General features: G+C 53.4%; 51 protein-coding genes. 32 read left to right on the top strand and 19 right to left on the bottom strand.

Annotated features, from left to right (window positions below):
• On the bottom strand, positions 1-724 hold a 724-nt coding region (locus tag CTZ24_RS26655; protein ID WP_496198565.1), incomplete at its 3' end, for a thiamine pyrophosphate-binding protein.
• A 31-nt stretch (positions 725-755) separates the two neighbouring features.
• Positions 756-1,214, bottom strand: coding sequence for a ribose 5-phosphate isomerase B (gene rpiB / locus CTZ24_RS26650; RefSeq protein WP_208727258.1), 459 nt, complete (start codon positions 1,212-1,214; stop codon positions 756-758).
• Positions 1,215-1,648: 434 nt separating this feature from the next.
• Between rpiB and CTZ24_RS26645 the strand changes: the two genes are divergently transcribed.
• The 7 genes from CTZ24_RS26645 (at position 1,649) to CTZ24_RS26615 (ending at position 8,750) form a co-directional block, all read left to right on the top strand.
• Positions 1,649-2,992 (top strand): MFS transporter, encoded by a 1,344-nt coding sequence (locus CTZ24_RS26645; protein WP_208727257.1) that lies wholly within the window; start codon positions 1,649-1,651, stop codon positions 2,990-2,992.
• The gene (locus CTZ24_RS26640; protein ID WP_021186467.1) at positions 2,992-4,737 is read left to right on the top strand and encodes a dihydroxyacetone kinase family protein; all 1,746 of its coding nucleotides are present in this window, start codon (positions 2,992-2,994) and stop codon (positions 4,735-4,737) included. Before CTZ24_RS26645 ends, CTZ24_RS26640 begins: the two co-directional genes overlap by 1 nt.
• A gap of 3 nt (positions 4,738-4,740) precedes the next feature.
• Complete coding sequence (locus CTZ24_RS26635) at positions 4,741-5,517, top strand: triose-phosphate isomerase family protein (RefSeq protein ID WP_208727256.1); 777 nt, start codon at positions 4,741-4,743, stop codon at positions 5,515-5,517.
• The gene (locus CTZ24_RS26630; protein WP_208727255.1) at positions 5,517-6,329 is read left to right on the top strand and encodes a sugar phosphate isomerase/epimerase family protein; all 813 of its coding nucleotides are present in this window, start codon (positions 5,517-5,519) and stop codon (positions 6,327-6,329) included. The genes CTZ24_RS26635 and CTZ24_RS26630 overlap by 1 nt, the downstream gene beginning before the upstream one ends.
• A 2-nt stretch (positions 6,330-6,331) precedes the next feature.
• Entirely contained in the window at positions 6,332-7,189 is an 858-nt protein-coding gene (locus CTZ24_RS26625; RefSeq protein WP_208727254.1) for a phosphogluconate dehydrogenase C-terminal domain-containing protein, read from the top strand.
• A 121-nt stretch (positions 7,190-7,310) separates the two neighbouring features.
• The gene (locus CTZ24_RS26620; RefSeq protein WP_021186470.1) at positions 7,311-8,279 is read left to right on the top strand and encodes a sugar-binding transcriptional regulator; all 969 of its coding nucleotides are present in this window, start codon (positions 7,311-7,313) and stop codon (positions 8,277-8,279) included.
• Positions 8,280-8,312: 33 nt separating this feature from the next.
• Positions 8,313-8,750, top strand: coding sequence for a 6,7-dimethyl-8-ribityllumazine synthase (locus CTZ24_RS26615; RefSeq protein WP_208727253.1), 438 nt, complete (start codon positions 8,313-8,315; stop codon positions 8,748-8,750).
• Positions 8,751-8,823: 73 nt separating this feature from the next.
• Here CTZ24_RS26615 and CTZ24_RS26610 read toward each other — a convergent pair whose 3' ends face one another.
• Both CTZ24_RS26610 and CTZ24_RS26605 read right to left on the bottom strand, forming a co-directional pair.
• Positions 8,824-9,777, bottom strand: a complete 954-nt coding sequence (locus CTZ24_RS26610) for a ribokinase (protein ID WP_208727252.1) — start codon at positions 9,775-9,777, stop codon at positions 8,824-8,826.
• A 10-nt stretch (positions 9,778-9,787) separates the two neighbouring features.
• A complete protein-coding gene (locus tag CTZ24_RS26605; RefSeq protein ID WP_208727251.1) occupies positions 9,788-10,669 on the bottom strand; it encodes a MurR/RpiR family transcriptional regulator in 882 nt (293 codons plus the stop codon).
• 235 nt (positions 10,670-10,904) lie between these two features.
• Here CTZ24_RS26605 and CTZ24_RS26600 point away from each other — a divergent pair, with 235 nt between their 5' ends.
• Both CTZ24_RS26600 and CTZ24_RS26595 read left to right on the top strand, forming a co-directional pair.
• Entirely contained in the window at positions 10,905-11,855 is a 951-nt protein-coding gene (locus CTZ24_RS26600) for a sugar phosphate isomerase/epimerase family protein (protein ID WP_208727250.1), read from the top strand.
• Between the two features lie 63 nt (positions 11,856-11,918).
• On the top strand, positions 11,919-13,154 hold the full coding sequence (locus tag CTZ24_RS26595) for an MFS transporter (RefSeq protein WP_208727249.1): 1,236 nt from the start codon (positions 11,919-11,921) through the stop codon (positions 13,152-13,154).
• A gap of 57 nt (positions 13,155-13,211) precedes the next feature.
• Here CTZ24_RS26595 and CTZ24_RS26590 read toward each other — a convergent pair whose 3' ends face one another.
• The 6 genes from CTZ24_RS26590 to CTZ24_RS26565 form a co-directional block, all read right to left on the bottom strand.
• Positions 13,212-14,621, bottom strand: a complete 1,410-nt coding sequence (locus tag CTZ24_RS26590; protein ID WP_208727248.1) for a 6-phospho-beta-glucosidase — start codon at positions 14,619-14,621, stop codon at positions 13,212-13,214.
• Between the two features lie 135 nt (positions 14,622-14,756).
• Positions 14,757-15,557, bottom strand: coding sequence for a Cof-type HAD-IIB family hydrolase (locus CTZ24_RS26585; RefSeq protein ID WP_208727247.1), 801 nt, complete (start codon positions 15,555-15,557; stop codon positions 14,757-14,759).
• A gap of 69 nt (positions 15,558-15,626) precedes the next feature.
• A complete protein-coding gene (locus tag CTZ24_RS26580; protein WP_208727246.1) occupies positions 15,627-17,066 on the bottom strand; it encodes a 6-phospho-beta-glucosidase in 1,440 nt (479 codons plus the stop codon).
• A gap of 38 nt (positions 17,067-17,104) precedes the next feature.
• The gene (locus CTZ24_RS26575) at positions 17,105-17,437 is read right to left on the bottom strand and encodes a PTS lactose/cellobiose transporter subunit IIA (RefSeq protein WP_208727245.1); all 333 of its coding nucleotides are present in this window, start codon (positions 17,435-17,437) and stop codon (positions 17,105-17,107) included.
• Positions 17,437-18,753 carry a PTS sugar transporter subunit IIC gene (locus tag CTZ24_RS26570; protein ID WP_208727244.1) on the bottom strand — a complete coding sequence of 439 codons (1,317 nt, stop codon included), beginning with the start codon at positions 18,751-18,753 and terminating at the stop codon, positions 17,437-17,439. The genes CTZ24_RS26575 and CTZ24_RS26570 overlap by 1 nt, the downstream gene beginning before the upstream one ends.
• The gene (locus tag CTZ24_RS26565; protein WP_208727243.1) at positions 18,753-19,073 is read right to left on the bottom strand and encodes a PTS sugar transporter subunit IIB; all 321 of its coding nucleotides are present in this window, start codon (positions 19,071-19,073) and stop codon (positions 18,753-18,755) included. The genes CTZ24_RS26570 and CTZ24_RS26565 overlap by 1 nt, the downstream gene beginning before the upstream one ends.
• A 271-nt stretch (positions 19,074-19,344) precedes the next feature.
• On the opposite strand from CTZ24_RS26565, the gene CTZ24_RS26560 reads away from it, so the two are divergent.
• From CTZ24_RS26560 to CTZ24_RS26545, 4 genes are all read left to right on the top strand, one after another.
• Positions 19,345-20,358, top strand: coding sequence for a LacI family DNA-binding transcriptional regulator (locus CTZ24_RS26560; protein ID WP_208727242.1), 1,014 nt, complete (start codon positions 19,345-19,347; stop codon positions 20,356-20,358).
• Between the two features lie 183 nt (positions 20,359-20,541).
• Positions 20,542-22,347, top strand: a complete 1,806-nt coding sequence (locus CTZ24_RS26555) for a beta-glucoside-specific PTS transporter subunit IIABC (RefSeq protein ID WP_208727241.1) — start codon at positions 20,542-20,544, stop codon at positions 22,345-22,347.
• Entirely contained in the window at positions 22,344-23,810 is a 1,467-nt protein-coding gene (locus CTZ24_RS26550) for a glycoside hydrolase family 1 protein (RefSeq protein ID WP_208727240.1), read from the top strand. The genes CTZ24_RS26555 and CTZ24_RS26550 overlap by 4 nt, the downstream gene beginning before the upstream one ends.
• 22 nt (positions 23,811-23,832) lie before the next feature.
• Positions 23,833-24,660: a PRD domain-containing protein gene (locus tag CTZ24_RS26545; RefSeq protein ID WP_208727239.1), complete on the top strand. Its 828-nt coding sequence runs from the start codon at positions 23,833-23,835 to the stop codon at positions 24,658-24,660.
• Positions 24,661-24,663: 3 nt separating this feature from the next.
• Here CTZ24_RS26545 and CTZ24_RS26540 read toward each other — a convergent pair whose 3' ends face one another.
• The 3 genes from CTZ24_RS26540 to CTZ24_RS26530 all read right to left on the bottom strand — a co-directional run bounded on the left by CTZ24_RS26540 (position 24,664) and on the right by CTZ24_RS26530 (position 27,626).
• The gene (locus CTZ24_RS26540) at positions 24,664-25,491 is read right to left on the bottom strand and encodes an SDR family oxidoreductase (protein WP_208727237.1); all 828 of its coding nucleotides are present in this window, start codon (positions 25,489-25,491) and stop codon (positions 24,664-24,666) included.
• 138 nt (positions 25,492-25,629) lie between these two features.
• Positions 25,630-26,298 (bottom strand): NADPH-dependent F420 reductase, encoded by a 669-nt coding sequence (locus CTZ24_RS26535; RefSeq protein WP_244634115.1) that lies wholly within the window; start codon positions 26,296-26,298, stop codon positions 25,630-25,632.
• A gap of 56 nt (positions 26,299-26,354) precedes the next feature.
• Positions 26,355-27,626, bottom strand: a complete 1,272-nt coding sequence (locus tag CTZ24_RS26530) for an NTP/NDP exchange transporter (RefSeq protein ID WP_208727234.1) — start codon at positions 27,624-27,626, stop codon at positions 26,355-26,357.
• A gap of 319 nt (positions 27,627-27,945) precedes the next feature.
• Here CTZ24_RS26530 and CTZ24_RS26525 point away from each other — a divergent pair, with 319 nt between their 5' ends.
• Positions 27,946-28,602, top strand: a complete 657-nt coding sequence (locus CTZ24_RS26525) for a carboxymuconolactone decarboxylase family protein (protein WP_208727232.1) — start codon at positions 27,946-27,948, stop codon at positions 28,600-28,602.
• Between the two features lie 24 nt (positions 28,603-28,626).
• Positions 28,627-29,682, top strand: a complete 1,056-nt coding sequence (locus CTZ24_RS26520; protein WP_208727230.1) for an NAD(P)-dependent alcohol dehydrogenase — start codon at positions 28,627-28,629, stop codon at positions 29,680-29,682.
• A 36-nt stretch (positions 29,683-29,718) separates the two neighbouring features.
• Here CTZ24_RS26520 and CTZ24_RS26515 read toward each other — a convergent pair whose 3' ends face one another.
• Complete coding sequence (locus tag CTZ24_RS26515) at positions 29,719-30,612, bottom strand: LysR family transcriptional regulator (protein WP_208727229.1); 894 nt, start codon at positions 30,610-30,612, stop codon at positions 29,719-29,721.
• 281 nt (positions 30,613-30,893) lie between these two features.
• On the opposite strand from CTZ24_RS26515, the gene CTZ24_RS26510 reads away from it, so the two are divergent.
• The 7 genes from CTZ24_RS26510 (at position 30,894) to CTZ24_RS26480 (ending at position 38,321) form a co-directional block, all read left to right on the top strand.
• A complete protein-coding gene (locus CTZ24_RS26510) occupies positions 30,894-31,148 on the top strand; it encodes a YdgH/BhsA/McbA-like domain containing protein (protein ID WP_208727227.1) in 255 nt (84 codons plus the stop codon).
• Positions 31,149-31,312: 164 nt separating this feature from the next.
• Positions 31,313-31,663 (top strand): helix-turn-helix domain-containing protein, encoded by a 351-nt coding sequence (locus CTZ24_RS26505; protein ID WP_208727225.1) that lies wholly within the window; start codon positions 31,313-31,315, stop codon positions 31,661-31,663.
• 36 nt (positions 31,664-31,699) lie between these two features.
• Entirely contained in the window at positions 31,700-32,860 is a 1,161-nt protein-coding gene (locus CTZ24_RS26500) for an efflux RND transporter periplasmic adaptor subunit (RefSeq protein ID WP_208727223.1), read from the top strand.
• Positions 32,860-36,021, top strand: coding sequence for an efflux RND transporter permease subunit (locus tag CTZ24_RS26495; RefSeq protein ID WP_208727221.1), 3,162 nt, complete (start codon positions 32,860-32,862; stop codon positions 36,019-36,021). Before CTZ24_RS26500 ends, CTZ24_RS26495 begins: the two co-directional genes overlap by 1 nt.
• Positions 36,022-36,165: 144 nt before the next feature.
• A complete protein-coding gene (locus CTZ24_RS26490) occupies positions 36,166-36,564 on the top strand; it encodes a (R)-mandelonitrile lyase (protein ID WP_208727219.1) in 399 nt (132 codons plus the stop codon).
• 173 nt (positions 36,565-36,737) lie between these two features.
• Positions 36,738-36,953, top strand: a complete 216-nt coding sequence (locus tag CTZ24_RS26485; protein ID WP_208727217.1) for a hypothetical protein — start codon at positions 36,738-36,740, stop codon at positions 36,951-36,953.
• A 111-nt stretch (positions 36,954-37,064) separates the two neighbouring features.
• Positions 37,065-38,321 carry a chloride channel protein gene (locus CTZ24_RS26480; protein WP_208727215.1) on the top strand — a complete coding sequence of 419 codons (1,257 nt, stop codon included), beginning with the start codon at positions 37,065-37,067 and terminating at the stop codon, positions 38,319-38,321.
• 17 nt (positions 38,322-38,338) lie between these two features.
• Here CTZ24_RS26480 and CTZ24_RS26475 read toward each other — a convergent pair whose 3' ends face one another.
• The gene (locus CTZ24_RS26475) at positions 38,339-39,529 is read right to left on the bottom strand and encodes an MFS transporter (protein WP_244634114.1); all 1,191 of its coding nucleotides are present in this window, start codon (positions 39,527-39,529) and stop codon (positions 38,339-38,341) included.
• A gap of 179 nt (positions 39,530-39,708) precedes the next feature.
• On the opposite strand from CTZ24_RS26475, the gene CTZ24_RS26470 reads away from it, so the two are divergent.
• Both CTZ24_RS26470 and CTZ24_RS26465 read left to right on the top strand, forming a co-directional pair.
• Entirely contained in the window at positions 39,709-40,677 is a 969-nt protein-coding gene (locus CTZ24_RS26470) for an AraC family transcriptional regulator (protein ID WP_208727213.1), read from the top strand.
• Between the two features lie 166 nt (positions 40,678-40,843).
• Positions 40,844-42,199, top strand: coding sequence for an MFS transporter (locus CTZ24_RS26465; RefSeq protein WP_208727211.1), 1,356 nt, complete (start codon positions 40,844-40,846; stop codon positions 42,197-42,199).
• Between the two features lie 43 nt (positions 42,200-42,242).
• Here CTZ24_RS26465 and CTZ24_RS26460 read toward each other — a convergent pair whose 3' ends face one another.
• Both CTZ24_RS26460 and CTZ24_RS26455 read right to left on the bottom strand, forming a co-directional pair.
• A complete protein-coding gene (locus CTZ24_RS26460; RefSeq protein ID WP_208727209.1) occupies positions 42,243-42,767 on the bottom strand; it encodes an NAD(P)H-dependent oxidoreductase in 525 nt (174 codons plus the stop codon).
• A gap of 50 nt (positions 42,768-42,817) precedes the next feature.
• Positions 42,818-43,108, bottom strand: coding sequence for a DUF1330 domain-containing protein (locus CTZ24_RS26455; protein ID WP_021182273.1), 291 nt, complete (start codon positions 43,106-43,108; stop codon positions 42,818-42,820).
• Between the two features lie 143 nt (positions 43,109-43,251).
• Here CTZ24_RS26455 and CTZ24_RS26450 point away from each other — a divergent pair, with 143 nt between their 5' ends.
• The 4 genes from CTZ24_RS26450 (at position 43,252) to CTZ24_RS26435 (ending at position 47,236) form a co-directional block, all read left to right on the top strand.
• A complete protein-coding gene (locus CTZ24_RS26450; protein WP_021182272.1) occupies positions 43,252-44,205 on the top strand; it encodes a LysR family transcriptional regulator in 954 nt (317 codons plus the stop codon).
• Between the two features lie 14 nt (positions 44,206-44,219).
• Positions 44,220-44,867 carry a Rossmann-fold NAD(P)-binding domain-containing protein gene (locus CTZ24_RS26445; protein WP_208727207.1) on the top strand — a complete coding sequence of 216 codons (648 nt, stop codon included), beginning with the start codon at positions 44,220-44,222 and terminating at the stop codon, positions 44,865-44,867.
• 275 nt (positions 44,868-45,142) lie between these two features.
• On the top strand, positions 45,143-46,360 hold the full coding sequence (locus CTZ24_RS26440; protein ID WP_244634117.1) for an OprD family outer membrane porin: 1,218 nt from the start codon (positions 45,143-45,145) through the stop codon (positions 46,358-46,360).
• A 303-nt stretch (positions 46,361-46,663) separates the two neighbouring features.
• Positions 46,664-47,236 (top strand): flavodoxin, encoded by a 573-nt coding sequence (locus tag CTZ24_RS26435; RefSeq protein ID WP_208727203.1) that lies wholly within the window; start codon positions 46,664-46,666, stop codon positions 47,234-47,236.
• 41 nt (positions 47,237-47,277) lie between these two features.
• On the opposite strand, the gene CTZ24_RS26430 is transcribed toward CTZ24_RS26435, so the two are convergent.
• Positions 47,278-49,569 carry a FepA family TonB-dependent siderophore receptor gene (locus CTZ24_RS26430; protein ID WP_244634113.1) on the bottom strand — a complete coding sequence of 764 codons (2,292 nt, stop codon included), beginning with the start codon at positions 49,567-49,569 and terminating at the stop codon, positions 47,278-47,280.
• Positions 49,570-49,777: 208 nt separating this feature from the next.
• On the opposite strand from CTZ24_RS26430, the gene CTZ24_RS26425 reads away from it, so the two are divergent.
• On the top strand, positions 49,778-50,116 hold the full coding sequence (locus CTZ24_RS26425) for a DUF488 domain-containing protein (protein WP_208727202.1): 339 nt from the start codon (positions 49,778-49,780) through the stop codon (positions 50,114-50,116).
• A gap of 294 nt (positions 50,117-50,410) precedes the next feature.
• A complete protein-coding gene (locus tag CTZ24_RS26420; protein WP_437180296.1) occupies positions 50,411-52,195 on the top strand; it encodes a tannase/feruloyl esterase family alpha/beta hydrolase in 1,785 nt (594 codons plus the stop codon).
• A gap of 27 nt (positions 52,196-52,222) precedes the next feature.
• Here the strand turns inward: CTZ24_RS26420 and CTZ24_RS26415 are convergent, their stop codons facing one another.
• Positions 52,223-53,113: a LysR family transcriptional regulator gene (locus tag CTZ24_RS26415; RefSeq protein ID WP_208727200.1), complete on the bottom strand. Its 891-nt coding sequence runs from the start codon at positions 53,111-53,113 to the stop codon at positions 52,223-52,225.
• A gap of 115 nt (positions 53,114-53,228) precedes the next feature.
• Between CTZ24_RS26415 and CTZ24_RS26410 the strand changes: the two genes are divergently transcribed.
• Both CTZ24_RS26410 and CTZ24_RS26405 read left to right on the top strand, forming a co-directional pair.
• Positions 53,229-54,656 carry a coniferyl aldehyde dehydrogenase gene (locus CTZ24_RS26410; protein ID WP_208727364.1) on the top strand — a complete coding sequence of 476 codons (1,428 nt, stop codon included), beginning with the start codon at positions 53,229-53,231 and terminating at the stop codon, positions 54,654-54,656.
• Positions 54,657-54,682: 26 nt separating this feature from the next.
• A complete protein-coding gene (locus CTZ24_RS26405; protein ID WP_208727198.1) occupies positions 54,683-55,366 on the top strand; it encodes a type 1 glutamine amidotransferase domain-containing protein in 684 nt (227 codons plus the stop codon).
• Positions 55,367-55,749: the final 383 nt, after the last annotated feature.

Here is a 55,749-nt window from a genome sequence, read left to right as displayed (position 1 = left end):
TCAGCAGGGATGGCTTGTCAGTAACGGCTTTGGCTTCTTCCACCGCTTTTTTGATGGCGTCGGCATCGTGACCGTCCACGCCGCGCACCACATGCCAGCCATAGGCTTCAAAGCGTTTTGCGGTGTCGTCGGTGAACCAGCCATCGACGTGACCGTCGATGGAGATGCCGTTGTCGTCATAGAAGGCAACCAGTTTGCCCAGCTTCAGCGTACCGGCGATGGAGCACACCTCGTGTGAGATACCTTCCATCATGCAGCCGTCGCCCATAAACACGTAAGTGTTGTGGTCCACGATGTCGTGGCCCGGACGGTTGAACTGCGCAGCCAGTGTGCGTTCGGCAATCGCAAAGCCGACGGCGTTAGCGATACCCTGACCCAGCGGGCCGGTGGTGGTTTCAACGCCTGCGGTGTAGCCGTATTCCGGGTGACCTGGCGTTCTGGAATGCAGCTGACGGAAGTTCTGCAACTCGCTCATCGGCAGATCGTAGCCGGTAAGGTGCAGCAGGCTGTAAATCAGCATCGAACCGTGACCATTAGACAGCACAAAGCGGTCGCGCGCCGCCCATTGCGGGTTGGTCGGGTTGTGGTTGAGATAATCGTGCCACAGCACTTCAGCAATATCGGCCATCCCCATTGGGGCACCCGGGTGTCCCGATTTGGCTTTCTGTACTGCATCCATACTGAGCGCGCGGATGGCATTGGCCCGTTCACGGCGTGATGACATAAGGTTCTCCAGAGATAAAGATGGCGGTGAGTTACTTCGCCTGACACACCTGTTCGTAGTAGCCAATTTTTTCGACTTTCGCGGTTGAACCGCCGCCTTCAAACTCCGACGCCAACCAGGCATTAACGATATTCTTTGCCAGCTCCGGTCCAATCACGCGAGATCCCATCGTCATGATTTGCGCGTTGTTACTTTTGCGCGCGCGTTCCGCTGAGAAGGTGTCATGGCATTGCGCCGCGCGCACGCCAGCGACTTTGTTCGCCACAATCGCCACCCCAATGCCGGTGCCGCACAGCAAAATGCCACGATCATGCTCGCCCTGCTGGATGGCGGTTGCCAATGCAAACGCGACATCCGGATACATCGGACGATCATTCTGCGCGTCGTTGCTGTAATCCTGGACAACGTACTGCTTCTCTTCCAGATAGCGTTTAATCAGGTTTTTCAAATCGATAGCCGCGTCATCGGCACCAATGGCAATGGTTTTCATACATCTTCTCCAGCAGGTTATGCGCTCATGCCTGTGTGCAACACAGGCGATCAACTCTTCTTCGCCTACAGCCTGCCACAATATCGTTCATATGTTCAATATGAGTTCTTTTGTTTTGTTGCTGAAATATTGCCACCCACCCGCCACAAGAGCCGCACAAAACAAGGCACAGCGCTTTTTTACGCCACGAACTCCGAATTATTGATCAGTTTCATAACATATGAGCCGTCTCACAATTTTCAAAAATGGCACTTGAGAGCTGCTCATTTATCCGTGTAATGTTCATTTGTTCGCTACAGATACCAAAGCACAAGAAGACCCTTGAAGGACTCGAATATGTGTAATCAGCCCTGTATCACCTGCCGCCATCGCGCCGTTTGCGTCTGGCCAACACCACTTATCAAGTTCAACCGCGCACGTCATGGAGGTGCGTTATGAGTCAGCCAAATCTGGCGGCGGTGGAGCAATCCGCTATCCGCAAAATATCCTGGCGCCTGGTGCCGTTCGTCGCGCTGATGTTCTTTATCAACTTCCTTGATCGCACCGCCATCTCCTTTGCCGGTCCGAATGGTATGACCCAGGATCTGGGCCTCACCGCGTTGCAGTTTGGCCTGGCCTCTGGCGTGTTTTTTATCGGTTATATCCTGCTGGAAGTGCCAAGCAACCTGGCGCTGCATCGCTTCGGCGCACGCCGCTGGCTGGCTCGCATCATGATCAGCTGGGGAATTGTGTCGTTGCTGTTCACCTGGGTCAGCAGCGTAGAAGGCTTGTACACCCTGCGTCTGCTGCTGGGTATTGCCGAAGCGGGCTTCTTCCCCGGCGCAATTCTTTATCTGAGCATGTGGGTACCGGCACGCCACCGCAGCAAGATCCTGTCGCTGTTCTACCTCGCCCAGCCGCTGACGGTGGTGTTTGGCGCACCGATGGCCGCTGGCCTGATTGAGCAACACGGTTTGTTCGGTCTGGAAGGCTGGCGCGTGATGTTTATGGGTGTCTCGATTCCGGCGATTCTGATTGGTATCGCGGCGTTGTTCTGGCTGGTGGATTCCCCGCGTCAGGCCAAATGGCTCAATGCTGAGGAGAAAGATTGGCTGACCCGCGAACTGGACGCCGAGCATCAGCAGAAACAACACAAAGCTCACCACAGCGTACGTTCGGTGATGGGCAATGGCCGAGTCTGGATGCTGTGCCTGATCTACTTCGGCTTTATCTATGGTCTGTATGCGCTGGCATTCTTCCTGCCTACCATTATCGCGGGCTTCCAGCAGCAGTTTGGCACCACCTTTAACGTAATGCAGAAAGGGCTGATTACTGGCGTGCCCTATCTGATTGCCGCCGTAGTGATGTTCTTCTGGTCAAAAGATGCTACCCGTCGTGGCTGCAAAACCTGGCACATCGCGATTCCGGCGATTGCGGGCGGCATCAGCGTACCGCTGGCGCTTTACATGGATTCGCCACTGACCACCATTCTGGTGATCGCCATCACCGCCAGCTCGATTTTTGCGGCCTTACCTAATTTCTGGACCTTACCGACGCAATTCCTGACCGGTGCCTCAGCCGCCGCCGCCATCGCCCTGATCAATACCCTGGGCAACGTGGCCGGTTTCTCTGCCGGCTATATCACCGGCGCGCTGCACGACGCTACCCAAAGCTATGCCCTGCCGATGTTTGTGGTAGGAGGATTCATGTTGCTGTCAGCCGTCCTGATGTTGCTGCTTAACCGCCGCCGTCCACAACCTCTGCATCAGCCAACTTCTCTCGCACAGGAGCAACAATAATGACGTACCTGTTTAACCAACCTTCGGCCTTTGCCGCAGAACTGATAGAAGGATTTGTCGCGGCAAACGCTGACAAAGTGCGTCAGGTACCGGGCGGCGTGGTACGCAGCACCCGCAGCCAGGCTGATACTGTCGCGGTGGTGGTGGGAGGCGGTTCCGGTCACTACCCGGCCTTCGCCGGGTTGGTTGGACAAGGTCTGGCACACGGTGCGGCGATGGGCAACCTGTTCGCCTCCCCATCGGCGCAGCAAATCTACAACGTAGCGCGCGCTGCCCATAACGGCGCAGGCGTGCTGCTGATGTTCGGTAACTATGCCGGTGATGTGCTGCATTTCGGCCAGGCCTGTGAACGTCTGCGCGCTGAAGGTATTGCCTGCGAAGTGCTGGCAGTCACCGACGATATCTCCAGTGCCAGCGTCAACGAACGTGAAAAACGTCGCGGCGTGGCGGGGGATCTGACGGTGTTCAAAGCCGCCTGTGCCGCAGCAGAAGCCGGCTATGACCTCGCTGCGGTATTGAAACTGGCGCAACACGCCAATGAACGTACCCGGTCATTTGGCGTGGCGTTTTCCGGCTGTAGTCTGCCGGGCGCGCAACATCCGTTGTTTGAAGTAGAAAAAGGACGGATGGCGCTGGGGATGGGGATCCACGGCGAACCCGGTATTAAAGAAGACGATGTCCCGCGCGCCGATGTGCTGGCGGAGATCTTCGTCGATCGTCTGCTGGGCGAACTGCCACCGGGCATCGAGAAACCCGCCGGTCAACGGGTCGCGGTAATCCTGAACGGCCTCGGCTCGGTGAAATACGAAGAACTGTTTGTGGTGTATCGCCGGGTGGCACAACTGCTGGCCGAGGCGCAATTGCAGGTGGTGGAGCCGGATGTCGGCGAGTTTGTCACCAGCTTCAATATGGCCGGGGCTTCCCTGACGCTGATGTGGCTGGATGATGAACTGGAAACCTTCTGGCGCGCCCCGGCCAATACCCCTGCCTATCGCAAAGGTAGCGTGATTGCCGCCGAGCCGCTCAGCGTGGCGGAGTGTCTGGAAAGCGCGGAAGAACCGCTGCCGCCCGCTTCCGCCGAATCGCAGGAGAGTGCGCAGCGCGTGCTGCAACTACTGGAAGCGGTGACCGCCATGCTGCAACGCAATGCGCAGCAGTTGGGCGATATCGATGCGGTCGCAGGCGATGGCGATCACGGCATTGGTATGGAACGTGGTTCACTCGGTGCCGTGGCGAAAGCGCGTGACGTCGCCGCTCGCGGTGCCGGAGCGGGCAGCCTGTTGTGTCGCGCAGCGGATGCCTGGGCGGATAAAGCCGGTGGCACCTCCGGTGCGTTATGGGGCGTGGCGCTGACTGCACTCGGCACCGCGATTGGCGATCAGCATGCACCTGATGCGCGACGCGTCGCCAACGGTGTGCGGCACGCCAAAGAGGGCATTATGCATTTTGGCAAAGCCCGCGTGGGTGACAAAACTATGGTGGATGTGCTGGTCCCCTTCAGCGACAGCCTGAGTGCGGCGGTAGCCAAAGGCGTGTCGTTGACCGATGCCTGGCTGACGGCAGCCGGGGTGGCCGAACAGGCCGCGCAGGCCACCGCTCAACTGCTGCCGAAGATGGGACGTGCACGCCCGCTGGCCGAGAAAAGTCTGGGTACCCCGGATGCCGGGGCCATTTCGCTGGCGATGGTGGTCAATACCGTGGGTGATTTGTTGAAACAGCAAACCACCAGCGAGCAGGGAGCCTGACCGATGGCGCAACCGAAAGTCTGGCTTGGCGTCAGCCTGAAAATGTACTTTGGCTATCAGCAAACGCTGACATGGTGTCGGGATGTCGCCGCGCTGGCACAACGCCATCCGGCCATTCAACAAGGCGACATCGGGTTGTTTGTATTGCCCGCCTTCCCGGCGATCCCGGCAGTGGCTGAGATCTTTGCCGATACCCCGGTGCGTTTTGGCGCACAGGACGTATGTCAGGCAGCAAATGGCGCATGGACCGGTGAAGTCAGCGCCAGCATGTTGCAGGAGTTGCGCTGTTCACTGGCGGAAATTGGTCATGCCGAACGCCGCCGTCACTTCCATGAAGATAAAAACCAGATCGCCGCCAAAGTGGCGATGTCACTGCGCCACGGTCTGGCCCCGGTGCTGTGCATCGGTGAAGAACAGCAAGGCCATCCTGAGCAGGCGATTGCGCTCTGTGCGCAGCAACTGGCAGAAGCATTAGCAGAAGCGGAACACCAGGGTTTGCAAGGCAGCCTGTTGTTTGCTTACGAACCGCAGTGGGCGATTGGCGCGCCGCAGCCCGCACCGGACAGCTATATCCGGGCGGTCTGTGACGGACTGCGCCAGTTACCCACGCCACAAGGCATTACCTTACAGGTAATTTACGGCGGCAGCGCCGGGCCGGGATTGATTCAGCGTCTGGGCGGCAGCGTAGATGGGCTGTTTCTCGGGCGTTTTGCTCATGACCCGCAGGCGCTGGCGCAAATTGTTGATGAAGCCAGTGTGCTTTTAAAGGAGATCCGTTAATGAGCCGTATCGGACTCAGTACCTATGCGTTTTTCTGGCGCATGTCAGCGAAAGTCCCTCAGCCACTCACGCTCAGCCAGATGCTGGAGCAGACGGCGGCGCTGGACGTGTCGGTTTTCCAGATCTGCGATTACCCGGCGATTGAAAGCTGGTCAGATGAACAGTTGCAGGCGCTGCGCCAGCAGGCGGATGCGCTGGGCATCACGCTGGAGCTGGGCACCCGTGGCCTCGGCACCGCGCATCTGCGCCGTTACCTGCATATGGCCGCAATCCTCGATGCCCGCGTGGTGCGTTCGATGTTCTACACCGCTGACCATCGCCCGTCACTGGAAGAAGCCAGTACGCTTATCGCCGCCGTGCTGCCGGATTTTGCCCGTCAGCAGGTGCGGCTGTGCCTGGAAACCTATGAGCAGGTCAACAGCGGCGCAATGATGTCGGTCATCAACAAATTTCTCTCCCCCTGGCTGTGCGTCTGCCTTGACCCCGCGAACTGCGTAGCCGGGCTGGAGTTGCCGGAACAGGTGATTGCCAATACCGCCGCGCGCGTCGGCAATCTGCATATCAAAGACTTCGCTTTCACCCGCCGCGACGGTTGGGTCGGCTTTACCTTTGCCGGTTGCCCGATGGGTGACGGCCTGCTCGATTACGACCGGATGATTGCCAGCGTGCGCCCGGCGGAACGGGACATTAATCAGATCGTCGAACACTGGCTGCCGTGGCAGGACGATGCAGCCCTTACTTGTGAGCGCGAAGCCGAATGGACGCGCCGCACCGTGGAATTCTTACGTAGTAAACAAGATCAGGAGTCATAACCATGAGCAATACACTGAAAACCATCACCGTTATTGGCGCAGGCGGCAAAATGGGCATGCGCATTTCTGCCAATTTCCAGAAAAGCGACTATCAGGTGTTTTACTGTGAAAACTCAGCCAAAGCGCAGGAACAGGTCACTGCCCAGGGGCGTGAGCTGTCAGATGCGGCATCGGTGGTGCCCCTGAGTGACGTGGTGATTCTGGCGGTGCCGGATATAGTGTTGGGAAAAGTCTCTGAAGGCGTTGTGCCGCAGATGAAAAAAGGTGCGGTATTGCTGACCCTCGATCCGGCAGCAGCGTACGCCAACCTGATTGCGCAACGCGACGGCATTGAATACGCTGTGGCCCATCCCTGCCACCCTTCAGTCTTCCTGGCGCGTTACACCAAGGAAGAACACGCCGACGCCTTTGGTGGTGTGGCCGCGATTCAACATGTTGCCGCGTCTTATGAAACCGGTAGCGACGCGCAAAAAGCCGAGCTGAGCAAAGTCATCAGCGTGATGTATGGCCCGGTAGAGCAAGTCCATTGGGTAACGGTGACGCAACTGGCTTATCTGGAGCCGACGCTGGTGGAAACCGTGGCCTGTATGGTCGGTGCCTTTATGAAAGAAGCGCTGGATGAAACCGTGAAACACAGCGGCGTGCCCGAAGAAGCCGCCAAAGCGATGCTGTACGGCCATATTCAGATTGCGCTGGCTGTGGCGTTCCGTGCCACCAACCCGTTCTCTGATGCCTGTATGATTGCGATGGAGTACGGACGTGAGAAAATCGTGAAACCTGACTGGAAACAGATCTTCGATCAGAAAGAACTGGATATCGTGATCGCCCGTATGCTGAAAATCGACGCGATCCGCCGCTAAACGTGATGCCTATAGCGACTCGCTGCGCCGCCGTCTGGTAAAGCGAGTCGTATCAGTGATATAACTCCCCCCTATCGCATATTGATTCACTCAGATATCACGCTGTCAGGCAGGTTAACCCATGAATAAAAACACGCTCTCTCAGGATGCCGAGCTGCTGACGGAAATTGCGGTTGCCTATTATCAGGACGAAATTACTCAGGAAGAGATCGCGCAAAAGTTTGGTATCTCACGCATTAAGGTAGGCCGTCTGCTGAAGCGCGCGCGTGAAGAAGGCATCGTTGAAATCAACGTGCGTTACCATCCGGTATTTAGCACCCGCCTCGAACAACAACTCCTGGAACGTTTCCCACAACTGCAACGCGCGCTGATCGCGCTGGACCTTCAGGATACGGACGAGCAACGCCGTCAGGTGGCGGCGCTGGTCTCCTCCCATCTGGCGCAGTCGCTGAAAGAAAACACCGTGGTTGCCGTCGGTCAGGGCAGCAACGTGGCGGCAGTCGCCGATCATCCCGGCCAGGTGCCAATGCGCCAGTGTCAGTTCATCTGCGGGATCGGTGGCACACACCGGCCTGGTGATGCCATCAATGCAGACCATATCAGCCGCCGTCTGGCGAAAAAGTTTGGTGGCACCAGCGAAACATTGTATGCACCGGCTTACGTGGAAAACCGCGCGCTGAAAGATGCCTTTATGCAGAACGGCACCATTAAAGAGACGCTGGATCGCGCACGCAAAGCCGATATTGCGCTGGTAGGCATCGGTGATATGAATGAAAACAGTTATATGGTGAAGCTGGGCTGGTTCTCGCCCCATGAAATCATTGATGCCAGCGTTAATCAGGGCGTGACTGGCGACATCGCGGGTTATGCTTTTTTTAATGCGCAGGGACAACAAGTTGATACTGTGATGAACGATCGGGTGATTGGCCTTAGTATTGATGAACTCCGTAAGATCCCCTGTGTCATCGCCGTGGCCTCGGAGAATACCAAAGCAATGGCGATTCTCGGCGCGCTACGCACCGGTGCCATCGATATTATCGCCACCACGGCACAAAATATTCGCACTATTCTTAGCCTGTCAAAACAATAAATACCGAAATTGCAGTGGAAAACTGGAGTCACTATGAAGAAATTGAATATCGCCTTTATTAAAGCCAGCTGGCATAAAGAGATTGTCGGTAAGGCGCTGGAAGGTTTTCAGCAGGAACTTACGCTGCAAAATGTCGCTGCCGAGGTGAAGGCGCTGGACGTCCCTGGTGCGTTTGAAATGCCTTTACTGGCACAACGCCTGGCAAAAACCGGCCACTATGACGCCATTGTCTGCGCCGCGCTGGTGGTCGATGGCGGCATTTATCGTCATGATTTTGTCGCTCAGGCGGTCGTGGATGGCCTGATGAATGTGCAATTAAGCACCAATGTCCCGGTGTTCTCGGTTTCACTGACGCCACACAATTTCCAACCCGCCGACGAATTTATTCAGTTTTATGAAAAGCATTTTGTGAAGAAAGGCGCAGAAGCGGCACGCGCGGTGCTGGCGATAACCCAGTTGTCAATCGACTAATTTACGATGTTGGACAGGCTATATTCTGACCTGTCCAACGTGGATAACATAACGGAATAACTTGGTTATATTTTTATCGCTGCTCAGTGGCTGCCACTGATTGAACGCTTTCCTGATTAACACGCAGCGCATGAGCCACATCAGGCAACATAGGGAAAGAACTTTGTCCACCGTATTTCTGGATTGAGCAGGAGCTGATCTCGGCAGCAAACGGTACGGCTTCCGCCAATGAAATCCCCTTCACAAGACAGTAAGCAATCCCGCCAATAAAGGAATCGCCTGCCCCGGTGGTATCAACAACATCCGGACAGAAAACCGCCGGAAAATGTTGCGCACTCACGTCGCCAGAGATGACCGCCCCCTTCTCGCCTAACGTGACGATCACCTCACCTGCGATGCGTTTCTTCAGCTGCACGGCGCAGCTCAAAGCTTCCTCAACCGAGTTAACGGGCGCAGCGTGCATAAAACTCGCCTCGGTCTCGTTGACCACCAGATAATTGATCAGCCTTAGCATTTCATCGGGAATATGACGGGCGGGTGCGTTGTTGACCAGAATTTTACTGCCCCACTTGTGCGCTTTTTGAATAGCATATTCCACAATATTGGCCGGAATTTCTGACTGAAAGATGACCAACGGTTTATTTACAAACAACTCATCAGTAATGTCGTCTTCGGTGATGAGATAATTTGCACCCTTGATGATCGTACTACAGTAATCGCCTGATTCTAATATCTGGACAATGCCGATGCCGGAGTTATTACCGCGCGCGGCAATATGATCGACGCCAACATGGTTCTCATGCAGCGATGAAATTAATTCACGACCATAAATATCATTACCAACACAGCCTACCATGCTGACGGCTAATCCAAGCCTGGCACATTGTACGGCTTGATTCGCCCCTTTCCCGCCTGGCATCAACATTAATTCATTGCCCGTGAAGGTTTCACCAATATCAGGCAGACGGTCCTGTTGCACCAGGATGTCATAGTTCAGGCTGCCGATAACAACCACATCAACATTCATAATAAAATCCTTAACTGACTGTGCGTTTAGACGTCACAGCGTTTCTGGTATTGTGTAAACTTTCCTGACTAAATTCACTGGTCTTACTGGCAATAATGGTAAAAATGGCATCCAGAATATTCAGATGAACAATGCGCGTTGTTGCATTCTCACCCGTGATCGGATTGTTTTTTACCGATGAGATAATCGCGTGGCGCGAGATATGACTTAATGGGCTGTTAGGATAATTAGTCAGGCAAATCGTCTCCGCACCTTTCTCATTCGCCATCCTGGTCATATTGATAATATCGGTTGTTTGCCCGGAATGAGACACTGTCAATAAAATATCGCCCGGCCTCATCAGTGAGGCGCTCATCAATTGCTTATGGCTATCGCTGAATACCGACGAGAAAATACCAATTTTAAGTAGCTTGTGGTTAAAATCTTCGCATATCGATCCAGAGCCACCACATCCAGCAATGACTATCCGCGCGTTTTCACTGCGATGAATAAACAGCGCGGCAACTGATTTCACCACCGCAATATCTATCGCCTTCAACGCCTCCTGTAGGGCAAGAATGGAGTTATAAAGTGTACTTTCCACAATCTTTTCAGTGTAAAACTCACCACCGGAAACCGGAGGGACATCAATAAACTCTTCAGAGACAGTGACATTCTTCCCGATATTCATTTTTAAATCATGAAAACCGGTAAAACCGAGTTTTTTCGCCACCTTAGTAATACTGGCGACACTGACATCGAGATAATCGGCAATATCACTGATAGACATGGAAGCCAGCGTTTCGGGATTATCATCAATAAATCGTGCAATCGACCTTTCTTTTCTTCCTAACTCCGGTGCCAGCGTACGCGCCAGTAAAAATATTTCGTTTCCTTTTAAACGATTATGCATACTACTCACCCACCAAATAACCTTCTGCGGAAAAGGTTAGCATGTGCTCTCAGCGCGAAAATGTTAACTGCGTCACAGGTTGTGAAATGTTTTATTTTTGTATTTTACTCGGAGTAAAATTTTAACCTTCATTCTCTGATTATGATTTTACTTTCAGTATCATTTGCATCATGGCATTTACCCCAAAAGCAAGTTGCCTTATAACTCTGCCGACGTTCCATTAAAGGTAAAAGCCATGAAATTCTCGTCCCGTATCAATTCATTCCGATCTCGCCCTGAATTATTCTCAGCAAAGAATAATATGGACACCTGTGATCTTATTACTCGCATGGGTCAGGCTGAAGGTCTTACCCACATTGAATTGAATTATCCTGAACATTTTATCGGTCAGGACAAGTCTGTGATTAAATCCTGCATCGCCGATAACGGTTTAAAAGTTGGCGGCATTGCCCTACGTTATAACAAAGAATTTATTAACGGCGAATTTACCAATCCCGATGAGGCACTGCGTAATAAGGCCATCCGCATTACGCTGGAAGCCGCAGAAATGTGTAAATTCCTCGGCGGCAACACGGTCACGCTCTGGTTCGGCTATGACGGCTACGATTATCCCTTCCAGCAGGATTACTTCAGAGCCTACGAATTACTGGTTAACGCCTTGCAACAGGTGACTCAAGCTCACCCGGATATGCAGTTCAGCTTTGAATACAAACCTTATGAGCCGAGGACGTTTTCCTTTATCGGGGATGTTTCTTCAACATTAATGTTGATCGACGATGTGGGTTCGCCAAACTTCGGTATCACTCTTGATTTCTGTCACATGATCATGAAAAAAGAGAACCCGGCTTTTTCATTATTCCTGTCGGCACGTAAAAACAAGCTAGTTGGATTTCATCTGAATGATGGCTATGGTCATTTTGATGATGGATTAATGCTGGGTTCTGTACATCTGATGCAGACGCTGGAATATATCTATTATGCGAAGCGTGTGAATTTTGACGGGCTGGTTTATTTTGATACGTTCCCCAGCCGGGAAGATCCGGTAGCAGAATGCGCGCAAAACATTCGCATGTATAAAACGCTGTCGAATTTTATTGATCAAATTGGTCTGGAAGAAATGGAACGTCTGATCAGAGATCAGGATGCGATTAAAGTTCAATCCCTGGTTCTGAAGATGATTAATTAATAAAAATTATATTTATCTTACCTCGTCTCTTTATCCATACAGTGTCCTGCACTGGGGGGAACTATGTTTAATCTACTGGGTTTACCTAAAAATTTGTTGTGGGGTTATATTGGTCTGACAATATTCATGATTGGTGACGGTGTTGAACAGGCATGGATATCTATCTGGTTAGTTGAAAAAGGGTTATCCGTTGCTGAAGCCTCATTCCTGATTACCGCCTATGGCATCGCGGTAACGCTGGCGGCCTGGGTCACTGGGGTCTTTGTGCAGACACTGGGGCCGCGCAAAGTGATGCTGTATGGTTTGATTGCTTTTGTCGTGGGAAGCATTGGCTTTATCGGCATCGGCTTACATTCGATGCACATGGCCGTGATGCTGCCGTTCTATGCCATTCGCGGCATCGGCTATCCACTTTTTGCTTACTCCTTTCTCGTGTGGATTAACTACAGTACACCGCTGGAACGCCGTTCAACCGCAGTGGGTTGGTTCTGGTTTACCTTCTCCCTGGGCTTGAGCGTGATTGGACCTTTTTTCTCCTCGCTGGCGCTTCCGGTGATGGGGGAGATCCATGTGCTCTGGACCGGGATGGGATTCGTAATTGTGGGCGCCACCCTGGCAATTTGGGTAAATCGCGACAAGGTTCCTGCATCAGAAATCCATCCTTTTAGTGCCGCCGAATTGATGAAGGGCATCACTATCCTGCAACGCCCGGTGATTGCAATGGGGCTGGTGGTCAAATCAATCAATGGCGTCGCACAATATGGACTGGCAACCTTTCTGCCGCTGTATCTGATCAGTTTTGGCTACAGCAAAACCGAGTGGTTGCATATGTGGTCGGCTGTGTTTGTCGTGGCTATTTTCGCCAATCTCTTCTTTGGCTTCTTTGGCGACAAATTTGGCTGGCGTAATACCATTCTTTGGGTCGGTGGCGTGGGCTATGCCATTGTGTTGGTTCTGGTCTGGCTGGTGCCCCAGCTGCTGGGCCATAACTTCTATGTGATGGCGTTTGTCCTCTGCCTGTGCGGGGTTACGATGGCGGGTTATGTACCGCTTTCCGCCTTGTTCCCGATGCTGGCCCCTGAAAGTAAAGGTGCCGCCATGTCAGTACTCAACCTCGGTGCCGGATTGGGTGCCTTTATCGCTCCGGCAATCACCGCCCTGTTCTACACCTCTTTAGGTGCTGGCGGTGTACTGGGTATCTACGCCGGGCTATATATTCTGAGCGCAGTACTGACACCGTTCCTGAAAACCCCGGATGAGCTGGGTTCCCAGGTGGCGATGAAAGATAAAGCCGCATGATTCCGTCATACAGAATATGACAACCAAAGCGCCTGTGGCGCTTTGGTTGTCTTTTGCTTAGGCGTGCGTTTTTCTATCTGCCAGTAACCGATCCACAAACTGCACGACTTCCGGCTTATTTCTTTCTATTTCTGCGATTTTATCTGCAAACTTCGGCAACCAGGCTTTGTGCGCATACAACAGTTCATCCAGCACTTTAATCGCCGTGTCGCCCGCCGGTATCAACGGATTGATGGTAAAGGCATGTAACGCCGCACCATAATCACCGGTAACAGCCGCTTCAATCACCGTCTCTTCCATCGCCTTCATCAGCTGAATCATGCCGCGTGCGGCAGACGGCAATGCGCCCCAGCGCAACGGTTCAGGGCCATGTGCGGTAATCGATGCCGTCACCTCCACGATGCAGTCAAACGGCAGGTCGGCAATTGCTCCGTTATTACGGGTGGACACCACCATTAATTTGCCGCTGTTGTTATGAATCGATGCGATGAGATCACAGGCGGCATCACTGTAATGCGCGCCTCCGCGCTGGCTGAGTTCTTCCGGCTTATAGTTCAGGTTAACGTCTTTATACAGTTCAAACAGACGCGCCTCCGTCTTTTTCACCACTTCAGCACGGGTTTCATAGCGTTCGAACTCCTCAACCGCATGGGCCAGCATCGGCTCCTGAAGGTAGTAATAACGATGATAACCACAAGGCAGCACCCCGAGGTGTTTCACCTGCTCATAATGAAACGGGATCTGGTGGATGTTCTTCAGTCCCTCATCCGTTTTCGCCCGGTGCTCCGGCGCATAGATTTTCTCGATCAATTCGGCGGTACGTTCATTACCCTGCTGGTCCCACACGCGGTGCCAGTGAAAATGGTTAAGACCGGCAAATTTGAAGAACAGATCCTTTTCCTCTTTCGCCAGCACTTCACACGCCTGGTTGATATGGCCGAATGGCACATTACACAAGCCGACGGTTTTCTCCCATTTGCCTTGTTTAATCGCTGCTTCGGTCACCATCCCGGCCGGATTGGTAAAATCCACCAGCCATGCATTTGGACAGAGTTCGCGCATATCTTTGATGATATCGAGGATCACCGGAATGGTGCGGAAAGCTTTAAAAATACCGCCAGGACCGTTGGTTTCCTGGCCGAGCAGCCCGTTTGCCAGCGGGATCACCTCGTCTTTCAGTCGGGCATCCAGTAAACCAACGCGGAATTGGGTGGTGACGTAATCAGCATCTTTCAGGGCTTCACGCCGGTCGAGGGTCAGATGTACCTGCCAGTCCAGTTTTGCGGCGGCAATCATACGCTTTGCCATGTTGCCGACGATCTCCATTTTCTCCGCACCCGCGTCGATATCGACCAGCCACAATTCGGCAATCGGCAATTGTGCCTGTCGGACAATTAACCCTTCGATCAATTCAGGGGTATAGCTTGAACCTCCACCGATAGTGACAATTTTTATCTTATTTTGCATAGGACAGCACTCCGTCAGGTTACAGGTCAGGCAACAGCGTGCCAGCCTGATAATGACCAGCATTCGCCCTCACCTCGTGGATGATATTTTTCCTGGAGACTGAATATTTTTATTGAAAACAGGACGCAGATTTTATTAATTTTGTAGCGACAAAATACGTTTGATAGTATTTAACACCGCATTTTCATCATTAGAACCTGTAATAAAATTCGCCACTTTTTTGGTTTCATCAAATCCATTGCGCATGGCGAAGCTGTATTCCGCTTCAGAAAGTAATTCAATATCGTTATAACCGTCACCGAACGCCATGGTTTCATGACGACCAATATTTAACATTTCCTGAAGTCGCCGGATAGTGCTGCCTTTATGTATCCCCTCATTGGCAATATCGATCCACGCAGCTTCGGCTACCACGATATACACCTGATGTTCAAATGGCGTCAGAGACGGACGCGTCTGCGGGCAGCTTCCCGTTTCGTCATAGACGGTAATTTTGACAAAATCGTCAGTCAGGCGGCTGAGATCCTCCACCTTCCGCAGGCTGGCATAAGAGTGGCGAACCCGCTCGGCCAGATGGGCGGGGGTATCCTGACGGATCACCGCACCAGATGGGGTACAGGCGATCACCACATGCCGGGAACTCGCCTGGTGCAGGGCGGCGATGATTTGCTGCCCCAGATGATTATCAATCAGCGACTGATAAATAAATTCGCCGTTGCGTTTAATGCGGGTGGCGCTGTCTCCCAAAATCCAGATATCACGCGAATTATCGCCAAATAACTCCTCCACCCGTTCACATTGTTTACCGGTGCAGGCGGCAAAATGGACACCTTTTTCCTGCATCAACTGGCGAACTTCGCGATACAATTTTCGATCATAATCGCCCTGACTATTCAGAAAGGTGCCATCCAGATCGCTGATAATTAATTTAATCAAAACATGATTCCATAACATATTCCGTCGCGGCACGATTTAAAACGCGCCGCGACGTGTTAATTGATCGACTTAAAGTTGCTCACCATTGCTGGCGATAACGGTTTTATACCAGTCGAAGCTTTTCTTTTTGTTGCGGGAGAAATCGCCGGTTTCATCATCATTACGATCGACATAAATAAAACCGTAGCGTTTGCTGTACTGGCCGGTGCCAAATGACACACAATCCAGACAGCCCCACGGGGTAAAGCCCATCAGGTCAACACCATCCTCCAGCACTGCTTTCTTCATCTGCTCGATGTGCGCACGCAGGTAGCTGATGCGATAGTCATCATTGATCTCGCCATTGGCTTCCACTTTATCGATGGCGCCAAAACCGTTTTCCACGATAAACAGCGGTTTCTGGTAACGCTCATACAACGCGTTAAGGGTGTAACGCAGCCCGACCGGATCAATCTGCCAGCCCCAGTCTGATGCCGGCACATGCGGGTTTTTGCGGCTGCCGGGAAAGGCTTCCAGCGGCGTATGCGCGGTTTGCGTCGCCGTTGCGTATTCCACGGCGTTGCTCATGTAATAGCTGAAGCCGAGATAATCGGTGCAGCCTTCACGCAGCGTCTGCTCATCACCGGGGGCCATTTCAATGTGGAATCCGCGACGCTCCCATTCTTTCTTAATGTAAGAAGGGTAAGCACCACGCATATGCACATCGCCGAACAGATAGCGATCCTGCATCGCTTTTTGCGCGTACATCACATCGTCCGGGTTGCAGGACCAGGGATAGAGCGGCACCATCGCCAGCATACAACCAATTTTGAAATCCGGATTGATGGTATGACCGAGTTTCACCACCCGAGCGCTGGCGACAAACTGATGATGCAGCACCTGATACATCACCTCTTCCGGTTTCTCATGGTCAGTGAAAATCACCCCGGAGTTGCTGTAACCGTACAACGGCCTGCGCCAGTTGCGCTGGTTGTTGATCTCGTTGAACGTCATCCAGTATTTCACTTTGTGTTTATAGCGCTTCAGCACCACTTCGCTGTAACGCACAAACAGATCGATCAGTTCACGATTCAGCCAGCCGCCATACTGCTTCACCAGATGCAGCGGCATCTCAAAGTGCGACAGGGTAATGACCGGTTCGATACCGTGCTTTAGCAGTTCGTCGAACATGTCGTCATAGAACTGCAAACCCGCTTCGTTCGGGGTTAATTCGTCCCCTTTGGGGAAGATGCGCGTCCAGGCGATTGAGGTGCGGAAACATTTGAACCCCATCTCAGCAAACAGCGCGATATCTTCTTTGTAGCGATGATAGAAATCAGTCGCCAGATGGTTGGGGTAATGTTTTCCCGCTATCACGCCGTCGGTGATCTCACGATCCACACCGTGTGCGCCACCGGTTAACACATCAACGATGCTTGGGCCTTTACCGCCCTCATTCCAGCCACCTTCTACCTGATGGGCCGCCACGGCACCGCCCCATAAAAAACCTGCCGGTAATTTGTCAGACATAATCCTTCCTTTAAGTAGATTAACGACGTCTTGCGACATTAATGCGTTTGGGTTTTGCTCAGTTCCTGCACCTCGCGGTGCAGATAAATCAGTTCTTCCACCAGGTCACGGCACAGCATGGCGTTCATCAGATGGTCCTGCGCATGCACCATGATCAGATTGACCGGAATCTTGCCGCAGCCTTCATCCGCACCAATCAGTGAGGTTTGAATTTTGTGCGCTTCACGCGCCGCCTGGCTGGCGTTTTCCAGCATCGCCTCCACCACGCCCCAGTTGTGTTTGCGTGCCTCCTGTAAGGCCTGCATCGCCGAGGAACGCGCTTCTCCGGCATGGATAATCAGTTCCATCACCGTGGTTTCCATATCGTTCATCACTTCATCTCCTCTGCCAGGGTTTCATGCGCCATCTCCGCTTCCTGTTGCAGCAGCTGGCGTTCATACATCTTGAAGAACGGGTAATAAATCAGGGTCGACAGGCCAATCAGGAACAGCACCAGTACCACTGCACGCCAGTCCCAGCCGGTAGACCAGGCCGCACCAATCGGACCGGGCGTGGTCCAGGGAGCCAGAGAAATCACATGGTTGATCAGATTGGTACGCGTGGCCGTCCAGGCGATGATGGCGTTCAGCAATGGCGTCGTGATAAACGGAATAAACAGCAGCGGGTTCATCACCACCGGTGAGCCGAAGATAATCGGTTCGTTGATGTTGAACATGCCGGGCACCAGGCCGAGACGCCCGATAGAACGCAGATGAGCGGAACGACTGCGCAGGTAAAGAATCACCAGCCCCATCGTCGCACCTGAACCGCCGACGGTAATAAAGAACTGCCAGAAAGGTTCGATAAAGATTTTCGGAATAGGCTCCCCGGCGGTTAACGCTTCCTGGTTAAGCCCCAGATTACTCAACCAGAATGCCTGCAAAATACCGCCGACAATTGCCGCACCATGAATACCGGCAAACCACAGCAGATGGCACAGCAGCACCGCAATCAGCACCGCAGGCAGGGAATCAGCCGCGGAAATGATCGGTGCGAATACCGCCATAATTGCCTGCGGAATCAGTAAGCCAAAGTGGCTCTGCATAAACAGATTCAGCGGATAGAGCGTCAGAAATATCACCACAATCGGGATCAGCAGATCGAAGGACTGACGAATTTTCGGCGGCACCTGCTCCGGCAGTTTGAAACCGATGTTGTACTTCACCAGCAGATGCATCACCTCGGTACAGTACAGGCTGATCAGAATGGCGGTAAAAATTCCTTCCCCGCCCAGCGAAGCGACGGAAAGCGCCCCATCTTTTGCAGGGGCGGCCACCACCAGAAACGTCATCAACGCCAGCAGCGCCGCCATCAGGCCGTTAAGTTTGTAGCTCTGGGCCAGGTTATAGGCAATCGCACCGGTAATAAACACCGCCATAATGCCCATCGTCATGTTGTAGGGCATCATCAGTTGATCGTTGTATTGCTTAACGATACCCAGCCACCACTGGGCAAATCCCCACTGGCTGGTTTCACTGAACGGAGGATGCGAGAACAGCAGCATAAAAGAGCCAACAATTAAAAATGGCATCGATGCAATAAAGCCATCTTTTATCGCCACCACATGTCGCTGCGAGGAGAGCCGCGCGGCAATGGGACTGATACGATTCTCGATCACCCCAAATAATGAATCAGCCAGTGTGCTCATTATGCCCCCTTATGGGAATCAATCAGGGAAAGGGCAGACTTCAGAATTTTTTCACCATTCAGCATGCCGTAATCCATGGTGTTAATGACGGTGACAGGTTTATTAAATTCTGCTGCGCGTTGTTGGAAATCCGTGAGCTTGTATTTAATTTGTGGACCGAGCAGACAACAGTCGTAATCGGCGATTTTATCCCGGAACTCCTCCATACCTACCGCTTCGATACGGGCATCCAGACTCAGCTGCACCGCGGCTTTTTCCATTCGCTGCACCACCATGCTGGTGGACATTCCTGCCGAGCAACACAATAAGATTTTAACCATGACACCCTCCTTTTTTTCTAAATTCTTACGCGTCACTCGCCATCTCTGCAACCGGTTACAGATTCAATTTATCTTTTTTGTGATCTATAACTCAAACGAAGTATCGGCTTATTTTGTGATAAAGTTAAAATAATCTGCAACCGGTTTCAGATTATTCCATCCCGATGCTGTTTAATTTTAACAACATAGCCAACGCGTTATTTTAAGGCAGGCTTTTACTGTTGCCGGTATTATTGGTTACAATAGGCAGGTGAGCTAACAAGGAACACGAATGATTACCATGCTTGATGTTGCCCAACGCGCAGGCGTTTCGAAGGCAACCGTATCCCGTGTACTGGCCGGACACAGTTATGTGTCCAAAACGGTGCGCGACAAAGTGATGCAGGCAGTCGACGAGATGGGGTATCGTCCCAATCTGGTGGCACGTAACCTGGCGACCAACCGTTCGCATAGCATTGGCCTGATGGTGCCTAATACCCTTTATCATGGCCCGTTTTTCAGCGAACTGATGTTTCAGGTGGCGACCCTGACCGAACAGCTCGGCTCCCAGTTGGTGCTGGCCGATGGTAAACACAGCGCGCAGCAGGAGCGCGATGCCATTCATTTCCTCATCGACAGCCGTTGTGATGCGGTGATCATTTACCCGCGTTATCTGAGCGTGGAAGAAATCGACCAACTGATCCCCACCCTGAGCAAACCCCTGATCATCCTGAACCGCCGGCTAAAAAAGTTTCCCCAATATTCCGTCTGTGCCGACCATGAGAAAGACACTTTCGATGCGGTGAATTATTTGATTCACCGTGGGCATCGCGATATCGCGTTTATCAAAGGGATGGGCAGCTCTCACACCGGTCTCAGTCGATTAAAAGGGTTTCAGGCCGCGATGACCCAAAATAATTTGCCAATGGCACCGGCGTTGATGCTGGATGGCAGTTGGACCATGGAAAGCGGTAAGCAAGCCGCTGAAGAATTGCTGGCACGCAACGTGACATTCTCGGCGATTGTTGCCAGTAACGACGATATGGCTATCGGGGCCGCCTCTGCCCTGTACAATGCGGGCAAGCGCATTCCGCAGGATGTGTCGCTGCTCAGCTTTGATGATATTCCCATCGCCTCCTACACCATCCCGGCGCTGACATCGGTGCATGTTCCGATGGCAGAAATGGTCGCCAGCGCCCTCGCGCAACTCACGAAAATGCTGGATGGCGAGGAGGTTAGCGCGTTGTCCCTGATGTGTGGCGAATTGATCCATCGACAATCCGTTGGTGATGGCCCCTATGGTTAAGTAAAACGTCGTGTACATCACAATTCATCATTAACCGCTCGGGATTGTTTTGACAGCACTTTGCCGCTGACGTTAGAAATGTCGACAGGCGTGTAACTGGGTAACCAGGCAAGACCTGAAGCTCGCTTCCAAATCGGAAGCCGGCTTCAGGTCTTTTTTTTTGGCAAAAAAAGAGGGTGGTATATGGATTATCAAGCCACAGCGAAAGCCGTCATTGCGCATGTCGGCGGTGCCGGGAATATCGATCACATTGAACACTGCTCCACCCGACTGCGTCTGACCCTGCGTGACAATACGCGTATCGACCAACCCGCTCTCGCTGCCATTCCCGGCGTGTTGGGGGTACGCGTCAATGTGCAATGCCAGGTAATCATTGGCAAGGATGTGGTGGAAATCTATGACGCAGTGAAAGCGCTGGCAGCCGGACAGCCAGCAACCGGTAGCCACAGTGAAGCCCGTTGGGCAGCGCGCTGTGTAGATTTTGTGATTAGCGTCTTTCAGCCACTGGTGCCTGCCATCGCGGGTGGCGGGGTACTGAAGTCACTGCTGATCCTGCTTGATCTACTCGGTTGGCTGCCGCGCAGCAGCGATACCTACAAAATACTGGACAATATCGGCTCGGCACCCCTGTACTTTTTGCCCATTCTGGTCGCCATTACCACTGCCAACAAACTTAAAGTGAATGTGCTGGTCGCGGTATCCGCCGTGTCGGTGATGGTACTACCGATGATGTCAAAGCAGCTGGCGGAAGGTATCACGCTGTTCTCCTTCGACCTGAAGAATATCGCCTATGCCTCACAGGTGTTCCCCGCCATCTTGTGCGTACTGTTTTATTCCCGCGCGGAACGGTTCTTCAATCGTTACTCCCCCTCGGCGCTACGCATTTTCCTGTCACCAATGTTATCCCTGCTGGTCACCGTGCCAGTGACGCTGTTGATCCTCGGGCCACTCGGTTTTGAGCTGGGTTCCGGGTTGGCGACGGTGATCCTGTGGCTGTACAGCAAGCTGGGATTTGTCGCCACCGCTCTGCTGGCCGGGGTATTACCCTTTATGGTCGCGGCAGGAATGCATAAACCAATGATCCCTTATGTCGTGGCGTCAATGGGGCAGTTCTCCCGTGAGATGTTGTATCTGCCCGCCTCGCTGGCGCATAACATTGCCGAAGCGGGTGCCTGCCTGGCGATTGCGTTGCGCAGTAAAGACAAGGTGATGAAGTCTACCGCGCTCTCAGCCGGGATCTCTGCCTTGTGCGGCATCACCGAACCCGCGCTGTACGGCATCACGCTGCTGAATAAAACCGCGCTGTACGCGGTGATGGCGGCCAGCGTGATCGGCGGTGGCTTTTTAGGCTGGATGACGGTGGAAGCCTTCGCGCTGGTCAGCCCCAGCCTTGCCAGTATCTCGATGTTTATCTCGCCCACCAGCCCGTGGAATATCCTGTACGCCTTGCTGGGCGCCGGTCTGGCATTTGCCATCTCATTTGTTGCCACATTGTTTTTCTGGCGGGAAAAAGCCGCTCAGGTGACCGATTTCAACCACTTTGTTACGCCGGCTGAAGGGCGATTGATCCCGCTGGCCGAGGTGCAAGACGATGTTTTTTCTGCCGGAATAATGGGGGACGGCATCGCCGTGATACCAACCAGCGGCAAACTGTTCGCACCGGCCAATGGAGTAATCAGCAACGTTTTTGACAGTGGGCATGCCGTAAGCCTGCTGACGACTCAGGGGGCAGAAGTGATCCTGCATATTGGTATCGACACCATCAAACTTAACGGCAAAGGTTTCCATCCACGCGTCACGGCGGGACAAACCATACAGGCCGGTGATCTGCTGGTGGAATTCGACCTTGATGCCATCAACACGGCAGGTTTTGATCCCGTCATTGTGATGGTTATTACCAATAGCGAACGTTTTTCCTTCACCACTAACGCTGCTGACACCCCACTCACCCTTCATTCCCCGATCATGACGTTCAAGGAGTCTCTATGACGGTAACGCAAGCCACCTTCCCACGAGGATTTTTATGGGGTGCCGCGATTGCGGCTAATCAGGCCGAAGGCGCCTGGAATGTGGACGGTAAAGGGCCATCCGTAGCGGATGCCATCAACTGGAAACCCAATCTGGATCTCAAGGATTTCACCGCACACATGGCGGTGACCGATGAGAATGTGGCGGATGCGCTCAATGGCACTCATGATGCCTTCTACCCGAAGCGCCGCGGCATCGATTTTTACCATCACTACCCGCAGGACCTGGCGCTCTTCGCCGAGATGGGGATTAAAGTGTTACGTGTTTCCATTGCCTGGTCCCGTATCTTCCCCGATGGCGAAGAGTCTGCGCCAAACGAAGCCGGTTTAGCGTTTTATGAGCGCCTGTTTGGTGAAATGCGCCGGTTAAATATCGAGCCTCTGGTGACACTGTCGCATTATGAGATGCCGCTCAAACTCAGCGAACGTTATAACGGCTGGGTGCACCGCAATGTGGTCGATGCCTTCGTTCGTTTCAGCAACGTCTGCTTCGACCGTTATAAAGATTTGGTGCGTTACTGGCTGACGTTTAACGAGATTGACAGCATCCACCGTCATCCGTTTACCACCGCAGGCATCCGTGAAGAGAAATGCGCACCGGGCCAGGAAAAGCAGGATATTTATCAGGCACTGCACCATCAGTTTGTCGCATCGGCGCTGGTGACGCGTGATTGCCATGCCAAAATCCCCGGCAGCCAGGTCGGTTGTATGCTGACCAAGCTCACTACCTATCCGCGCACCTGCCATCCTGATGATGTGCAAGCCAGCCTGAAAAAAAACCTCGAAAATCTGTTCTATGCCGATGTTCAGGTGTTTGGCAACTATCCACCGCTGATCAAACGCGACCTGGAACTGCGCGGCATTGAACTGTTGGTGGCCGCTGATGACCTCGACATCCTGCGGCAGCACACCGTTGATTTCGTCTCCTTCAGTTATTACATGTCGATGACCGAATCGACCCAACCGGACGCCGAACGTACCGCCGGAAATACTGTGCTGGGGGTGAAGAATCCTTACTTACCGGCCTCCGACTGGGGATGGCAGATTGATCCGGTGGGACTGAAGATTTCGCTGCTGGAGCTGTATGATCGCTATCGCAAGCCGCTGTTTATTGTGGAAAATGGTCTTGGCTGCAAAGATGTGGTTGAAGACGGAAAAATTCACGACAGTTACCGCATCGACTATTTCCGTTCTCACTTTGAACAAATGCGCGAGGCGGTACATGAAGGTGTCGAGCTGATGGGTTACACCAGTTGGGGCACCATTGATATCATCAGCGCAGGCACCTCACAAATGACCAAACGCTATGGTTTTATCTATGTCGATCAGGATGATGAAGGCAACGGCACGCTGGCACGCCTGCGCAAAGACTCGTTCTGGTGGTATCAGAAGGTCATTGCTACCAACGGCAGCGACCTGAATTAACAACACAGGGACGGGTATTGACGTGATTACCGTGAAGAAATCGCTGAACAACAGCATGCTGCTGGTGGAACATGACCAGCAGGAGATGATTCTGTTTGGTAAAGGGATTGGCTTTGGCGCCAGACCCGGCACCCAGGTGAACGCGGCAGGGATTGAGCAGGTGTTTATCCCGCTGGAACATCTCAAGTCGCGCCACTATTTCTCGCTGACCAACACCATTCCCGTTGCCTGGTTTGATATTACCCATGACATCATTGCCCTGGCGCAGGCGCAGTACAGCGAAAAACTGCACTCGGTGCTGTTTTTTACCCTGGCGGAGCATCTGTGGTTCGCCGCCGAACGCGCTCGCGCGGGTCAGGTGATCGCCAATAAACTGAGCTGGGAAGTGCAGCGTTATTACCAGAAAGAGTACGCCATTGGTTTACAGGCCAGAGCGATGGTGGAAGCACGCTTTAAGCTGGAACTGGGTGAAGATGAGGCAGTACACATCGCTTTTCATCTGATTAATGCCTCGGGCAGTGCAGGTCAGGACACGGCTCACCAGCAGGTACAGCTGGTGAATCGTATCGCCGAGATTGTGCGTTACAAATTAAACCGGTCAATCGATGTCACGTCGATTAACTACAACCGTTTTATTACGCATTTGCGCTATTTCGCGGAGCGTATCCTGGCGGGCAAAATCAGTACCGGAGCCGGCGAGGACTTCTATCAGGAGCTGCTGAAATTCCACCCTGAAGCCATGTCCGTCGCCTGGACGATTCGCGACTATATTCAGGAGAAATATCAGCTTTCACTCCCCAGGGAAGAACTCACCTGGCTGAGTATGCATATCAGTCGATTAAGCCACTGATAATCAGGCTGGTTTTAGATCGCCATACCAGTATGAAGCTGTCACGCCACCATCCATCAGGAAATCACTGCCAGTGATAAAGGTGCCTTCCGGTCCCATCAGCAAAGCCGCCAGCGCGCCCACTTCATCCGGCGTGCCGCCGCGACCAACCGGGGATCGTTCCAGCATATTGCGGTATCCTGCGCCGCGTGGTCCGGACAGCTCATCATTTGCCAATGGGGTATAGATGATGCCAGGGCTAATGGTATTGACGCGCGCACCGCGTTTGCCCCATTTCACTGCTTCGGCCATCACGCGCAGTGCATTGCCGCGTTTTGAATATTGGTACGCCAGCAGCGGATCGGTGATGGTGTCTTCCTGCAAAAACGGCAGCGCCAGCAGGTCTTCCGTGGGCGTGGTCGCCAGCGCTTCATTCTGCTCTACGCTGAGCGGCGGCAGGCGGTGACCGGACTGGGAGGCGATAATAATACCCGAACCACCTTCAGCAATAACCTGACCGAACTCTTCAAGGATCACCGCCGTACCATAAAGGTCGACGTTTAAAATCGTTTTAGATGAGGCCTGTGAAGGCGACACCCCAGCCGCGTTGATCACCCCTTTTACCGCGCCTAACGCCGTAGCCGTTTTCACCAACGCCTGAATGGAGTCGCGCGACGAGACATCCACCTGACTGGTGGATACCACGAAACCGGCATCGCGTAGCACTTTCGCTGCCGCTTCGGTGTTTTCAGCACGCAGGTCCGCCAGCAACACCGTTTTGCCCTGGCTGACCCGGCGAGCAATCGCCTGCCCGATTGAACCCGCACCAATCACCACAATCACGTCTTTCATAGTCACTCCGAAGGTAAGTTATGTTTCACCAACAATGTCGATGGGGAAAATATAATCGTTCCGACGTGCAATGACTTTAGAGATAATCAGCATGAGTTTATGAGTGGCGATCATAAATCTGCGCGATAAATCGCGTCGCTACACATCCACATGCAGAATAGCGCGTAGCGCCGGAGCGTTGGTATTCGCCCGAAAACCAGGGCCACCGCGTTGGAAACTTCTGGCACTCGCCAGATTCCCGGTGATCACCGGAACCGAACCGACATCCTCAACCAGCTTCGCCACTGCCTTCAATGCCTCAGCATCATCACTGGCGATCGGCACACCTAACTTGTTCGCCGCGCTGGCACTGGCGGATGCCTCAATGGCAGTGGCGTCAACCGCACTGAAAGCCCGGACATAGCGAGTGCCGGGCAACAATCGTTGACTGGTTTCCGCCACCCCATTTTGGTTCGCTTCCCTGGCAAGGTCGCTCTGTTGCCAGCCGGAAGGATTACAGGCATCCAGCACGATTTTGCCTTTCATCGCCGCAGCGAGCTGCTGGCCGAGTTGTGGCAAGGCATCATACGGGACGGCGAATAACAGAATGTCGCCAAATGCCGCAGCCTCTGCCGGTGTCCCTACGCTGGCATTGGCACCTAAGGGCGCGATCTCGCGTTGCAACTCATCCAGATGCCGGGTGGAGAACATCACCTGATGCCCGGCTTTCACCCACAGCTTAGCCACTGTTCCTCCCAGCCAGCCCGCACCGATCACACCAATTTTCAACGATTGGCCGGTACTGATAGCTATCGCCTTACCTGTCATACTCATTGCTCCTGTAATTGCGGCTAACTTGATCAATTGACGTCGTGAGAGGGACATTAGTCAGCTCCTGAGTTGAGGGAAATTAAAGGTGATTGACGGCCCAGCCAGACCGACAGCGCCAACCAGACGAGAGACAAAGGGATCGCAATATACGCCAGCAGGCCGGAACTCCCGGCAAATCCCATCAGCCCGGCATAACTCCAGCTTCCCATCTGATCGCCGAGACGATACACCACCGTATCGATGAAATTTTTCGACTTATAACGTTCTTCTTTCGCCACACGGGTAAATAAAATTTCTCTGCCGGGTCGGGCGAAAGCGAAGTTACTGATGCGGCGTGCAACCTGGAATACGACAAAAATCATCAGAGAAGGAAATGCCAGCAGCAGCGAAAATCCCGCGAGTGTTACCAGCGGTAAAATGGCGAGGGTCAGGGAGACACCCAATCCTTTCAACGCCCGTGAGGTGAAAAAGATCTGTGCGATGAAGGTGAGCAGATTGACCCACAAATCGATGGTGGCGAAAAACGCGGTGCGCGAGGCACGGTCAGAAAAGGCATTTGCTGCAATCGACGCCTGCTCAAAATAGAGAAAGGTGGAGGTCAGACTATACAGCATCATAAACAGGGCGATACCGGAGAGGTAAGGCGAACGCAGCGTGTGGGTGATCCCGGCGAGCACCGATCCCCCAACAGGACGTTCCGTTTTTTTTCCGGCAAAATTTGTACTGTGCGCAGCAGCCCGCTGAGCCGATAGCAGACTGATTTCCAACAGCAGAAACGCCAGCAACACCAGGCCGCGCTGGTCAATACGCTCCACTGAAATCAGCGTCAGAGAAGACCCGATTAGCGCCCCCAGTGTCGCCCCAGCAGAAAGGATACCAAATAGCCGCACCCCCTGTTCGGAGGTAAAAATATCAACGATCAATGACCAAAACAGGGAAACGACAAACAGGTTGAATACCGATAACCAGATAAAGAAAAACCGGCCAGTCCAGATACGATATTCACTGAACGCAGGGAGTAGCAACATGAAAAACAGCAGCAAATTGCTGGCAAAAAAATGGTAGCTGATCCTGATGACGGTTATTCGCTGATAGCGTTTTACCAGAAAAGAAAATAACGGTGTCAATAGCAACATCGCAGCGAGCGTACCGCTGAACAACCAGGGAAGATTATTCACCCCTCCCGCCACACCTAACTCGTCACGTACCGGGCGCAAAAGATAATAAGCAACAAATAAAGAAAAGACATACAACATCGACCATGCCAGCGTTTTCAGCTCTTTCGGCCTGACATTTAAAAATTGATAATATTTATCAAAACACATTCATCGTCACCCGAATGTCGTATTTCACCAGAAGATATTTTAAAGTGCATAATATTTACGCGAATCCGTAGCGGCGCGATTTATCGCGCAAGGTAATAGCGCGATAAATCGCGCCGCTACGGTAGAATTGCGGAAATTAAGCCTTGTTGGATTAGCATTTTGCGGCATTAATGATGAGTTCAATTCATAACGTCATTCAGCATAAACCGGTAATAACGGGCTGATTCCTGCGGATTTTTATTCTAAGGTGAAGGGCGCGTGACTGCTGACAGCAACGTCACGACTTATCTATGCGTCAGGTGATAAAGGCAATATCAATATGAATACAACAGCATCACTCAATGCCACCCAGCGGGCAATTATTCCCATCGCGGCCTGGACCGCCAAAGGTGATTTACCCGCACTTTCTCAGGCACTCAACGCAGGGTTAGACAGCGGTCTGACCATCAATGAAATAAAAGAAGTGTTGCTGCAAATGTATGCCTACTGTGGCTTTCCCAGAAGCCTGAATGGCATTACAACTTTTATGAGCGTGATTAAACAGCGCGCAGAACAAGGCATCAACGATCCTGTCGGTAAAGCCCCTTCCCCGGCACCGCAGGATAAATCACGGACTGAAGTAGGGTCTGATATTCAGACGCTCATTGCCGGACGGGTATTGAAAGCTGAGAAAGGCAATTTCATCGAATTTTTGCCTGAAATTAACCAGTTCCTGCAAGAACATCTTTTTGCTGATGTGATTGCCCGCGACAATCTCGGCTTACCGGATCGGGAAATCGCCACTATCGCCGCGCTCACCGGCCTTGGCGGTGTGGAATCGCAACTGAAATCACACATTGGTGGTGGTCTCAATGTCGGGCTGACTGAACAGCAGGTGAAAGACCTGTTTGTGGTCTACGGCAACACCGTCGTCAGCCATGAAGCCCAACGCGGCATGCAACTGCTGGATGACGTGATGGCCAGTCGCCCGCGTTAATAGAATGCTTTCAGGAGAAACAGAATGACGTTAAATGTAAAAGGCTATGCCGCTTTTGCCGCCAAAGAAGATTTGGTGCCGCATAATTTTGTGCGTCGCGATCCGCGTGACAATGATGTTGTCATTGAGATCCTTTACAGCGGTGTTTGCCACTCCGATATTCACAACGCTTACAACGATTGGGGCGGGGCCAAATACCCGATGGTGCCAGGCCACGAAATTATTGGTCGTGTCACGCATGTGGGTAAAGCCGTGACCAAATTCAGCGTTGGCGATCATGTCGGCGTGGGTTGTATGGTGGATTCCTGTCAGCATTGCAGCGCCTGTGAACAGGGGCTTGAGCAGTACTGCGAAGAAGGGAATACCCTCACCTATAACGACGTTGATCGTCATGACCAGATGCCGACCTATGGTGGCTACTCCGACAAAATCGTGGTCACGGAAAAATTCGTGGTCAAAGTGCCAGAAGGCCTGGATCTGAAAAGCGCGGCGCCTCTGCTGTGCGCCGGAATCACCACCTGGTCGCCACTGCGTCACTGGAATGTGGGACCGGGCAGCAAAGTTGCCGTGGTCGGTCTTGGCGGCCTGGGGCATATGGCGCTGAAATTCGCCAAAGCGCTGGGGGCAGATGTGACCCTGTTCAGCCGCTCACCGAATAAATCGGAAGATGCCCGCCGTCTCGGTGCTGAACATATCGTGATTTCCACCGACGATGCGCAGATGAAGGCGGTGTATAACCAGTTCGATCTGATTATTGATACCGTGCCGTATGTCCATGATTTGAAACCTTATATCCCTACCCTGGCGCTGAACGGCACCCTGGTACTGGTGGGCTACCTGGGCGAACTGGACCCGGTACTGAATAGCGCCCCGCTGGTGTTGGGCCGTAAGTCTGTCGCCGGTTCGGTAATTGGCGGGATTGCGGAAACGCAGGAGATGATGAATTTCTGCGGCGAGCATGGCATCACGTCAGACGTCGAAATGATCAACATGCAAGATATTAATGATGCGTGGCAACGGATGTTAAAAAGCGATGTGAAGTATCGTTTTGTTATCGATATTGCTTCGCTGAAGGCTTAAGAAACAAGGGCAGTGGCTCGCCACTGCCCTTTCGCGTTACGCCTGATAGCGCACCGCTTCAATTAATTTCGAAAACGCAGCCGTATGTTGTTTGCGACTGGGGTAGTAAAGATAATATCCGGCAAAAGGCGCACACCAGTCATCCAGCGCAATTTGCAGTTTGCCTTCATCCACGTATTTTCGCACGCAATCTTCCGGCACATAAGCCACGCCCATTCCGGTTAAAGCCGCATCAACACGCGAGGCAAGGTTATTAAAAATTAGCTGTCCTTCCACTTTTACCCGAATCTCTTTGCCATCTTTTTGGAATTCCCAACTGTAGATGCCACCCAGAGTGGGTAAACGCATATTGATGCAGTTATGGTTCTGGAGTTCATACGGCGTCTCAGGCATACCATGTTGGACAAAATATTCCGGTGCTGCCACCACCACCATGCGCCAGTCGGGACCAATCCTGACCGCCACCATATCTTTTTCAACCTGTTCACCCAGGCGAACCCCGGCATCAAACCGGCCACTGACAATATCCGTTAAGGTATTGTCGACGGATAATTCAACGTTGACTTGTGGATAGGCTTGTAAAAAGGGTTTCAACAGCGGCCAGAGTGTCGATGCCAGCGCATGCTCTCCCGCGGTAATACGAATATTGCCGGAGGGTTTTCCCTGTTCATCGGACAATTGCAGCAGGGCCTTTTCGATATCGGCGATCATTGGCCCAACATTTTGAATTAACCGCTCACCAGCTTCGGTGGGGGCCACACTGCGGGTGGTACGGGTTAATAATCGTGTATTGAGCCGTTCTTCCAGTCCCCGAATGGAGTGGCTCAACGCCGATTGCGACACCCCGAGTTTGGCGGCGGCGCGGGTAAAGCTCTGCTCGCGCGCCACCATTACCAGATAGATGAGGTCGTTAAAATTTTCCTTGAGCATCAGTGTGCCTCTTTGTCATCTTTTGTCAGGCTCGGGCCTTGACGGCTATACATAAACTGAAATATATGTGAGTTACTCACGAGTTGACCAGAAAAAACTCATCGCGTGTGATGGGTGTCATGTTCTAAGCCAGATTCCGTGCCGATACTTAACTTTCTGTAGCGCGATTAATGAATGAATCTCATAACGGTTATAAATTTTTAGCCGCTAATAAAGTGTAATTTGTAATGATACTATTATTCCGTAGTTCGTTATTCCCTTTATGATTATGTGAGGTTTCCATGAAAACGTTAATTGCTTCCGCCTTTGCTCTGGCCAGCGTCTTTGCGGTTCAAAGCGCCTTTGCCGTCGATGTCATCAATGATGCCGCTGGCAAACAAAAAGTCGGTGTTGTTTCTGCGTCTGGTGCTTATTCGCTTGATGGCCTGACCAACAAACTTGCTGACAAAGCCGAGGCGGAAGGTGCCACCTCGATGAAAATCATCGCCGCCGGTGGTGAAAATAAACTTTATGGTGTGGCGGAGATTTATAAATAACCCCCCCTTCTAAAGACGAAATATCCCTGAACAAGCTCACTGCCCGATATTCTTAGCCCTGCTGTGCATACGATTTGTTGGTGTGTTCACTGCCCGTTTCGCTTGTGATTTATTTCGTCTTCCTTCATCTCTAACCTTAATTTTATTAATAAGGTGCAAAAGAAATGGATCGACACGAAGTTATCATCCATGACTTAATTGCGTGGATTGACGAAAATATTCGCCGCCCTCTTAAGATAGAAGACGTTGCTCAGCGATCAGGCTATTCAAAATGGCACTTACAAAGAATGTTTCAGCGCATTATGAATATCAGCTTAGGCAATTATATTCGTGATAAAAAGCTGGAAATGGCCGCGCTTGATTTGATTCAAAGCCGTGAAACAGTCATTGATATTTCCGTTAAATATGGTTACGACTCCCAGCAGTCATTTACCCGCTCTTTTGCCAGAAAATACCATGTGCCACCCGCAACCTGGCGGCGTTTACAAACACATCATTTAAATTTTCTGGTTTAACTCATCGTCATTACCGGTTTCCGGGAGAAAATAACAATGCCCCATAACGTGGCACTTAAGCCTCTGGCTTTGCTATGCGCGTTCGTCATTTTAAATTTAACAGGATGTGATGATTCAGCCGGAAAAGCTGCCGAAGTGCAGAGCGCACCCGAGGTGCAGGTCCAGACTCTGGCTACCCAGTCACTGCCCGTGTCCACAGAACTCCCCGGACGTACCTCGGCATTCCGTGTAGCAGAAGTTCGCCCACAGGTGTCAGGCATAATTTTAAAACGCGCCTTCACCGAGGGCAGCGATGTGGTGGCCGGTCAGACGCTGTACCAGATCGATCCTGCCCCTTTCCGCGCCAGCTACAACAATGCCAGGGCAGCCGTGAATGAAGCGGAAGCCAACGCGCGCATGGCACAGGTGACCCTGAATCGCTATCGCTCGCTGACCGGGACAAATTACATCAGCCGTCAGGATTATGACCAGGCACAGGCCACCGCCGCCCAGACGCGTGCCGCCGTGGATGCAGCCAATGCCGCACTGGAAACCGCCCGTATCAACCTCGCCTGGAGCACCATTACCTCGCCGATCAGTGGCCGTATCGGGCGTTCATCGGTGACTGAAGGTGCGCTGGTGCAGGATGCGCAAAGCGATGCGCTGGCTACCGTGCAACAACTGGACCCGCTGTACGTCGATGTCACCCAGTCGAGCCAGGATTTCCTGCGTCTGCAACAGGAACTGGCCTCCGGTCGTTTGCATCAGAATGCCGGTAAAGCGGTGGTCAGCGTGATCCTTGGCGATGGCTCTGTCTATCCCCATAGTGGCACGCTGGCATTTTCTGATGTCACCGTTGACCAAACTACCGGCTCCATCACCCTACGCGCTATTGTCCCCAACCCGGATCACGCGTTGCTGCCCGGTATGTTTGTCCGTGCCCGCCTGGATGAAGGCACCGATCCCAATGCATTGCTGATCCCACAGCAGGCGGTGACCCGTACGCCGCGCGGTGACGCCACCGCGCTGGTGGTTGACAGCGCTAACAAGGTAGAAGTGCGCACCATCAGCGTCTCGCAGACCGCAGGTGACAAATGGCGCGTGACTGGCGGTCTGCAATCCGGCGAACGCGTGATTGTCTCCGGCATTCAACGTGCCCAACCCGGTATGACCGTTAAACCTCTCACCGCCCCTTCGCCCACAGGAACCGCCGACTGATGTCCAGATTCTTTATTGACCGCCCGATCTTTGCCTGGGTGCTGGCAATTATCATCATGCTGGCCGGGGGAATTTCGATCCTGAAACTGCCAGTGGAGCAATACCCGGACGTTGCGCCCACCTCAGTGCAAATCCGTGCCACCTATCCAGGTGCGGATGCCACCACGTTGCAGAACACCGTGACCCAGGTGATTGAGCAGAACATGAGCGGGCTGGATGGCCTGATGTATATGTCCTCCACCAGCGATTCATCCGGCACGCTTCAGCTGACGCTGTCGTTTGAGAACGGCACTGACCCGGATATCGCTCAGGTGCAGGTGCAGAACAAGTTGCAGCTCGCCACCCCCCTGCTGCCGCAGGAAGTGCAGCAGCAGGGCATCACCGTGCGCAAATCCTCCAGCGTGTTCTTCCTGGTGCCCGGTTTCGTCGATGAAACCGGCCGCATGAGCATGGAAGATATTGCCGATTACGTGGCGGCTAACCTGAAAGATCCCATCAGCCGTATCAACGGCGTGGGGGATACCACGCTGTTTGGTTCGCAGTACGCGATGCGTATCTGGCTCGATCCCAACAAGCTGAACAACTACCAGCTGACGCCGGTGGATGTGATGAGCATGATTGAAACCCAGAATGCGCAGATTGCCGCCGGTCAACTTGGTGGCGCGCCGCCGGTAAAAGGTCAGCAGCTTAACGCCTCGATCATTGCCCAGACCCGACTCACCTCGCCGGAAGAGTTTGGCAACATCCTGCTGAAAGTGAACAGCGACGGCTCGCAGGTGCGTCTGCATGATGTGGCGCGGATCGAGCGCGGCGGTGAGAACTATAACTTTGTGGTTAAAATCAATGGCAAACCGGCGTCAGCATTGGGTATTCAGCTGGCGGCAGGCGCTAACGCGCTGGATACCGCCAATGCTATCCGCGCGAAAATTAATGAATTGAAACCTTACTTCCCGCAGGGACTGAAGGTGGTCTATCCCTACGACACCACGCCGTTTATCAGTATCTCGATCCACGAGGTAGTGAAAACGCTGTTTGAAGCCATCGTGCTGGTGTTCCTGGTGATGTACCTGTTTTTGCAGAGTTTCCGCGCCACGCTGATCCCGACCATTGCCGTACCGGTGGTGCTGCTGGGTACCTTTGGCATCCTCGCTGCCTTCGGTTACTCGATTAACACCCTGACCATGTTCGGCATGGTGCTGGCGATCGGTTTGCTGGTGGATGACGCCATCGTGGTGGTGGAGAACGTCGAGCGCGTGATGGCTGAGGAGGGCCTGAAACCGAAGGCCGCCACGCGTAAATCGATGGGGCAAATTCAGGGGGCGCTGGTCGGCATTGCGCTGGTGTTGTCGGCGGTGTTTGTACCGATGGCGTTCTTTGGCGGCAGTACCGGGGTAATCTATCGCCAGTTCTCCATCACCATTGTTTCCGCGATGGCGCTCTCGGTGCTGGTGGCGTTGATCCTCACTCCAGCGCTGTGTGTCACCATCCTGAAGCCGGTTAAACCCGGTAGCCACGGGCAACATCGCGGGCTGTTCGGCTGGTTTAACCGCAAGTTTGAGCAAAGTGCACATCATTACACCGGTTCTGTGGCGCGTATGCTGAACAAGAGCGGGCGCTATCTGGTGATTTACGGTGTACTGGTCGTCGGGATGGCGGTGCTGTTTATGCGCCTGCCCACCTCGTTCCTGCCGTCGGAAGATCAGGGGGTGCTCGCCACCCAGGCCATCCTGCCGGCCGGTGCTACCCAGGAACGTACCCAGGCAGTGCTGGATCAGGTCAATGATTACTACCTGAACAACGAGAAAAGCAACGTTGAGAACGTGCTGACGGTCAACGGCTTCGGCTTTGCCGGACGGGGCCAGAACGTGGGGATCGCCTTTATCGGCCTGAAGGACTGGTCACAGCGTCCGGGTGAAGAGAACAAAGTTGACGGTATTGTCAGCCGTGCCGCTAAAGCGTTCAGCAAAATCATGGATGCCAATGTGGTGGCCTTTAACCTGCCGCCGATCATTGCGCTGGGTAACGCGACCGGTTTTGACTTTGAGTTGATTGACCAGGGCAGTTTGGGGCATGACAAACTGGTGGCCGCACGTAACCAGCTGCTGGATCTGGCACGCCAGCATCCCGATACGCTGGTGGCGGTGCGTCCGAACGGCATGGAAGACAGCCCGCAGTACAAAGTCAACATTGACCAGGAGAAAGCCACCGCACTGGGCGTCGATCTGTCCGACATCAATACCACCCTGAGCAGCGCCTGGGGCGGCAGTTATGTTAACGACTTCATTGACCACGGCAGGGTGAAAAAGGTCTACGTGATGAGCGACGCGCCGTATCGCATGATGCCAAAAGATATGGATAACTGGTACGTGCGCGCCAGCAACGGCAAGATGGTGCCGTTTGCCAGCTTCTCGACAGCCGAGTGGGTTTACGGCTCACCGCGTCTGGAACGTTATAACGGCCTGTCTTCCCTGGAAATTCTCGGTCAGCCGGCACCGGGTAAAAGTTCGGGCGAAGCGATGGCGCTGATGGAACAACTGGCGAAACAACTGCCACCTGGCGTCGGCTTTGACTGGACCGGCATGTCGTACCAGGAACGCATGACCGGCGAACAGGCACCGGCGCTGTACGCCCTGTCATTGATTGTGGTGTTCCTGTGCCTGGCGGCGCTGTACGAGAGCTGGTCGATTCCGTTCTCGGTGATGCTGGTGGTGCCGCTTGGCGTGTTTGGTGCGCTGGTCGCTACCATGCTGCGTGGGCTGAATAACGATGTTTACTTCGTGGTTGGCCTGTTAACCACCATCGGTCTGTCGGCGAAGAACGCCATCCTGATCGTAGAATTCGCCAAAGACCAGATCGAGAAAGAAGGTAAAGGCGTGGTGGAAGCCACGCTGGAAGCGGCCCGTATGCGCCTGCGTCCGATTCTGATGACATCGCTGGCGTTTATTCTCGGTGTACTGCCGCTGGCACTGAGTTCTGGTGCCGGTTCCGGTGCACAGAATGCCGTCGGCACCGGGGTAATCGGCGGGATGGTGGCGGCAACCCTGCTGGCTATCTATTTTGTCCCGGTGTTCTTTGTGGTGGTGCGTAACCGCTTTGGCGGCAAGCCCCGCGACGATGAGGACGATGAGGACGAAGAGGACGAAGAGGACATCCTCGTGTAATCGTCCCGCCCAGTCAGTATCTCTGGCTGGGCGGAACTCATGAGCAATGCTCATAGGTTTAATCGCATTACGCTATCTAATCACTTAACACCGCCTTTGGTAGAGTGATTGCATCACTCATGAACGACAAAAGAGGAACATCACATGTTGAAAATTATCGCTAACGGCTCCGTTCCATCACGTAAAGGCCCGGAAGAGTATTTCACCGGTACGGTGAGGATCGATGCCCCCTTCAGCGGTACGGAGTCAGCGCGTGTCGGTGGCGCGACGGTCACTTTCGAACCGGGCGCGCGTACCGCCTGGCATACCCACCCGTTCGGACAAACGCTGATCATCACCCACGGCCAGGGCTGGATTCAGTGCGAAGGTGAAGAAACGGTGGTAATGAATCAGGGTGACATCGTCTTTATCCCGGAAGGGGTGAAGCACTGGCATGGCGCTACACCTGACAATGCCATGACGCATATTGCGATTGCCGAATCCCTGAATGGCAGCCCGGTTGACTGGATGGAAAAAGTCACCGACGAACAGTACCAAAAGTAACCGTTACGCTCAGCCGTTAAGCTGCCGCGGCGCTTAACATTTCGCGTGGTTTACTCCGAATTTTCCGAAGCGGCCAAAAAACTGTGCTAAAAAAAGCGTAGTGTTTGCACGTACTCGTAGCGGCGCGATAACTCGCGCCGCTACGATCTGTTTTCTAAAATCCGGGGAACGAGATGAAAAGCGTAAAAGCGACCTCAATTCGTGACGTTAACGACAAGCTACTGAGCGGTGAACATAAAGAAGTCATCATTGATTTTGATATCAGCAGCGATGACTTTTTTGCCCTCTCTGATTACTGGTGTGAGCGGGGAGCAAAGATTAAAAAAGAGGGCGATCGATTCATGATAAAACTCAAAAAAATCAGCATCCCTGAATCTCTCGATCCCTGAGCATCCCCCCCTTCAGACGTGTCTGCGCGCTGGCAGATTGGTCTTGATAGACGAAATATTTACTAAGTTCCTGTTATCTTTGCGTCTTCAATTCTTCAAGGACGCCAGGTAATGACTCATCCTGTTGGCGAAACGAAGCCGCTAATACGTCTGGTCGCTGTGGTGATGACCGGATTCCTCGCCGGTCTGGCGGGGATGCTTCTCGCCATGATCTTGCACAGCATTCAGCATCTCGCATTTGGTTACAGCATGGACCGCATCATCAGTCCCGAATCCTTTCTCCAGGGCGTGACCGATGCCGATCACTTGCGGCGTCTGGCCGCGATTATCACCGGCGGCCTGGTGGCGGGTTGTGGCTGGTGGTTACTGGGGCGCTATGGACGCAAACGTGTTTCTATCAAAGCCGCCGTTTCATCCAACGCCACACCGATGCCGCCAGGCACCACCACCCTGCACGCACTGCTGCAAATTGTCACCGTTGCCTTAGGATCACCGCTGGGGCGCGAAGTTGCCCCGCGTGAAATGGGGGCGCTGGCAGGCGGCTTTATGGCCCGTCGACTCGGATTAGCGGCTGATGAGGCGCGCACGCTGATAGCCTGTGGTGCCGGTGCCGGTCTGGCTGCCGTCTATAACGTGCCGCTGGCTGGTGCGCTGTTTACCCTCGAAGTGTTGTTGCTGTCATTCAGTTGGGAGAAAACGCTGGCGGCGATTATCACTTCGGCCATCGCTGCCTGGACCGCCACGCTGGGTTTGGGCAATGAATCACAATATCACTTTGCCTCTGGTGTCCTGTCTCCGTCATTTCTGGCATGGGCGATTGTTGCTGGCCCGGTGTTGGGAGCTGGTGCGTGGTTGTTCCGTAAAACCACCGGTGCCGCCCGCGCCGAGGTGAAAGACAACTGGCAGATGCCCGTATTCTGTTTGCTGGCATTTTCCCTGCTGGCTGTTCTCAGCCTCTGGTTCCCGGAACTACCAGGTAACGGCAAAGGCCCCATGCAACTGGCGCTGAGCGACAGCATCAATTTTCACCATGCGGCGTGGTTATTAGGTTTAAAAATGGTGGTGATTCTGGCGGTGTTACGCGGTGGTGCCGAAGGCGGGTTACTGACCCCTGGTCTGACGGTCGGTGGTCTGCTCAGCCTGCTGCTCTGCGTACTCTGGCAACTGATGTTCCCCGGTGGCGACATCGGCAGCTTTGCGCTGGTGGGCGGCGCCGCCTTCCTCGCCGCCTCGATGCAAATGCCGCTGACCGCCGTAACGCTGGTGATGGAGTTTACCCATATGAACCATGACTATTTTGTCCCCGCCCTGCTGTGTGCCGCAGGTGCGGTGATCACCTGCCGGGTACTGGAGAAAACGCAGCGTTAATCTAACATCGCCCTGCCCTAACTTAATCCCCTGAGCCGCCTGCGTTGTGCCAGCCAGATCAGCAGCGCGCAGGCGGTCAGCATCATCTCCCCGGTGGTGATGCCTGACCAGCCACCCAGTTGCCATAATGTACCGGCAAGCGCAGAACCGATCGCCCCACCGATAAAGTTGCTGACCACAAAAGCCGTATTCAGACGACTGCGGGCCTGTGCGTCCACCGCGAACAACCGGGTTTGATTAAGTACGTTGATCGCCTGAATCGCCACATCCAGCAATAACACCGCCACCAGAATCGCGATGATGGATGTTGCACCGGCCTCCGCGATGATCAGTGAAACCATCACCAGCAGTAGCGCAGCCCCTGTCGCACCGACCGACCATCCCCGATCGTGCAAGCGCCCGGCACGTCGTGCCGCCAGCGCACCGGCCAGTCCCACAAGGCCGACCAGACCAATCTGGCTGGCGCTAAATCCAAACGGGGGCGCGCTGAGTAAAAACGTCAGTCCGGTCCAGAACAGCGTAAAAACCGAAAAACCGAGGGCACCTAATATCAGTGTCACCTGCACGGTGGGATGCTGCCGCACCACCGTCACCACGGAGCTCAACAGTTGCAGGTATGAACCCGCCTGACGTGGCCGATCACCGGGCAGAGCACGCCATAAGATCGCGGCCAACACCAGCGTCATCACCGCAGCAAAGAGATAAATAGCCCGCCAGCCAAATGCATCGGCCACCAGCCCACTGACGGTGCGTGACGCAAGAATGCCAGTCAACACCCCTGACACCACCGTCCCGACGATCCTGCCCCGCTGGTTGTCTGCCGCCAGGTCACCTGCCAGTGGAATCAGCAGTTGCCCCGTCACCGTGGTAAGACCCACCAAAAACAGCGAGACAAGCAGGAAAGCAAAGGAGGGAGAAAGCGCACTGGCGAGCAGCGCAAGCGCGGAAACCGCCATCATCGCCGGGATCAGGCGGCGGCGATTGTGACTATCGCCAAGGGGGACAATCAACATCACACCCACGGCATAGCCAATCTGGGTCAGCGTCACCAACAAACCCGCATGGCCCGGCAAGATATGGAAGGCATCACCGATGTCGTGCAGCAGCGGCTGTACCCAATACAGGTTGCCCACCGCCATACCGCCAGCAATGGAGAATAACAGGGTCAGGCTTTGGGACATCCCCACTGAGGGTGCCAGTTTAGTCACGCGTTCTCCTTCTGTTCATAACGGAAAATGGCTGGATAATCGGCCTTTTTAGCAAACATCCATCGTGAAATTAAGCCGTTAAAAGCCAATGGTGTTATGAAGTAAAATCATCAATAGCCAGGCGCTTGCTGATGAGTCTTTTGCTAATCTAATGGGACTCTTTTTTTGGTGAAAGTCTTATGGACCTGCTGTCTGATGTGCTTCAACTGCTGTCGGCACAAAGTTATGTGACCACCGGGCAGACCACCGGCCCCTGTTGGTCGATGCGTTACCCTGGCTTTTCCGGCATGAAATTTATGGCGGTCCGGCAGGGAAAAATTTGGTTTCGTCTGGAGGCAGAGAATCACTGGCGAGCGCTGTCGCCGGGTGACGGGGTCATTATTACGCGATCCGCACCTTTTATCATGGCCTCCGACCCGGCACTGCTGCCTGTCTCATCAGAAAGCGTGCCTTATGTGAGAAAAAATGGCCTGGCCGATTATGGCGGTGAAGACAGCCTGTTGCTGGCAGGAAAAATGGAGATTGATCCGGTTTCCGCTGAACAACTTCTCAACGTTTTGCCGGTGGTGATTCCTCTGCATTCCACTTCTGACTCCTCCTCCACACTTAACTGGCTGATGACCAGGCTGCATGATGAAAGCCAGTCAAATCGCCCCGGTTCGGCGCTGGCGGGCAACCATTTGATGCATCTGGTGATGATCGAAGGGTTTCGTAGTTGGTTATTTTCAGAGGAGGCACAGTTGCATGGCTGGATCGGCGCCTTGCAGGACGCACGGATCATGCGGGCGGTAACGGCAATTCATGCGGAACCGGCCAAAAGCTGGCAACTGATGGAGCTCGCCGCAATTGCCGGCCTGTCGCGTGCCGGTTTTGCCCGTCGTTTCACTGAAACGACCGGGACATCGCCCCTGAATTATGTCACCCACTGGAGAATGCAGCTCGCCAGCAAGGCCCTCCGACTTAGCACCGAACCGATCAAGCATCTGGCGTTTCGCCTGGGCTATGCCGCTGAAAGCACCTTCAGCACCGTCTTCCGGCGGGTTTACGGTGTCTCGCCTTCCGCGCATCGGGCTGCATCGCGCGATGGACCGCTGTATCGACTGTCCTCCTTCAGGGATAAACATGCTGCATCTGATAAGCAGGAATGAGACTTTTACCAAACAAATGTGGATTTCTGATTATTAATAATCCCATCACCGCGCGCTAATATCCTCCCCCAACGCTGACCTGACCGGGTTTATCAGGTGGTGTTTTCTCTGTTTCATCATCGCTCAGGGGCCAACCGATGTTGGCCCGGTTATCTGTGGAATTATCATGCTTATAAATAAAACAGGCCGGGACCGGTTATTCACCGCCGCCGTATGTCTGGGTTTTGTTCTGGTCCAGTTGGATGTCAGTATCGTTAACGTCGGCCTGGAGGTGCTCCGCCATCATTTCGATGCCGGAATCAGCGATCTTGAATGGGTGATGAATGCCTATTCCCTGCTGTTTGCTGCGTTGCTGTTGGGGGCTGGCACCCTGGGCGATCGCTTTGGGGTCAGAAACGTTTTTATCGCCGGGATTTTGATTTTCATCGGCGCTTCACTCAGTTGCGCCTTTGCACCCAGCATATATTGGCTGGATACCGCCCGTGGCATTCAGGGAGTGGGCGCTGCGCTGCTGGTTCCCAGCTCACTAACCTTGCTGCGCCAATATTTTTCAGATGCTCACGCGCGCGCCGGGGCGATTGCCATGTGGGCTGCATCTGGCAGCTTCGCGCTGGCCGCAGGCCCGGTTGTCGGTGGCTTGCTGATTAAGTTGTTGGGGTGGAAAAGTATTTTCCTCATCAACGTGCCTGTCGGCCTGGTGAGCGTGTACTTCACGTTACGATTTGCCCCTGTCAGCCCGCGTTTTCAGCGGAAAATTCATCTCTCCAGTCAGGTGTTGATTGTACTCGCCCTCGGCCTGTTGACCTTTGCCCTGACAGAATCCGCCCGTTTCGGCTGGCGAAGCCCGATCACCTTATCCGCTTTGCTGGTCGGGCTGCTCGCGTTGGTGGGATTTGTGCTGCACGAGAAGCGATCCGCCGATCCGGTGGTGATGCCATCCGTGCTACGCAATAAACTGATCGTCAGCAGCGTGATCATCGGCTTTGTGTGTAACATGGTGTTTTACGGTGCCGTCTTCATTTTCAGTATCTTTTTCCAGAGCGAGCTGAAGCTGACCGCGTTGCAGACCGGTCTGGCATTTTTGCCGATGATGCTGTTTACCGCCGTGGTGAATTTCAGCAGTAGTAAGCTCAGCAGACGTTTTCGCCTCCGCTGGCTGTCCTGCCTGGGCAGTCTGGTGAGCTGTGTCGGTTTCGCGCTGCTGTTATTCATAAAGCCGGACTGGAGCGCCTGGCAATTGTTCCTGCCGATGATGTTGCTGGGGGCCGGAACCTCCCTGGCGATGCCCGGGGTAGCAAACCTGATCTTTTCTCAGGCATCCAATGAGGAAGCCGGATCTGCCTCAGCACTCTTCTCCTGCGCGCGGCAGATGGGTGGCGTCATGGGGGTGGCGGTCTTTGGCCTGCTGATTAGCTACGCCGGTGATGAGAACCTGATTACCGGACTAAAATTGATTGCTGCGATGGCGATGCTGATGTCACTGATTTGGTGGATGATCAGCCGAACACGTTTGCCTGCTTAACGCGATACGACGGGGCCGGAATACAGATCCGGCCCTTTTCGCATCAGGCACGCAATTTCTGCGCTAACACATCCTGGTATTCCGCAATTTTATCGGGACCTGCACCCGCCGCACCATAGAAGGAAAGAGGCGATTGGTAGTGCATACCACAATACAGCGCTGTCGCTTTCATCGGCGTCATCACTTCTGCGAAAGTGCTGTTAATCAAACCGGCATGAGAATAAGTAAATTCACTGGCACCGGCCGAAGCAACCACCAACAATTGCTTATTTTTTAGCGCATTGCCTTCCGGACCAAATGCCCAGCCATAGGTCCAGACCTCATTTAAATAAGCCTTAAGCATTGGCGTGAGATTGAACCAGTGAATGGGGAAAATAAACACCACTCGTTCAGCATCGGCATAGAAAGATTGCTCCAGTACAATATCGAAAGCGGTGACATCATCACCGTAAATATCGTCTAAGTTACGTACCACGACATTAGGTTGTGCTTCAGCGGTATGCTCAAGTGCTTTAATCACATGAGAGCGTTGTTTATACGGATGTGAAACGATAATTAATGTTTTCATTGGGTATCTCTTGCAGTCTGAATTAATTAACACATTTTCTGAGAGTGAAATTACACACCTTCAACAATCCAGCTATGGGTAATGGCTGACGTCAGGCGATAAGGAAGAATTGCCTGATAGGCTGGCGAGTAATACCAGGCTTTGGCGGTTTCAAGGTCGGCAAAGCGCAAAATCACCGTTTTCCCTTCTGGTGCGGTTCCTTCCAGACAGAAACTTTCGGCCCCCTGTACCAGGAGTTGTGCATTAAAGGTTTTCAGTGTTTCTGCCACCTTTGCCAGGTAGGGTTTCATCCCTTCAGGATCGGTCACGGTAAAAGTAAAAATAATGAAGGCGGGTTTCATAGGAACTCTCCAGATAGCAAGCATATTCAGGGGAAGGCGGGACGACGTGGGGAAGTATAAAAAATAATATTATTAACCTGAACTACACCCGTGGTTGAACTTGAGTTAACTTAAGGTTATTAATCGCATTATGGGAGAGTAGGTTGGAGATTTCACGCCATGTCCGTGCCATCCTCACCTTTGTGGAAACAGTGGATAAGGGCAGTTTTGCCGCCTGTGCCCGGCAGCTTGGGATCAGCACTGCCGCTGTGAGTAAAAATATTGCCGGTCTGGAGCAGGCGCTTGGGGTGCGCCTGCTTAACAGGACAACGCGCCGCCTGACGCTGACTGAAGAAGGCAACGCGTTTATCCATCAGGCGCGCATTGCCCTGAACGCACTTGAGGGTGCAGTTGATACGCTGGTGGCACAGAAGGCGCAAATCAGCGGGCACGTCAGGATTTCAACCAGTTCCGCTTTTGGCCGCATCCACATTCTGCCCGTGCTGCCAGGTATGACCGAGCAATACCCCGCGTTGACGGTAGAAATGGACTTTGATGACAGAGTCACGGATATCATCAAAGAGGGTTATGACCTGGCGGTCAGGGGCGGCCGAATCGTTGATTCTTCACTGGTTTCTCGTTCAGTCTGCCGTATGAACATGGTTCTGGTCGCCTCGCCCGCCTATCTCGATCGTTATGGTATCCCTGCCAATCCACAAGCGTTAAGCAACCACAGATTGATCACCCGACGCTTCCTCGGGGGACGGGTTTCACCGTGGGGATTCAGGAACCAGGACGGCAGCTACTCAGTTCTGGAGCCGGAAGGGAACATCCTGACGGTTTCCGCCCCCGAAGCCCTGGTCGATGCTGCGTTACTGGATTACGGCATTGCTCAGGTCGGTGTTCACAACGCCTTCGACCACTTACAATCCGGCAAGCTCAAAATCGTACTTTATGGTCAGCATGACCCCGGCAATTACGAGATGGTGATTCAATATCCCCATCGCGCCTTGATTGCTCCACGCGTTAAGGTTGTCGTTGATTACCTGCTGAACGCCTTCCGGGATGACCGGAAATTGACTATTAATTATGAAGAACTTGAACAGTTTCGCGGCTAAAGGAGCATTACGCCATGTCCACAAGAACAGTACTACTGGCCGGTGCCACCGGCCTGGTGGGGGGATTGATCCTTGAGGCCCTGCTGGCCGACCCGACCGTCTCGGCAGTGCATGCTCTCAGCCGTCGGCCATTACCCCTTCAACACCCAAAACTTGAGGTCCATGTTGTGGATTTTAGCCAGTTACCTGCGCTACCACCGACGGATGAAGTCTATCTGGCGCTGGGCACCACCATTAAAGTCGCTGGCAGCCAGGCCGCGTTTCGTGCTGTCGACTTCGAGGCCAATCTGGCGGTCGCCAGAGCGACAGGCGCACGGCGGGTAGGATTGGTCAGCGCTGCCGCTGCCAATGCAAAATCTGCTATTTTCTATAACCGGGTGAAAGGAGAACTGGAGGATGCGCTGAAAGCGATGGATTTCACCGCGCTGGTGATTGCCCAACCCTCGCTGCTGCTCGGTTCGCGGGCGCATCTGCAACAACCGCGGCGACTGGGCGAAATCATTGCCAGCCCGATTGCCAGACTCTTCGCCCCCCTCCTGCCCGGCGCTTACCGCCCGGTGTCAGCACGGGCAGTGGCGCGAGCACTGGTCAACACCGTACCGACGGCCAATGGCCTGGTGGTGCTTACCTCAGACCTGCTGGTCAAGTCTGATCGCCACTGACAACCCCTGATTGCCCCTTCAGGTATGCCTGTTCCCTTTATATTCGGCAGCAGGCATCAATACTCGCGAATAATATCGTCACGCCACGTCATTATTTGACCGTAATAAAACCGCATAAATCGATAAAAATGAGCCCATTTTCACGAAGCGTAAAATGTTAATATCCCGCGCGCACTTTCAGCATTAACAAAATAATATCGAATTTATAAGGCAGACATAACGTGAAAAAGATATTCAAACTTTCACTGGTGGCATCATTAATTGGCCTCTCTGGAATGGCCGCTGCGGCTCAGGAATCAAACGGCTTCCTTGAAGACAGTCATCTTGATGTACTTTTACGCAATGCGTATATCAACAGGGATTATAAAGACGAAGGTGTTCGCACTCGTCGTGAGTGGGGACAGGGCATCATTGCCAACTTTTCTTCCGGGTTTACTCAGGGACCGGTAGGTTTTGGCGTTGATGGTCTGGCGCAATATGCTGTCAGACTGGATGGCGGTCGCGGCCGTAGCGGCGCAGGTGGTATCGATTTCTTTGCTCAGGATAACGATGGCAAAGCCAAATCTGATCTGGCGAAATTTGGCGCCACCGCCAAAATGCGCTTTTCCAATACCGTGCTCAGCTACGGTACTCAGCGCCCGATGCTGCCGATCCTGACAGCAGATGACTCGCGTCTGCTGGATGAAACTTATACCGGTTTTATGCTGAACTCGCAGGAAGTGGCCGGATTAAACGTCACCGCCGGTTACTTTACCGATGAACAACAGAAAAGCGACGACAGCCATGATACCGGCCTGAAATCGCTGAGTTTTGCCGGTGCCAGTTATCAGTTTACCGATCAATTGAGCGGTGCCTTTTACGCTTCCAATGTCGAAGACGTGATTAATAAGCAATACCTTGGCCTGAATTACAAAACGCCGCTGGCAGACAATCAATCCTTTGGCCTCGACTTCAACGGCTATAATTCGCGCCTGAATCAGGAATACGCCAATCAACTCGACACTGGCCGCAGCAATACCATCTGGAGTCTGGCGGCAAGCTATACCTTTGATACTCATACCTTCAAGGTGGCTTATCAGCAAAGCAGCGGCAGCACCGGTTACCATTATGGCGGCTACCGCAATCAGGGCGGCGTCGGTGATGGCGGCAGCACCATCTGGCTGGCGAACTCTTACTGGTCTGACTTTAATGGCGAGGACGAGCGTTCGTGGCAGGTTGCTTACTCGATCGACCTGAGTGGTGTCGGCATTAACGGTCTGAGCTATGACGTTGCTTATGTACGTGGTGACAATATCAAAACCTCGGCCACCGATAATGGGCACGAACATGAATTCTTTAATCAGGTGCAGTACAAGGTGCCTGATGGTGCCGCTAAAGACCTGAAAGTGAAGCTGCGCTTCTCTTCACTGCGCGTCTCCTCAGACGCTGCTGATTATAATGTCGGCGGTAATGAAGTACGCGTATTTGTTGAATATCCGTTCTCGATTCTCTGATTTAAAAAGGTAGCCGCGTGCTGTAATGGTTGTCTGAAGTCAGCGTGTTGGCATGCATTCGTAGCGGCGCGATTTTTCGCGCGGGCCTGCAATTCGCGTGATAAATCGCGCCGCTACAGAAGGTGCCTTGACTGAAAAGCAGTAAGCCGTGTGCAGCCATTTTCCCACCAATCGTCACACTCGCAGCCAAATATAAAATAAGGCCTATGATTTTCGTTCATCAATAATGCCGCAAATCGTGTATTTATCCGCGCAGATTAACCTTTAAGGTTGTTTGAGTTGGATAAATTATGATGAGGTCGTATGGACGATAACATTAACCTGTCTCGCAGGGAGCTACTGCCTTTTCTCGCGGGTATTTCCCTGCTGACGCAGCCAGCCGCAGCGGCAATCATCACCGGTCAGTCGGATTCGCTGGTGGCTTATCATTCACGCAGCGGCAACACGCGGGTGATTGCCGGGATTCTTCAGCGCGCCCTGCAAGCCGATCTACATGAAATCCTGCCGCAAACACCCTACCCGGCTGATTATCTCCAGATGGTTGAACAGGCAAGCGATGAACGCAAAAACGGATTTAATCCGCCATTGCTGCATGATCTGGCTGAGATAAAACGTTATAAAACCATCTACCTTGGCTATCCAATCTGGGGAATGAGTTTGCCTGCCATCGTCCGTTCTTTTTTAACGCGTCATGATTTCTCGGGAATAACGATTGTTCCGTTTATCACGCATGGTGGTTATGGCATCGGGGACAGTCTGGCCGTGCTGGAAAAATCAGCGCCGGCTGCCCATCTCCTTGCGCCTTTTATTATGCAGGCCGATCAGGAACGCCAGACCATGGAAAAAACCCTCGACTGGTTGGTAGCAGCGCGATAAATCGCGCCGCTACGATTTTCTCAGGTCTTCCCTTTCAGCGATCAGAACGAAGTTGTCACACCTGCATAATACGCGCGACCCGGTTCGTTATAGGTCGAAGCGCCTTCGTTTTCACGATAGATTTGCTTGTTCAGCAGGTTGCTGACACCGGCAGTGAATCGCAGATTCTTGTTGTACTGGTAGTTCATACCGACACCAAAGATGGCGTAAGCCCCCACCTCATTTTCCGACAATCCGCTGGCTTCCTTACGAATTTCTGCTGTAGTACGCGGATGCTGGCGGCCATACATGGTCCAGCTTAAGGTGGCGGAGAGTGCATCGGTCATCTGCCAATCCAGCCAGCTGTTTACCGTATATTTCGGGATTAACGATAACGGGTTACCGGTCGATTTATATTTCGAGGTGAACATGTAAGTCGCGTTGGTACGCCAGTTCAGGGTATCTTCCACCAACGGAATGGTCAGGTTGGCTTCAAGGCCCTGCGTCAGCGCCTTACCACCATTCTGCCACTGGTAGATATCATAAGTGGAAGAATACCAGGAACTTGCCACACTCACCGTACCCAGCGAATTATCCCCCGCGACGATTTTGTTCTGATAATCGTTGCGGAAATACGTCAGTCCGGCGCTGTAACCTTCATCAGTCCATTGCAGCCCAACCTCTTTGTTGACGCTGATTTCAGGTTTCAGATCGCTATTACCCATCAGATAACAGCCGTTGCTGCCCCCAATGTTACAACCGTTACCGCTGCTCGCCAGCAGGTAGCCTTCGCTGGACTGATACAGGTTTGGCGCTTTGAACACACGCGCGATACCGGCTTTCAGCGTGAAGTGATCACCCAATTCCTGCTGAATGTTCAGGCTGGGACTCCAGTTGCTGCCGAAGCGATCGCTGTAATCAAAACGCAGGCCCGGAATCAATGTGGTGGCGTCGAAGGCATCAATGGTGTCTTCCAGGTAAATGGCGCTCAGTTCCTGGCTGTTTTTGCTGCTGCGCTGGGAAGGATCGCCCGATACACCATTGATATCGATACCGGTCGCATCCGTTTCCTGCATTGATGCCGGATCGTTCAACTGCTCCTTATTCCATTCAGCTCCCAGCGTCAGAGTATTGTCCACCAGCAGGGTGAAGGGGATGGTGTACTCATTATTGATGCGCCAGGTTTTATAACGGCTGGTGTTGTAGGTGTCGCTGTTGATCATCCCTTCCACTTTGCCGGTAGAGCCTTCGTCGAGCCGCGTGTTGTGGGTATCTTCATAGCTCAGGGTCAGTTTGGACTGGCCCCAGTCCCAGATGCCGTTATGGGTCACGCTGTAGGCCTGGCGATACATGCGGTTGGTTTCCTGACCGTATAAGGTCGGCACCAGGGTACTCAGGTTGCTGTTGCTGTATTGGGTATCACCGGCATAGATATTGCCCTGGCGGCTGTAGGCGTAGTTGAAATCCATGTACTGCTGCGGATTGATCTTCCACTGCACCGCTGTGTTGATATCGCGGTTGCGCACGCCCTCACGACCTGCCGCGTAAGAACCGTTTTCGTTGGTATTAATATCGTAGGCATCAGCATCGGTTTTGTTGATGTTGCCGTACAGACGCATGGTCAGCACATCATCCACCAGTGGACCGCTCAGGCTGACGTTCATGCGTTTGGTCGCGCCTTCATCCTTGTCTTCCGGTTGATTGGTGTAGAGCGACAGTGAACCATGCCAGTCATTGGTGGGACGTTTGGTGATGATGTTCACCACGCCGCCCATCGCGCCGGAACCATAATGTGCCGCCGCCGGGCCACGTAACACATCGATATGGTCGACCATTTCCGGCGGAACCCAGTTGCTGTCGCCACGGGTGTCACGTTCGCCGGTGCGGCTGTAGCGCACGGAACTACGGGAAGAGACGGGCACACCATCGATCAGGATCAGGGTGTTTTCTGGCCCCATACCGCGAATATCAATCTGACGGTTGTTACCACGGCTACCGGTTGCGCTGTTACCGGTTAAGTTCACACCCGGCATTTTGCGAATGATTTCGGACAGATCGTTGACCGGCGGATTGCGTTCCAAATCTTCTTTGGTAATCAGCGATGCACCAGGCTGCTGCTTCAGTTTCTCTTCAGCTTTGGCCGAGACGACCATAGTGTCTTCGTTGGTCGGATTGACCGTCGGTTCGGTTTTGCTTTTCTGCCCGGAGTCAGCGTCAGTTGCGGTTGCTGCCCCCTGCTCCTGTAACGATAAAACATTTGATGGTGTTTCGGCTGCCAGAGAGAAGCCACTGTGGATGACCAGCCCAATCAGTAATGAAAGGGTCGTTTTCCTTTTTCCAATTAAGTGAGACATTTTGTTACGTCCAGTTATTATTTTCCATACTCAGAAATGAGCATGCGAATAATTATCATAATCATTCCGATATTTGACATAACCGAAACAAAATGACACACCTAATCGCATTAGGTTACCTCCTTTATCTCAATCCTGATGTTAATAACCAGGTAATTAAAATTATGGATAAAATAAGGAGATACGAAAAAGAAAGGGAGTAATTAACGTGATCCACTGTAAACGCGTTTATGAACCCGCATCATCTGAGGACGGCTATCGGGTGCTGGTCGATCGACTCTGGCCGCGCGGAATGAAGAAGACCGATCTTCAATACGATGAATGGAATAAAACTCTGGCTCCCTCCACAGAATTACGTAAAGCATTCCATGCTGATTTCATCGATTTCACCGCGTTTCGTGAAGCGTATTTACAGGAGCTTGCCGGGCATGCGCCTGAAGGACGTCAGTTGGTCGCTAAAGGAAACGTCACGCTGCTTTATGCGACAAAGAATACGACACAGAACCACGCTGAAGTGCTGGCGGGATGGTTGCGTTCATTACCCTAAACGCTTACGTAGCCTTATAACAAAAGCGCCATTTGGCGACCACTTTATCGGTTTCAGTCGTAACGATAGTCGCCTGGTCGGATTGCAGTTCGTTTATCCGCAGCGACGCTTTCAGCCGCTGCAAGTGGCGGCGTTTAGTGATTTTTTATTGGCTGGCTGGACCAGAACTGAGGGCGCAGGTTAGTCAGATTGATTCGTTAAAATACCGAAAAAATCCACGTTAAAATTTTGCTTCTGGCTATCATTCCCAGATTAAAACCACAGCAACACGGTGACAAAACGGGAACCGATACCATGAATACGATAACAACCAGAATCTCCGGATGGCTGATCGCCATTGGCGTCATGCTACTTGCGACGCAGGTGAGTGCGTCCGTGAACTTAGCCATTGTGAAGCCGGTGCTGGACTGTGGCCAGTTAACGACCGTTAACTTTAGCGACAAACTTGGTGAGAAAGTCACCCTCACATCTGCCACGTCCCTGAAAACTGATAAAGGGACATTCTGCCAGGTTAAGGCCAGCATCGCACCGGCGATCGGTGTTGAGGTAGCGCTACCGCAACAGCAGTGGACACAACGTTTTCTGCAAGTGGGCTGTGGCGGATTATGCGGCCAAATTAACCTCAGCCTGTCGAATGCCAACGGCTGTGTGCCCGCCACTCAGGGCGAGTTTGTCGTTGCAGCGACAGATATGGGCCATAGCGGCGGCATGATGGATGCCAGTTGGGCAGAGGAACCACAAAAACGTATCGATTTTGCGTATCGCGCCAATCATCTCACCGCGCAACTGGCCAAAGCCTTGATCCGGGCTTACTACGGCCAGGCGCAAAAATACGCCTACTTTATGGGCTGCTCCGATGGCGGACGCGAAGCGCTGATGGAAGCACAACGCTTCCCGGATGATTTTGATGGCATCAGCGCCGGCGCACCGGCGGCTTTTTTCCAGTTCCAAAACTCCTTTTTCCACGGCTGGAATGTAGTCGCCAATCAACGCGCGGATGGCAGCGCAATCCTGCTGAAAGACCGCCTGCCGATTCTCCATCGTGCGGTGCTGGCGCACTGTCCAACACTTTCTGGCGTCAACGATGGTTTGCTGGCAAATCCGTATGCCTGCACCTTCTCCCCCAACTGGGTGAAGAGCTGTGCCGCCAACCAAAGCGATAAATCAGACTGTCTGACCGCAGAAGAAATCGGCGTGGCGGAAAAACTCTATCGTGGAGCTTACGACAGCGCAGGCAATCAATTTGTGCCAGCCGGTCTGCCCTTGGGGTCAGAGTTACGCTGGCCGGTGCCAGCAAGCGCCAATGGCCACTCGATGTCGGAGATGATGGCACTGCCCGCGCTGCAATCGGTATTGCTGCCGGGTGGCAAACAAAATATCACCACGATGCGCGATTTTCCGTTGAACAAGCAGAACTTCACGGCGGTCGCACAGCTGGCTCCGTTGTATAACGCCGCCAACACCAACCTGAGCCGCTATATGGCGCGTGGCGGAAAGCTGATTATGTGGCACGGTTTGGCGGATGACTCTGTCAGTCCGGCATTCTCCATCGCCTATTATCGTGGCGTTGAGGCTTATCTTGGCAAGCAATCCACGGAGAAATTTATCCGCCTGTTCCTGTTACCTGGTGTGGCCCACTGCGGTGGCGGCGAAGGTTTTGATCAGATCGATTTGCTGACGCCATTGATGGCATGGACCGAGCAACAGGTTGCACCGCAAGCGCTGATGACAGGTAAGTCAGCTCAACAGGCAAACATGGATATGCCGCCGATGCCGCCCCAGGGCAAAATGCCCGCGGGCAACGCAAGCGCCGAAGTGCAATTTCACGGCGTTCAGCGCGCCAGTTCACCGCTAGCCACTGCCATGCCTCCCTTAAAAGCCACCCGACCGGTCTTCCCTTATCCGTATATCGCGCAATACAAGGGTACAGGTTCACTCGACAAGGCGGAGAATTATGCGTCAGTGAAATCAGCAGCCTATGACAACCTGGTGGTGAGTAAGCCGGCCAGCGATTTTATTGGTCCTGACAATCAAAAGAACTATGTCGCTAAAGGCGGCAGGCTGGAGATTCAGCCGTAATGATCTCCTGACCGGGCGGGTGAGTTGTCACTCGGCCCGGTTAAGCCGCCACACCAGCGTCTGGCGGGCATGGGCGACTCGGGGCTGACGTAACGCGCTGGCCAGCCACACCAGATTGTAGCGAATCTCGGTGTCCCCCACCGGGGCGTGGAGCGCCACCAGCTCCCCCTGCTCGATCTGCTGTTGGCACAGAAACTGCGGCATCACCGACCAGCCAAACCCCTGGACCAGCAAACTACGTTGACCGCGTAAATCCTGACCGACCATCGCCGGGAGCAGCGTCTGGTAGCTGATGCGGTTTTTTTCCAGCCAGTGGTCAATCAGCGACAATTCCAGGTTATACGCGAGGAGCGGTTCTCGCAGTAAGTCAGTGGCAAAATCCGCACTGGCATTCAGTCGCGACGCCACGCCCGGTGAGGCAACTGCCAGAACCTCATCGCGAAATATCACTTCACCTTTTAATCGGCTATCCGTCACCGGATGGGCCGTAATGCCTAAATCGCAATGCCCCTCAACCACCATTTGCGTCACCAGCGGTCCGTCACCGGTATGCATATGAACCCGGATGCCACTCTCCAGCAGCGGCAGCAACTCCCCCGCCAGCTTATCCGCCATAAAATCGGCGTGACCGATGATTTGCAGCGTACCGCTGACATCCATAGAACGCGCTCTCGCCGATGCCAGCGCCGACTCCGCGGTGTCCAGGCTGTTGCCAATATCCGCCGCCAGATCCTCGGCTGCTGGCGTGGGCAAGACTCCTTGTGGCTGGCGTTCAAACAACGGTCGGCCGATGGCCACTTCCAATCCGCTGATATGTTGAGAAACCGCAGGCTGCGTCAGATTGAGCGCTCTGGCGGCACCGGATATTGAACGCTGACGGTAGACCTCCATAAAGGTACGCAAACGGACCAGTGACATAAGACCCCATAAATAAATTTATACCCCCACCAAAATAGCCTTGTTAGCCAGCTAAATCCAGCGCAGGTAAGCTCCTCGCATCTTAATCAGTGACCCGATTTAACAGGACAACATGATGAACGCTACCCAACACGATCAGCAGTTGCTGCACATTCTGCACAGCATGAAAAACGCCCATTTGCAGGCAGGTCCAGCCTCTGCGGCATTACGTCGCGACCGTCTGCTACGCAGCATCGCGCTGATTCGCGACAATCATGCTGCGATCGCTAACGCAATTAGCGCCGATTTCGGCCATCGCAGCGCTTACCAGACAATGGCGGCAGACCTGGTCACCACCATCAATATGCTGCAACATTCCGCTGATAATCTTGAAAGCTGGATGGCAGCGGAAAGCGCCGACGTACCGGTAGCGGGCATGCAGGCATGGATTGTGCCGCAACCGCTCGGAGTGGTCGGCATTATCAGCCCGTGGAATTTTCCGATTAACCTCGCCTTTGGCCCGCTGGCAGGCGTGTTCGCTGCCGGGAATACAGCGATGTTGAAGCCTTCAGAACTGACGCCGAAAACCTCGGAACTGCTGGCCGAGCTGGTCGCCCGCTATTTTGATCCCCAGGAGCTAACCGTGGTGCTGGGTGATGCCGATGTCGGACAGGCTTTCAGCCGTCTGCCTTTCGACCATCTGGTGTTTACCGGTAGCACCAATGTCGGCAAACACGTTATGCGTGCGGCGGCGGAAAATCTTGTGCCGGTCACGCTGGAACTGGGCGGTAAATCGCCGGTGGTGGTCGATGTGGATGCGGATCCGGCGCTGGCCGCAGCGAGAACCCTGACCATCAAAACCTTTAACGCCGGGCAAATCTGTATCTCTCCCGATTATCTGCTGCTGCCGGAGGGTGCCGAAGACGCCTTTGTCACCGCCGCTCGCAGCTTTATGCAGCAGGCATTCCCGACCGTACAGTCGAACCCGGATTACACCGCTATCATCAGCGATCGCCATTATCAACGGCTGATCAATCTGCTGGAGGATGCGCAAAATAAAGGCGCACGCATTATCAGTCTGGCCCCCGAAGGTGAACCGGCTTTCGATGCCGATAGCAGAAAAATCGCCCCGCATTTAATTCTGGCGGTGACGGAAGAGATGGCAGTGATGCAGGAGGAGATTTTTGGCCCACTGTTGCCTGTCAAGACCTGGTCAACGTCGGTGGCAGAAGCGATTGATTACATCAACGCACACCCACGCCCGCTGGCGGCCTACTATTTTGGTAACGATGCACAACGTCAACAACAGATGGCACAGCGCACCACCTCGGGCGCATTGGTGATTAATGACGTCATGACCCATGCTTCTCTCGACAGTTTGCCGTTCGGCGGCGTCGGGGCATCCGGTACAGGCGCATATCACGGCATTCACGGTTTCCGCCGCTTTAGCCATGCCAAACCTGTGGTGGTGCAGGACGAGGCGGGCACCACCAATCTGCGGCTGCGCGCCCCTTATCAGGACAAGATGGCGTTACTGACATCCCTGCTCGATCAACAACAGTAAGTTACTGTGTAAAAAGAGGATTTATCATGAAAGTGTTAATGGTACTGACATCCCACGATGCGCTGGGTAATACCGGCAAGAAAACCGGATTCTGGCTGGAAGAGTTTGCGGCACCTTACTACGTGTTTAAGGACGCAGGAGCAGAGATCGTGCTGGCCTCACCGGCAGGCGGACAGCCGCCGCTTGATCCGAAAAGCGACCTGCCCGATTTTCAGACCGCAATGACCGACCGCTTTAAGGCGGATCCGGCCGCACAACAGGCGCTGGCAACGACGGTGAAACTGGAAAGCGTTGATCAGGCCGCGTTTGATACCGTGTTCTATCCCGGCGGTCATGGTCCATTGTGGGATCTGGCGGAATCTGCTCAGTCGATTAACCTGATTGAATCCTTCGATCGCGCCGGTAAACCGATTGGTTTCGTCTGCCACGCGCCGGGCGCGTTGCGTCATGTTAAAGCCGCCAGCGGTGAACCGTTGATCAAAGGTAAACAGGTTACGGGCTTTACCAACAGCGAAGAAGCTGCCGTCGAACTGACCGACGTGGTGCCATTCCTGATCGAGGACGAATTTATCGCCCTTGGCGCACACTACCAGAAAGGCGCTGACTGGATGCCGTTTGTGGTTGAGGATGGCAATCTGGTTACCGGGCAAAACCCGGCCAGTTCAGAAGAAGTGGCTAAGCGTCTGGTGAGTAAGCTTGCGGGCAACTGATTGCTGATATCCGGCCCGGAAGCGCAATCATTTCGGGCCTCAGATTACATAAATTCGTAGCGGCGCGATTTATCGCGCAGTCCGGCAAAACCTGCGCGATAAATCGCGCCGCTTGTATCTTGAAGTTGTAACTGGTTAGCTACCCGTTACACGAAACGGAGGCAGCTTGTCGCGCCGCTTAAGACCCGATCTTGTGCCGTAGCTTAAAGCCCTCCGTTTCTCCTTTCACGCCAGCATCTACTCTGAACGGTAACCAGAAGCTCTGACTTCGTATGTACAAGGCAAGATGGCGTGATGGTTCATGTGAAAGGGAGCTGTCTTATGATTTATCTCGGTATTGATGTCAGTAAAAACAAACTCGACCTCTGCCTGTTGCCCGGCAA

The sequence above is a fragment of the Pantoea phytobeneficialis genome (assembly GCF_009728735.1).
GTDB lineage: Bacteria > Pseudomonadota > Gammaproteobacteria > Enterobacterales > Enterobacteriaceae > Pantoea > Pantoea phytobeneficialis.
The sequence above is the reverse complement of the archived record's forward strand: the minus strand, read 5'-3'. Positions and strand labels throughout refer to the sequence as shown.

Bases quoted from the DNA above. Each gene is read 5' to 3' on its own strand.
- rpiB (WP_208727258.1), bottom strand. From the start codon at position 1,214: ATGAAAACCATTGCCATTGGTGCCGATGACGCGGCTATCGATTTGAAA.
- CTZ24_RS26645 (WP_208727257.1), top strand. From the start codon at position 1,649: ATGAGTCAGCCAAATCTGGCGGCGGTGGAGCAATCCGCTATCCGCAAA.
- CTZ24_RS26640 (WP_021186467.1), top strand. From the start codon at position 2,992: ATGACGTACCTGTTTAACCAACCTTCGGCCTTTGCCGCAGAACTGATA.
- CTZ24_RS26635 (WP_208727256.1), top strand. From the start codon at position 4,741: ATGGCGCAACCGAAAGTCTGGCTTGGCGTCAGCCTGAAAATGTACTTT.
- CTZ24_RS26630 (WP_208727255.1), top strand. From the start codon at position 5,517: ATGAGCCGTATCGGACTCAGTACCTATGCGTTTTTCTGGCGCATGTCA.
- CTZ24_RS26625 (WP_208727254.1), top strand. From the start codon at position 6,332: ATGAGCAATACACTGAAAACCATCACCGTTATTGGCGCAGGCGGCAAA.
- CTZ24_RS26620 (WP_021186470.1), top strand. From the start codon at position 7,311: ATGAATAAAAACACGCTCTCTCAGGATGCCGAGCTGCTGACGGAAATT.
- CTZ24_RS26615 (WP_208727253.1), top strand. From the start codon at position 8,313: ATGAAGAAATTGAATATCGCCTTTATTAAAGCCAGCTGGCATAAAGAG.
- CTZ24_RS26610 (WP_208727252.1), bottom strand. From the start codon at position 9,777: ATGAATGTTGATGTGGTTGTTATCGGCAGCCTGAACTATGACATCCTG.
- CTZ24_RS26605 (WP_208727251.1), bottom strand. From the start codon at position 10,669: ATGCATAATCGTTTAAAAGGAAACGAAATATTTTTACTGGCGCGTACG.
- CTZ24_RS26600 (WP_208727250.1), top strand. From the start codon at position 10,905: ATGAAATTCTCGTCCCGTATCAATTCATTCCGATCTCGCCCTGAATTA.
- CTZ24_RS26595 (WP_208727249.1), top strand. From the start codon at position 11,919: ATGTTTAATCTACTGGGTTTACCTAAAAATTTGTTGTGGGGTTATATT.
- CTZ24_RS26590 (WP_208727248.1), bottom strand. From the start codon at position 14,621: ATGCAAAATAAGATAAAAATTGTCACTATCGGTGGAGGTTCAAGCTAT.
- CTZ24_RS26580 (WP_208727246.1), bottom strand. From the start codon at position 17,066: ATGTCTGACAAATTACCGGCAGGTTTTTTATGGGGCGGTGCCGTGGCG.
- CTZ24_RS26575 (WP_208727245.1), bottom strand. From the start codon at position 17,437: ATGAACGATATGGAAACCACGGTGATGGAACTGATTATCCATGCCGGA.
- CTZ24_RS26570 (WP_208727244.1), bottom strand. From the start codon at position 18,753: ATGAGCACACTGGCTGATTCATTATTTGGGGTGATCGAGAATCGTATC.
- CTZ24_RS26565 (WP_208727243.1), bottom strand. From the start codon at position 19,073: ATGGTTAAAATCTTATTGTGTTGCTCGGCAGGAATGTCCACCAGCATG.
- CTZ24_RS26560 (WP_208727242.1), top strand. From the start codon at position 19,345: ATGATTACCATGCTTGATGTTGCCCAACGCGCAGGCGTTTCGAAGGCA.
- CTZ24_RS26555 (WP_208727241.1), top strand. From the start codon at position 20,542: ATGGATTATCAAGCCACAGCGAAAGCCGTCATTGCGCATGTCGGCGGT.
- CTZ24_RS26550 (WP_208727240.1), top strand. From the start codon at position 22,344: ATGACGGTAACGCAAGCCACCTTCCCACGAGGATTTTTATGGGGTGCC.
- CTZ24_RS26540 (WP_208727237.1), bottom strand. From the start codon at position 25,491: ATGAAAGACGTGATTGTGGTGATTGGTGCGGGTTCAATCGGGCAGGCG.
- CTZ24_RS26535 (WP_244634115.1), bottom strand. From the start codon at position 26,298: ATGACAGGTAAGGCGATAGCTATCAGTACCGGCCAATCGTTGAAAATT.
- CTZ24_RS26530 (WP_208727234.1), bottom strand. From the start codon at position 27,626: ATGTGTTTTGATAAATATTATCAATTTTTAAATGTCAGGCCGAAAGAG.
- CTZ24_RS26525 (WP_208727232.1), top strand. From the start codon at position 27,946: ATGAATACAACAGCATCACTCAATGCCACCCAGCGGGCAATTATTCCC.
- CTZ24_RS26520 (WP_208727230.1), top strand. From the start codon at position 28,627: ATGACGTTAAATGTAAAAGGCTATGCCGCTTTTGCCGCCAAAGAAGAT.
- CTZ24_RS26515 (WP_208727229.1), bottom strand. From the start codon at position 30,612: ATGCTCAAGGAAAATTTTAACGACCTCATCTATCTGGTAATGGTGGCG.
- CTZ24_RS26510 (WP_208727227.1), top strand. From the start codon at position 30,894: ATGAAAACGTTAATTGCTTCCGCCTTTGCTCTGGCCAGCGTCTTTGCG.
- CTZ24_RS26505 (WP_208727225.1), top strand. From the start codon at position 31,313: ATGGATCGACACGAAGTTATCATCCATGACTTAATTGCGTGGATTGAC.
- CTZ24_RS26500 (WP_208727223.1), top strand. From the start codon at position 31,700: ATGCCCCATAACGTGGCACTTAAGCCTCTGGCTTTGCTATGCGCGTTC.
- CTZ24_RS26495 (WP_208727221.1), top strand. From the start codon at position 32,860: ATGTCCAGATTCTTTATTGACCGCCCGATCTTTGCCTGGGTGCTGGCA.
- CTZ24_RS26490 (WP_208727219.1), top strand. From the start codon at position 36,166: ATGTTGAAAATTATCGCTAACGGCTCCGTTCCATCACGTAAAGGCCCG.
- CTZ24_RS26485 (WP_208727217.1), top strand. From the start codon at position 36,738: ATGAAAAGCGTAAAAGCGACCTCAATTCGTGACGTTAACGACAAGCTA.
- CTZ24_RS26480 (WP_208727215.1), top strand. From the start codon at position 37,065: ATGACTCATCCTGTTGGCGAAACGAAGCCGCTAATACGTCTGGTCGCT.
- CTZ24_RS26470 (WP_208727213.1), top strand. From the start codon at position 39,709: ATGGACCTGCTGTCTGATGTGCTTCAACTGCTGTCGGCACAAAGTTAT.
- CTZ24_RS26465 (WP_208727211.1), top strand. From the start codon at position 40,844: ATGCTTATAAATAAAACAGGCCGGGACCGGTTATTCACCGCCGCCGTA.
- CTZ24_RS26460 (WP_208727209.1), bottom strand. From the start codon at position 42,767: ATGAAAACATTAATTATCGTTTCACATCCGTATAAACAACGCTCTCAT.
- CTZ24_RS26455 (WP_021182273.1), bottom strand. From the start codon at position 43,108: ATGAAACCCGCCTTCATTATTTTTACTTTTACCGTGACCGATCCTGAA.
- CTZ24_RS26445 (WP_208727207.1), top strand. From the start codon at position 44,220: ATGTCCACAAGAACAGTACTACTGGCCGGTGCCACCGGCCTGGTGGGG.
- CTZ24_RS26440 (WP_244634117.1), top strand. From the start codon at position 45,143: ATGGCCGCTGCGGCTCAGGAATCAAACGGCTTCCTTGAAGACAGTCAT.
- CTZ24_RS26435 (WP_208727203.1), top strand. From the start codon at position 46,664: ATGGACGATAACATTAACCTGTCTCGCAGGGAGCTACTGCCTTTTCTC.
- CTZ24_RS26430 (WP_244634113.1), bottom strand. From the start codon at position 49,569: ATGTCTCACTTAATTGGAAAAAGGAAAACGACCCTTTCATTACTGATT.
- CTZ24_RS26420 (WP_437180296.1), top strand. From the start codon at position 50,411: ATGAATACGATAACAACCAGAATCTCCGGATGGCTGATCGCCATTGGC.
- CTZ24_RS26415 (WP_208727200.1), bottom strand. From the start codon at position 53,113: ATGTCACTGGTCCGTTTGCGTACCTTTATGGAGGTCTACCGTCAGCGT.
- CTZ24_RS26410 (WP_208727364.1), top strand. From the start codon at position 53,229: ATGAACGCTACCCAACACGATCAGCAGTTGCTGCACATTCTGCACAGC.
- CTZ24_RS26405 (WP_208727198.1), top strand. From the start codon at position 54,683: ATGAAAGTGTTAATGGTACTGACATCCCACGATGCGCTGGGTAATACC.